At 68.3% G+C, this 55,470-nt stretch carries 58 protein-coding genes, 2 tRNA genes, 1 other RNA gene and 1 pseudogene (2 of these 62 running past the window's edge); 14 read left to right on the top strand and 48 right to left on the bottom strand.

From position 1 onward, the window contains the following. From ABXJ56_RS12750 to ABXJ56_RS12710, 9 genes are all read right to left on the bottom strand, one after another. Positions 1–822 carry the 5' portion of a 1-phosphofructokinase family hexose kinase gene (locus tag ABXJ56_RS12750; RefSeq protein WP_354000122.1) on the bottom strand. The gene continues 126 nt to the left of window position 1, outside the view, so only the first 822 of its 948 coding nucleotides appear in the window; its start codon is at positions 820–822; its stop codon lies beyond the left edge, outside the window. Further along, a complete protein-coding gene (locus ABXJ56_RS12745; RefSeq protein ID WP_354000121.1) occupies positions 819–1,604 on the bottom strand; it encodes a DeoR/GlpR family DNA-binding transcription regulator in 786 nt (261 codons plus the stop codon). The genes ABXJ56_RS12750 and ABXJ56_RS12745 overlap by 4 nt, the downstream gene beginning before the upstream one ends. A gap of 154 nt (positions 1,605–1,758) precedes the next feature. Continuing rightward, a tRNA-Gln gene (locus tag ABXJ56_RS12740) sits at positions 1,759–1,830 on the bottom strand. An 83-nt stretch (positions 1,831–1,913) separates the two neighbouring features. Further along, complete coding sequence (gltX, locus tag ABXJ56_RS12735; RefSeq protein WP_354000120.1) at positions 1,914–3,422, bottom strand: glutamate--tRNA ligase; 1,509 nt, start codon at positions 3,420–3,422, stop codon at positions 1,914–1,916. Between the two features lie 11 nt (positions 3,423–3,433). Then, positions 3,434–4,705 (bottom strand): MFS transporter, encoded by a 1,272-nt coding sequence (locus ABXJ56_RS12730; RefSeq protein WP_354000119.1) that lies wholly within the window; start codon positions 4,703–4,705, stop codon positions 3,434–3,436. After that, complete coding sequence (locus ABXJ56_RS12725; RefSeq protein ID WP_354000118.1) at positions 4,702–5,478, bottom strand: fumarylacetoacetate hydrolase family protein; 777 nt, start codon at positions 5,476–5,478, stop codon at positions 4,702–4,704. The genes ABXJ56_RS12730 and ABXJ56_RS12725 overlap by 4 nt, the downstream gene beginning before the upstream one ends. Positions 5,479–5,485: 7 nt before the next feature. Continuing rightward, positions 5,486–6,592 carry a branched-chain amino acid aminotransferase gene (locus tag ABXJ56_RS12720; RefSeq protein WP_354000117.1) on the bottom strand — a complete coding sequence of 369 codons (1,107 nt, stop codon included), beginning with the start codon at positions 6,590–6,592 and terminating at the stop codon, positions 5,486–5,488. Between the two features lie 48 nt (positions 6,593–6,640). Continuing rightward, the gene (locus ABXJ56_RS12715) at positions 6,641–7,693 is read right to left on the bottom strand and encodes a 3-isopropylmalate dehydrogenase (protein ID WP_354000116.1); all 1,053 of its coding nucleotides are present in this window, start codon (positions 7,691–7,693) and stop codon (positions 6,641–6,643) included. Between the two features lie 9 nt (positions 7,694–7,702). Continuing rightward, entirely contained in the window at positions 7,703–9,235 is a 1,533-nt protein-coding gene (locus tag ABXJ56_RS12710) for an MFS transporter (RefSeq protein ID WP_354000115.1), read from the bottom strand. A 76-nt stretch (positions 9,236–9,311) separates the two neighbouring features. Here ABXJ56_RS12710 and ABXJ56_RS12705 point away from each other — a divergent pair, with 76 nt between their 5' ends. Beyond that, positions 9,312–9,857 (top strand): TetR/AcrR family transcriptional regulator, encoded by a 546-nt coding sequence (locus ABXJ56_RS12705; protein ID WP_354000114.1) that lies wholly within the window; start codon positions 9,312–9,314, stop codon positions 9,855–9,857. A gap of 18 nt (positions 9,858–9,875) precedes the next feature. Here ABXJ56_RS12705 and serA read toward each other — a convergent pair whose 3' ends face one another. The 9 genes from serA to ABXJ56_RS12660 all read right to left on the bottom strand — a co-directional run bounded on the left by serA (position 9,876) and on the right by ABXJ56_RS12660 (position 19,945). Then, positions 9,876–11,480 (bottom strand): phosphoglycerate dehydrogenase, encoded by a 1,605-nt coding sequence (gene serA / locus ABXJ56_RS12700; RefSeq protein WP_354000113.1) that lies wholly within the window; start codon positions 11,478–11,480, stop codon positions 9,876–9,878. Between the two features lie 126 nt (positions 11,481–11,606). After that, the gene (locus ABXJ56_RS12695) at positions 11,607–11,969 is read right to left on the bottom strand and encodes a bacitracin resistance protein (protein WP_354000112.1); all 363 of its coding nucleotides are present in this window, start codon (positions 11,967–11,969) and stop codon (positions 11,607–11,609) included. Next, positions 11,966–12,472, bottom strand: a complete 507-nt coding sequence (locus ABXJ56_RS12690) for a DNA polymerase III subunit gamma/tau (protein ID WP_354000111.1) — start codon at positions 12,470–12,472, stop codon at positions 11,966–11,968. Before ABXJ56_RS12690 ends, ABXJ56_RS12695 begins: the two co-directional genes overlap by 4 nt. A 95-nt stretch (positions 12,473–12,567) precedes the next feature. Then, the gene (gene ilvC, locus ABXJ56_RS12685; protein WP_354000110.1) at positions 12,568–13,593 is read right to left on the bottom strand and encodes a ketol-acid reductoisomerase; all 1,026 of its coding nucleotides are present in this window, start codon (positions 13,591–13,593) and stop codon (positions 12,568–12,570) included. 82 nt (positions 13,594–13,675) lie between these two features. After that, positions 13,676–14,185: an acetolactate synthase small subunit gene (gene ilvN / locus ABXJ56_RS12680; RefSeq protein ID WP_354000109.1), complete on the bottom strand. Its 510-nt coding sequence runs from the start codon at positions 14,183–14,185 to the stop codon at positions 13,676–13,678. Position 14,186: 1 nt separating this feature from the next. Next, a complete protein-coding gene (locus tag ABXJ56_RS12675) occupies positions 14,187–15,992 on the bottom strand; it encodes an acetolactate synthase large subunit (RefSeq protein ID WP_354000108.1) in 1,806 nt (601 codons plus the stop codon). 42 nt (positions 15,993–16,034) lie between these two features. Next, positions 16,035–17,738, bottom strand: coding sequence for a dihydroxy-acid dehydratase (ilvD, locus tag ABXJ56_RS12670; protein ID WP_354000107.1), 1,704 nt, complete (start codon positions 17,736–17,738; stop codon positions 16,035–16,037). A gap of 9 nt (positions 17,739–17,747) precedes the next feature. Then, positions 17,748–18,521, bottom strand: coding sequence for a trehalose-phosphatase (gene otsB / locus ABXJ56_RS12665; protein WP_354000106.1), 774 nt, complete (start codon positions 18,519–18,521; stop codon positions 17,748–17,750). Next, complete coding sequence (locus tag ABXJ56_RS12660) at positions 18,518–19,945, bottom strand: alpha,alpha-trehalose-phosphate synthase (UDP-forming) (RefSeq protein ID WP_354000105.1); 1,428 nt, start codon at positions 19,943–19,945, stop codon at positions 18,518–18,520. The genes otsB and ABXJ56_RS12660 overlap by 4 nt, the downstream gene beginning before the upstream one ends. Before the next feature lie 132 nt (positions 19,946–20,077). On the opposite strand from ABXJ56_RS12660, the gene ABXJ56_RS12655 reads away from it, so the two are divergent. After that, the gene (locus ABXJ56_RS12655) at positions 20,078–20,329 is read left to right on the top strand and encodes a hypothetical protein (protein ID WP_354000104.1); all 252 of its coding nucleotides are present in this window, start codon (positions 20,078–20,080) and stop codon (positions 20,327–20,329) included. Between the two features lie 14 nt (positions 20,330–20,343). Here ABXJ56_RS12655 and ABXJ56_RS12650 read toward each other — a convergent pair whose 3' ends face one another. From ABXJ56_RS12650 to ABXJ56_RS12640, 3 genes are read right to left on the bottom strand one after another with little or no spacing between them, the layout of a single operon-like run. Then, a complete protein-coding gene (locus tag ABXJ56_RS12650) occupies positions 20,344–21,528 on the bottom strand; it encodes an acetyl-CoA C-acetyltransferase (protein ID WP_354000103.1) in 1,185 nt (394 codons plus the stop codon). After that, positions 21,525–22,181 (bottom strand): CoA transferase subunit B, encoded by a 657-nt coding sequence (locus ABXJ56_RS12645; RefSeq protein ID WP_354000102.1) that lies wholly within the window; start codon positions 22,179–22,181, stop codon positions 21,525–21,527. Before ABXJ56_RS12645 ends, ABXJ56_RS12650 begins: the two co-directional genes overlap by 4 nt. 2 nt (positions 22,182–22,183) lie before the next feature. After that, on the bottom strand, positions 22,184–22,963 hold the full coding sequence (locus tag ABXJ56_RS12640; RefSeq protein ID WP_354000101.1) for a CoA transferase subunit A: 780 nt from the start codon (positions 22,961–22,963) through the stop codon (positions 22,184–22,186). A gap of 125 nt (positions 22,964–23,088) precedes the next feature. On the opposite strand from ABXJ56_RS12640, the gene ABXJ56_RS12635 reads away from it, so the two are divergent. Then, positions 23,089–23,874: an IclR family transcriptional regulator gene (locus ABXJ56_RS12635; protein WP_354000100.1), complete on the top strand. Its 786-nt coding sequence runs from the start codon at positions 23,089–23,091 to the stop codon at positions 23,872–23,874. Positions 23,875–23,906: 32 nt separating this feature from the next. Here ABXJ56_RS12635 and ABXJ56_RS12630 read toward each other — a convergent pair whose 3' ends face one another. Together ABXJ56_RS12630 and ABXJ56_RS12625 are read right to left on the bottom strand one after the other, a co-directional pair. After that, on the bottom strand, positions 23,907–24,833 hold the full coding sequence (locus ABXJ56_RS12630) for an alpha/beta hydrolase (RefSeq protein WP_354000099.1): 927 nt from the start codon (positions 24,831–24,833) through the stop codon (positions 23,907–23,909). Positions 24,834–24,921: 88 nt separating this feature from the next. Then, a tRNA-Lys gene (locus ABXJ56_RS12625) sits at positions 24,922–24,997 on the bottom strand. 104 nt (positions 24,998–25,101) lie between these two features. Here ABXJ56_RS12625 and ABXJ56_RS12620 point away from each other — a divergent pair. Genes ABXJ56_RS12620 through ABXJ56_RS12610 form a run of 3 tightly spaced genes read left to right on the top strand, consistent with a single transcriptional unit; the run spans position 25,102 to position 27,133 of the window. Beyond that, positions 25,102–25,929: an inositol monophosphatase family protein gene (locus tag ABXJ56_RS12620; RefSeq protein WP_354000098.1), complete on the top strand. Its 828-nt coding sequence runs from the start codon at positions 25,102–25,104 to the stop codon at positions 25,927–25,929. Between the two features lie 31 nt (positions 25,930–25,960). Continuing rightward, complete coding sequence (locus ABXJ56_RS12615) at positions 25,961–26,551, top strand: hypothetical protein (RefSeq protein ID WP_354000097.1); 591 nt, start codon at positions 25,961–25,963, stop codon at positions 26,549–26,551. Between the two features lie 42 nt (positions 26,552–26,593). After that, positions 26,594–27,133: a YaeQ family protein gene (locus ABXJ56_RS12610; protein WP_354000096.1), complete on the top strand. Its 540-nt coding sequence runs from the start codon at positions 26,594–26,596 to the stop codon at positions 27,131–27,133. Positions 27,134–27,141: 8 nt separating this feature from the next. Here the strand turns inward: ABXJ56_RS12610 and ABXJ56_RS12605 are convergent, their stop codons facing one another. Then, complete coding sequence (locus ABXJ56_RS12605; protein WP_354000095.1) at positions 27,142–28,119, bottom strand: zinc-binding dehydrogenase; 978 nt, start codon at positions 28,117–28,119, stop codon at positions 27,142–27,144. A gap of 95 nt (positions 28,120–28,214) precedes the next feature. Between ABXJ56_RS12605 and ABXJ56_RS12600 the strand changes: the two genes are divergently transcribed. After that, on the top strand, positions 28,215–29,537 hold the full coding sequence (locus tag ABXJ56_RS12600) for a flavin monoamine oxidase family protein (protein WP_354000094.1): 1,323 nt from the start codon (positions 28,215–28,217) through the stop codon (positions 29,535–29,537). 41 nt (positions 29,538–29,578) lie between these two features. Beyond that, entirely contained in the window at positions 29,579–30,088 is a 510-nt protein-coding gene (locus ABXJ56_RS12595; RefSeq protein WP_354000093.1) for a 2'-5' RNA ligase family protein, read from the top strand. A 114-nt stretch (positions 30,089–30,202) separates the two neighbouring features. On the opposite strand, the gene ssrA is transcribed toward ABXJ56_RS12595, so the two are convergent. The 5 genes from ssrA to ABXJ56_RS12570 form a co-directional block, all read right to left on the bottom strand. Continuing rightward, positions 30,203–30,574, bottom strand: a transfer-messenger RNA (tmRNA) gene (gene ssrA / locus ABXJ56_RS12590). Positions 30,575–30,681: 107 nt separating this feature from the next. Then, the gene (locus ABXJ56_RS12585; protein ID WP_354000092.1) at positions 30,682–31,413 is read right to left on the bottom strand and encodes an anti-sigma factor; all 732 of its coding nucleotides are present in this window, start codon (positions 31,411–31,413) and stop codon (positions 30,682–30,684) included. Then, on the bottom strand, positions 31,400–31,984 hold the full coding sequence (locus ABXJ56_RS12580; protein WP_435405010.1) for an RNA polymerase sigma factor: 585 nt from the start codon (positions 31,982–31,984) through the stop codon (positions 31,400–31,402). Before ABXJ56_RS12580 ends, ABXJ56_RS12585 begins: the two co-directional genes overlap by 14 nt. 10 nt (positions 31,985–31,994) lie before the next feature. Then, positions 31,995–32,624 carry a class F sortase gene (locus tag ABXJ56_RS12575; RefSeq protein WP_354000090.1) on the bottom strand — a complete coding sequence of 210 codons (630 nt, stop codon included), beginning with the start codon at positions 32,622–32,624 and terminating at the stop codon, positions 31,995–31,997. A 14-nt stretch (positions 32,625–32,638) separates the two neighbouring features. Next, positions 32,639–33,466, bottom strand: a complete 828-nt coding sequence (locus ABXJ56_RS12570; protein WP_354000089.1) for a DUF4397 domain-containing protein — start codon at positions 33,464–33,466, stop codon at positions 32,639–32,641. 143 nt (positions 33,467–33,609) lie between these two features. On the opposite strand from ABXJ56_RS12570, the gene ABXJ56_RS12565 reads away from it, so the two are divergent. Continuing rightward, a complete protein-coding gene (locus ABXJ56_RS12565) occupies positions 33,610–34,275 on the top strand; it encodes an SIMPL domain-containing protein (RefSeq protein WP_354000088.1) in 666 nt (221 codons plus the stop codon). Between the two features lie 24 nt (positions 34,276–34,299). Here the strand turns inward: ABXJ56_RS12565 and smpB are convergent, their stop codons facing one another. From smpB to prfB, 4 genes are all read right to left on the bottom strand, one after another. Next, a complete protein-coding gene (gene smpB / locus ABXJ56_RS12560) occupies positions 34,300–34,776 on the bottom strand; it encodes an SsrA-binding protein SmpB (RefSeq protein ID WP_354000087.1) in 477 nt (158 codons plus the stop codon). 119 nt (positions 34,777–34,895) lie between these two features. After that, positions 34,896–35,807: a permease-like cell division protein FtsX gene (gene ftsX, locus ABXJ56_RS12555; RefSeq protein WP_354000086.1), complete on the bottom strand. Its 912-nt coding sequence runs from the start codon at positions 35,805–35,807 to the stop codon at positions 34,896–34,898. Then, positions 35,804–36,886 (bottom strand): cell division ATP-binding protein FtsE, encoded by a 1,083-nt coding sequence (gene ftsE / locus ABXJ56_RS12550; RefSeq protein ID WP_354000085.1) that lies wholly within the window; start codon positions 36,884–36,886, stop codon positions 35,804–35,806. Before ftsE ends, ftsX begins: the two co-directional genes overlap by 4 nt. Before the next feature lie 74 nt (positions 36,887–36,960). Beyond that, positions 36,961–38,070, bottom strand: coding sequence for a peptide chain release factor 2 (gene prfB, locus ABXJ56_RS12545; RefSeq protein WP_354000084.1), 1,110 nt, complete (start codon positions 38,068–38,070; stop codon positions 36,961–36,963). A 20-nt stretch (positions 38,071–38,090) separates the two neighbouring features. On the opposite strand from prfB, the gene ABXJ56_RS12540 reads away from it, so the two are divergent. Together ABXJ56_RS12540 and ABXJ56_RS12535 are read left to right on the top strand one after the other, a co-directional pair. After that, on the top strand, positions 38,091–39,380 hold the full coding sequence (locus ABXJ56_RS12540; protein ID WP_354000083.1) for an MFS transporter: 1,290 nt from the start codon (positions 38,091–38,093) through the stop codon (positions 39,378–39,380). After that, positions 39,377–39,700 carry a hypothetical protein gene (locus ABXJ56_RS12535; RefSeq protein ID WP_354000082.1) on the top strand — a complete coding sequence of 108 codons (324 nt, stop codon included), beginning with the start codon at positions 39,377–39,379 and terminating at the stop codon, positions 39,698–39,700. Before ABXJ56_RS12540 ends, ABXJ56_RS12535 begins: the two co-directional genes overlap by 4 nt. Before the next feature lie 32 nt (positions 39,701–39,732). On the opposite strand, the gene ABXJ56_RS12530 is transcribed toward ABXJ56_RS12535, so the two are convergent. The 7 genes and pseudogenes from ABXJ56_RS12530 to ABXJ56_RS12500 form a co-directional block, all read right to left on the bottom strand. Further along, complete coding sequence (locus tag ABXJ56_RS12530) at positions 39,733–40,161, bottom strand: hypothetical protein (RefSeq protein WP_354000081.1); 429 nt, start codon at positions 40,159–40,161, stop codon at positions 39,733–39,735. Further along, positions 40,158–40,643 carry a TadE family protein gene (locus ABXJ56_RS12525; protein WP_354000080.1) on the bottom strand — a complete coding sequence of 162 codons (486 nt, stop codon included), beginning with the start codon at positions 40,641–40,643 and terminating at the stop codon, positions 40,158–40,160. Before ABXJ56_RS12525 ends, ABXJ56_RS12530 begins: the two co-directional genes overlap by 4 nt. Beyond that, on the bottom strand, positions 40,618–40,968 hold the full coding sequence (locus tag ABXJ56_RS12520) for a TadE/TadG family type IV pilus assembly protein (protein WP_354000079.1): 351 nt from the start codon (positions 40,966–40,968) through the stop codon (positions 40,618–40,620). The genes ABXJ56_RS12525 and ABXJ56_RS12520 overlap by 26 nt, the downstream gene beginning before the upstream one ends. A gap of 79 nt (positions 40,969–41,047) precedes the next feature. Beyond that, positions 41,048–41,236, bottom strand: coding sequence for a hypothetical protein (locus ABXJ56_RS12515; RefSeq protein ID WP_354000585.1), 189 nt, complete (start codon positions 41,234–41,236; stop codon positions 41,048–41,050). Between the two features lie 41 nt (positions 41,237–41,277). Continuing rightward, on the bottom strand, positions 41,278–42,207 hold the full coding sequence (locus ABXJ56_RS12510; RefSeq protein ID WP_354000078.1) for a type II secretion system F family protein: 930 nt from the start codon (positions 42,205–42,207) through the stop codon (positions 41,278–41,280). Then, positions 42,204–43,064: a type II secretion system F family protein gene (locus tag ABXJ56_RS12505; RefSeq protein ID WP_354000077.1), complete on the bottom strand. Its 861-nt coding sequence runs from the start codon at positions 43,062–43,064 to the stop codon at positions 42,204–42,206. Before ABXJ56_RS12505 ends, ABXJ56_RS12510 begins: the two co-directional genes overlap by 4 nt. Then, positions 43,061–43,939, bottom strand: a pseudogene (locus ABXJ56_RS12500) (CpaF family protein); the annotation flags it as partial. The pseudogene ABXJ56_RS12500 and the gene ABXJ56_RS12505, both read right to left, overlap by 4 nt. A gap of 32 nt (positions 43,940–43,971) precedes the next feature. Here ABXJ56_RS12500 and ABXJ56_RS12495 point away from each other — a divergent pair. Next, positions 43,972–45,618 (top strand): recombinase family protein, encoded by a 1,647-nt coding sequence (locus ABXJ56_RS12495; RefSeq protein ID WP_354000076.1) that lies wholly within the window; start codon positions 43,972–43,974, stop codon positions 45,616–45,618. Between the two features lie 18 nt (positions 45,619–45,636). On the opposite strand, the gene ABXJ56_RS12490 is transcribed toward ABXJ56_RS12495, so the two are convergent. Both ABXJ56_RS12490 and ABXJ56_RS12485 read right to left on the bottom strand, forming a co-directional pair. Next, positions 45,637–46,629: a RelA/SpoT domain-containing protein gene (locus ABXJ56_RS12490; protein WP_354000075.1), complete on the bottom strand. Its 993-nt coding sequence runs from the start codon at positions 46,627–46,629 to the stop codon at positions 45,637–45,639. After that, positions 46,626–47,633: a nucleoid-associated protein gene (locus ABXJ56_RS12485; RefSeq protein WP_354000074.1), complete on the bottom strand. Its 1,008-nt coding sequence runs from the start codon at positions 47,631–47,633 to the stop codon at positions 46,626–46,628. Before ABXJ56_RS12485 ends, ABXJ56_RS12490 begins: the two co-directional genes overlap by 4 nt. Before the next feature lie 279 nt (positions 47,634–47,912). Here ABXJ56_RS12485 and ABXJ56_RS12480 point away from each other — a divergent pair, with 279 nt between their 5' ends. Both ABXJ56_RS12480 and ABXJ56_RS12475 read left to right on the top strand, forming a co-directional pair. Further along, positions 47,913–48,323, top strand: a complete 411-nt coding sequence (locus ABXJ56_RS12480) for a hypothetical protein (protein WP_354000073.1) — start codon at positions 47,913–47,915, stop codon at positions 48,321–48,323. Then, a complete protein-coding gene (locus ABXJ56_RS12475) occupies positions 48,320–49,168 on the top strand; it encodes a sugar transferase (protein WP_354000072.1) in 849 nt (282 codons plus the stop codon). Before ABXJ56_RS12480 ends, ABXJ56_RS12475 begins: the two co-directional genes overlap by 4 nt. A gap of 213 nt (positions 49,169–49,381) precedes the next feature. Here ABXJ56_RS12475 and ABXJ56_RS12470 read toward each other — a convergent pair whose 3' ends face one another. The 6 genes from ABXJ56_RS12470 to ABXJ56_RS12445 form a co-directional block, all read right to left on the bottom strand. Further along, positions 49,382–50,131 (bottom strand): HNH endonuclease, encoded by a 750-nt coding sequence (locus ABXJ56_RS12470; RefSeq protein WP_354000071.1) that lies wholly within the window; start codon positions 50,129–50,131, stop codon positions 49,382–49,384. A gap of 1,299 nt (positions 50,132–51,430) precedes the next feature. Beyond that, positions 51,431–52,957 carry a PIN-like domain-containing protein gene (locus tag ABXJ56_RS12465; protein WP_354000070.1) on the bottom strand — a complete coding sequence of 509 codons (1,527 nt, stop codon included), beginning with the start codon at positions 52,955–52,957 and terminating at the stop codon, positions 51,431–51,433. Positions 52,958–53,225: 268 nt separating this feature from the next. Beyond that, positions 53,226–53,810 carry a recombinase family protein gene (locus ABXJ56_RS12460; RefSeq protein WP_354000069.1) on the bottom strand — a complete coding sequence of 195 codons (585 nt, stop codon included), beginning with the start codon at positions 53,808–53,810 and terminating at the stop codon, positions 53,226–53,228. Between the two features lie 322 nt (positions 53,811–54,132). Beyond that, a complete protein-coding gene (locus ABXJ56_RS12455; protein ID WP_354000068.1) occupies positions 54,133–54,399 on the bottom strand; it encodes a hypothetical protein in 267 nt (88 codons plus the stop codon). Positions 54,400–54,702: 303 nt separating this feature from the next. Continuing rightward, positions 54,703–55,062, bottom strand: coding sequence for a hypothetical protein (locus tag ABXJ56_RS12450; RefSeq protein WP_354000067.1), 360 nt, complete (start codon positions 55,060–55,062; stop codon positions 54,703–54,705). Next, positions 55,059–55,470 carry the 3' portion of a hypothetical protein gene (locus ABXJ56_RS12445; protein WP_354000066.1) on the bottom strand. The gene runs 281 nt beyond the window's last position, so 412 of the gene's 693 nt are visible here — the last part of the coding sequence; its start codon lies beyond the right edge, outside the window — the gene reads right to left on this strand; the stop codon is at positions 55,059–55,061. The genes ABXJ56_RS12450 and ABXJ56_RS12445 overlap by 4 nt, the downstream gene beginning before the upstream one ends.

Genomic DNA, 55,470 nt, shown 5'->3' with positions numbered 1-55,470 from the left:
GGCGCCGTCGTGCTCGGCGAGGAGATACCCCGCCAACGCACTGTCGCCGGCACCGACGGTGCTCGCCACCTCGATGCGCGGGGGACGGCCGTACCACTCCCCTTCGGGCGTCGCGAGAACCGCGCCGTCCCCGCCGAGCGTGACGAGGGCGGCGCCGATCCGCGAAGACGCCACGAGCCCGCGCGCGGACCCGGTGACATCGGCGACGAGGGAGTCGGGCGACGCGGCGACCCCCGTGAGCTCGGCGAGCTCCTCGTCGTTGGGCTTGATCAGATCGGGTCGTCCGTGCGCGACGACCGCTCGAAGGGCGGCGCCCGACGTGTCGACGGCGATGCGCGGTGCGGCGTCTCCGAGAGCCCCGCGGACCGCCTCGATCACGCGGACGTAGAAGTCGTCGCCCGCCCCGGGGGGCACGGAGCCCGCCAGCACGAGCCAGCGCGCGTCCCGGGACGCATCGACGACGGCCGCGATCACGGCGTCCGCTTCCGAGGCCGACAGGGTCGCCCCCGGGAGGTTGAGCTTGGTCGTCACACCGAGCGGGTCGGTGACCGTGAGGTTCGCCCGGGCGAGCCCGGCGATCGGAACCCGCACGGCGTCGATCCGCGTGGCCCGCAGGACGGAGTCGAACGGGTCCTCGCTCGAGAGCGGCAGCACGGCACGGGAGTCGACCCCGGCGGCCGCGACGACGCGCGCGACGTTGATGCCCTTCCCCCCGGCATCCTCCCGCCCCGCGCGGGCGGCCTGCACCTCGCCCGGCTGCAGCGGCGCGTCCAGCATGACGGTGCGATCGAGCGACGGGTTCGCGGTCAGGGTGACGATCATGCGAGCCACACCTCGGCGTCCGCGGCGGCCAGCGCGCTCGCCAGCTCCGCGCTGGGCGGAGCATCGGTGACGAGGACATCGATGTCGGCGACATCCGCGAAGGAGACCAGGGACTCGACGCCCATCTTGTCGGCGTCGGCGAGGACGATCACACGACGTGCGGAGCGGACGATCGCGGCCTTGACCGCGGCCTCCGCCGGATCGGGCGTGCTGAGACCGAAGTCGGCCGAGATCCCGTTCGTCCCGACGAAGGCGAGGTCCGGACGGAGCGCCCGGAGGGAGTCGACCGTCGCGGGCCCGACCGCGGCGGCGGTGATCCCCCTCACCTGCCCGCCGAGGAGGGTCAGCTCGACCCCCGGAGCCGTCGACAGCGCGTGCGCCACCGGCACGGCGTGGGTCACGGCGTCGATCCGCGCGCCGGTCTGGGCGACGCGGTCACCGATGAGCCGCGCGACGGCAGCGGCGGTCGACCCGGCGTCGAAGAGGATCGAGCCGCGCCATCCGCGGGTGATGACGTCGACGGCACGCCGCGCGATGGCGTCCTTCGCGCCCGCGTTGACGCTCGTGCGCTCGGCGATGGAGACCTCAGCGGTGCTGCCGACTCGGGCGGGTACGGCGCCCCCATGCACCCGCCGCAGGACGCCCTGTTCCTCCATGGCGTCCAGGTCCCGTCGGATGGTCTCCGTCGTCACCTTCAGGTCGCGCGCGAGGTCGACCACGGTCACACGACCGCGCGCCGACAGGTTGCGGGTGATGTGAGCGTGTCGCTCCGTCGCGTACATGGTCCATCCTCAGCGTCAAGGTGCCCTCACGCTACAACACAAACCAACGCAAAACAAGAAGAAACCACACAAAGCAACATCGGGTGGGCCGCGGCGGTGTGGGAACGCAAGAAGCCCGGCTCTCCGCAGTGCGGATGCCGGGCTTTCTGCCTTGCTGGGGTACCTGGACTCGAACCAAGAACAACTGAACCAGAATCAGCCGTGTTGCCAATTACACCATACCCCAAGGGGGTTCCGACCGAAGTCGTACCGAGGGACGAGTCTATCCCACGGCCGACGAGCGGACAAACCGGTCGGAACCCGGGCGGGTCACCGGTCGACGAAGGCGGCCAGGCGACGAAGGCTCGCGTCCTTGCCGAGGAGTTCGAGCGATTCGAACAGGGGCGGGGAGATCCGCCGGCCGCTGACGGCGACGCGCAGCGGGCCGTAGGCGACGCGCGGCTTCAGCCCCATGCCCTCGATCAACGCGGACGCGAGCGCATCCTGGATCGCGGCCGCGGTGAACTCCGATGCAGGAAGCACCTCGAGGGCACCGACGGAGGCGACGACGACCTCGTCAGCGTTCGCCGGGAGCGAGGCGATCGCGTCGTCCTCGTACGACACGGTGTCGGCGAAGAGGAAGCCGAGGAGACCCGGGGCGTCGCCCAGGAGGGGAAGCCTCTCCTGGATGAGCGGCGCCGCCTCCGCGACCAGGCGCGACTGCTCCGCTGTGGGAGGAGTGCTGATGACCCCCGCATCCTGGAGGTAGGGGACGATGCGGTCCGCGAAGGCCTCGGGAGGCAGCATCCGTATGTGATCGCCGTTGATGGCCTCCGCCTTCTTCTGATCGAATCGGGCAGGGTTCGGGTTGACGTCGCGGATGTCGAACGCCGCCACCAGCTCATCCAAGGAGAACACATCTCGGTCGGGAGCGATCGACCACCCGAGGAGGGCCAGGTAGTTCAACAGGCCCTCGGGGATGAACCCCTTCTCGCGCTGGAGGAAGAGGTCGGCCTTCGGATCGCGCTTGGAGAGCTTCTTGTTCCCGGTGTCTCCGAGCACGAGGGGCATGTGGGCGAACCGCGGGACGAAGGTCGTGACACCGGCGTCCACGAGCGCGCGGTAGAGCGCGAGCTGCCGCGCGGTCGACGGCATCAGATCCTCGCCGCGGATGACATGGGTGATCCCCATCAGCGCGTCGTCGACGGGATTGACGAACGGGTAGAGCGGAATGCCGCCCGCGCGGACGAGGACGAAGTCCGGGAAGGAACCCGCGGGGAAGGTCACCTCACCGCGGATGAGGTCGACGTAGGTGAGGTCCTCGTCCGGCACGCGCAGACGCCAGGCCGGCTGCCGTCCTTCGGCGCGGTAGGCAGCCCGCTGCTCCTCAGTGAGATCCCGGTCGAAGTTGTCGTACCCGAGCTGCTTCGCGCGCCCGTTCGCCTCGTTGCGCGCATCGATCTCCTCCGCGGTGGAGTAGCTCTCGTAGACCGCGCCCGCGTCGACGAGCTTCTGGAGCACATCCCGGTAGACCTCGTGGCGCTGCGACTGTCGATACGGCGCGTGGGGCCCACCGACCTCGACCCCCTCGTCCCAGTCGATGTGCAGCCACCGCAGGGCGTCGAGCAGCTGCTGGTAGCTCTCCTCGCTGTCGCGGGCCGCGTCGGTGTCCTCGATGCGGAAGACGAGCTTTCCGCCGTGGTGGCGGGCGTACGCCCAGTTGAACAGGACGGTGCGGATGAGACCGACGTGAGGCAGACCGGTGGGCGAAGGACAGAATCGCACGCGCACATCGGCGCCGGTGGCGGTGGTGGTTCGAGGATCGACTGAGGCAGACATCGCCTGCAATTCTAGGTGCCCGCTCCCCCGGCCCCTCTCCCCCGTGCCGCGCCGTCGGCGACGGCGACCGGTGCGAGCACGACCGTGGCGACCACGGCCGCACCGACCACGAGTGCGAGGCCGCTATAGCCGATCGCCGCCAGGACGACTCCCGACCCGATCGCGCCGAGGGCTCCGACGAAGCTCATGGCGAAGTCGCTGAACCCCTGCCGACGGGTACGCCGATCCTCCGCGGAGGCCTCGGTGAGCAGCGCGGCGCCCGCGACGGTCGCAGCACTCCAGCCCAGACCGAGCAGGATGAGCGCCAGGGTCACGGCCGCGGTGGATTCCGCTCCGAAGGAGGCGAGGACCAGGGATGAGGCGAGGACGCCCTGACCGAGGAGGATCGTCGGCATCCGCCCCCACCGATCGGCCAGGATCCCGAACAGGGGCGCCAGGGCGTACATGCCCGCGATGTGAAGGCTCAGGGTGAGGCCGACGACGACCAGGTCCGCACCGTGATGCAGGAGATGCACGGGGGTCATCGCCATCACCGAGACCATCACGACGTGCGAGGCGGCGACCGCGAAGACGGCGTACCGCGCGAGTCGCGGCCGGTCCGCACCGGCCACGGCGCCCTGAGAGAGCCCCGCGGCGGCCGTTCGCAGCCGCACCGCGAGCACGAGCGGGTCGGGACGGAGCGCCGCGAGATAGAGGACGATGGCGAGCGCCTGCGCGGCGATGGTGAACACGTAGGCGCCGGTGAGCGGCGGCATGCCGAGTGCGGCGCCGAGCGCTTCCCCCGGCCCGGCGAGGTTCGGTCCCAACACCGCCCCCACGGTCGTCGCCCACACCACGAGCGAGAGATCACGTCCGCGGGTGGCGTCCGTGGCCAGATCGGTCGCGGCGAATCGGGACTGCAGGTTCGCAGCCTGCCCCGCACCGACGAGGAAGAACGCCGCGAGAAGGAGCACGAACGAGCCGACGGAAGCGGCGAGGATGACGCCGACGACACCGACAAGCGCCCCCATGGTGCCCACCGTCAGCGACGCGCGACGCCCGGCACGACGTGCCAGGGCCGCGAGCGGCATCGCGACGGCAGCCGTCCCGAGCGTCACCGCAGCGGTGGCCAGGCCCGACAGGGCATCATCCCCGGACACCTCCGCGGCGAGGACCGCGCCGAGGGAGAGCGTGGCGCCGAACGCCACGCCCCCCAGCACCTGACCGACGCTGAGGACGGTCACGGTGCGGCGCTGAACACCGGCGCGCTCGCCCGCGGAGGGCAGGGGGAAGGACTGCGTCACATCGCGGACGACGCGCGCACGGTGTTGCGGAGGGTGCCCAGTCCTTCCACATCCACCTCCACGGTGTCGCCGGCGACGATCGGGCCGACGCCGGCGGGCGTGCCGGTGAGGATGACATCGCCGGGCAGGAGGGTGAACGCCGCGGACGCGTAGGCGATGACATCGGCGAGCGAGAAGATCATGTCGCTGACCGGCCCGTTCTGACGTTCCTCGCCGTTGACGCGCGTGCGCACGCGCGCCGAGCCGGTGGGATCGAAGTCCGTCTCGATGGCGGGTCCGAGCGGGCAGAACGTGTCGAACCCCTTCGCTCGCGCCCACTGCCCGTCGCTGCGTTGCAGGTCCCGCGCGGTGACGTCGTTGGCGGCGGTGTAGCCGAAGACGTAGTCGAGGGCGTCGGCCGCGGACACGTTCTTCGCGATCCGCCCGATGACGGCGGCCAGTTCGCCTTCGAAGTCGACGCGCTCGGACTGCGGCGGCAGAACGATGGCATCCCCCGGACCGATCACCGAGGTGTTCGGCTTGAAGAACAACAGCGGTTCGGCCGGTACGTCGTTGCCGAGCTCGTTCGCGTGATCACGGTAGTTGCGTCCGACGCAGACGACCTTCGAGCGCGGGATCACCGGTGCGAGGAGGGCGACGTCGCCGAGCGGAACCCGCTCGCCCGTCGTGTCGAAGCCGGCGAAGAGGGGATCCCCCGCGAGGACGACGAGCTCACCGTCGTCGAGGATGCCGTAGCGGATGGCGTCGTTGTGGCTGAAACGGACGATCTTCACGGCGGCCTCAGGCGTCCAGGCGGGTCAGCCAGCCGTGGACGTCCTCGCGGCGCCCGTACTGGATGTCGGTCAGCTCCTCGCGCAGCGACAGCGCGAGCGAACCGCTCGGCTGCTCGTCGAGGAAGTCGCGCCCCTTCAACGTTCCGATCGGTGTGACGACGGCGGCCGTACCGCACGCGAACACCTCGACGATGTCGCCGGATGCCACGCCCTCGCGCCATTCGGAGAGGGAGACCGAGCGGCCCTCGACGTGATGTCCGCGGTCGCGCGCGAGCTGGAGGATCGAATCACGTGTGATGCCCTCGAGGATCGACGGGGACTGGGGAGTCACCAGCGTGCCGTCCTTGCGGACGAAGACGACGTTCATACCGCCGAGCTCCTCGACGTTGCCGTCCGCGTCGAGGAAGACCACCTGGTCGCACTCGTTCTCGTACGCCTCGGACTGCGGGAGCAGACTCGCGGCGTAGTTGCCGCCGGTCTTGGCCGCACCCGTCCCCCCCTTGCCGGCGCGGGCGTAGTCCTCGCTGAGCCAGATCGACACGGGCTGCACGCCGCCCTTGAAGTACGCGCCCGCGGGCGAAGCGATGACGTAGTAGCCGACCTTGTGCGCCGGACGCACGCCGAGGAACGCCTCCTTGGCGAACATGAACGGCCGGAGGTACAGGCTCTGGTCGGGACCGGCGGGCACCCAGTCGCCGTCGACGGCGATCAGCTCGCGCAGCGACTGGATGAAGTAGGACACCGGCAGCTCGGGGAGCGCGAGGCGCCGGGCGGAGCGCTGCAGGCGCCGTCCGTTCTGGTCGGGTCGGAAGGTGTGGATCGAGCCGTCGGCGTGGCGGTAGGCCTTGATGCCCTCGAAGATTTCCTGGCCGTAATGCAGGACCGCCGCCGCCGGGTCGAGCGAGAGGGGGCCGTACGGCTGCACGCGGGGGCGGTGCCAGCCGCCGGTGACCGACCAGCAGATGTCGATCATGTGGTCGGTAAAGCGTGTGCCGAAGCCGGGATTGGCGAGCACCTCCTCCCTCGTCGCCGCGGGGGCGGCATTGAGGTTCCGCGAGACGGTGAAGGTCAGCGGGGGCAGTCCGGTGTCGGTGTCGGTGTCGATGAGGGTCATTTCACGTCCTGGATGTCGGGTCGTCGGCGGCGTCGACTGGTGCTCAGATTACGCCCGGAGGCGCCCGGCGATCGCGTCGCCGATCTCGGAAGTGGTCCGGGCTTCTCCGCTCCGGGCCGCGATGTCCGCTTCGACCGCCCGAGTCACGCGCGACGCTTCCGCGGTGAGACCGAGGTGCTCCAGGAGGAGCGCGGTGGAGAGGATGGCGGCCGTGGGGTCGGCGATGCCCTGACCGGCGATGTCCGGAGCCGAGCCGTGGACGGGCTCGAACATCGACGGGAACGTGCCGTCGGGGTTGATGTTGCCCGAGGCGGCGAGGCCGATGCCACCGGTGACGGCTCCGGCCAGATCCGTGAGGATGTCACCGAAGAGGTTGTCGGTGACGATCACGTCGAAGCGAGCGGGGTGGGTGACCAGGAAGATCGTGGCCGCGTCGACGTGGAGGTAGTCTACGGCGACGTCGGGGAACTCCGCGCCGACGGTGTCGACGATCCGCTTCCAGATCCCGCCCGCGTGCACGAGCACGTTGGTCTTGTGCACGAGCGTCAGGCGCTTCCGGCGACGCTGAGCCTGGGCGAAGGCGAAGCGCACCACCCGCTCGACACCGAAGGCCGTGTTGACGGATGTCTCGTTGGCGACCTCGTGCGGCGTGCCACGGCGGATCGTGCCGCCGTTCCCGACGTAGGGGCCCTCGGTTCCCTCTCGGACGACGACGAAGTCGATCTCCCCCGGATGGGACAGGGGGCCCGAAACCCCGGGATAGAGCCGTGACGGCCGCAGATTGACGTAGTGGTCGAGCTCGAAGCGCAGCTTCAGCAGCAGGCCCCGCTCGATGTTCGCATCCTTCAGACGGGGATCGCCCGGAACCCCGCCCACCGCTCCGAGGAGGATCGCGTCGTGCGAGGCGATCGCCGCCAGGTCGGCATCCGTCAACGTGTCGCCGGTCGCGAGGAAGCGGTCGGCGCCGAGGAGGAAGGTCGTGCGCTCGAAGCGCACGACGCCGGTCTCGACGACCGCCTCCAGCGCCTTCACGGCTTCGGCGATGACTTCGGGTCCGATGCCGTCTCCGGGGATGACGGCGAGCTTCACGGTGCGGGGCATTCCCCCAGGTTACTGGCGACGCCCCAGCGTCGCCGCTGCGATGACGCCGGCGATCACGACGAGTCCGGCGCCGATGAGGGCGGTGACGGTGACGCCCGCGCTGAAGGCCGTTCCCGCGGCATCCGTGAGGGCTCGAGCGAGGGTCGGATCGACGTTCGCGGCCACCTGCGACGCGCCGGCCAGCGTTTCGCGCGCGGCCAGCGCCGAGTCCCCCGATATCCCGTCCGGGACCACGAGGTTCGCGCGGTACAGGGCCGTCAGGATGCCGCCGAGGACGGCTGTACCGAGAACGGCGCCGAGTTCGTAGGCCGTCTCCGAGACCGCGCTCGCCGCCCCGGCCTTCGCGGGAGGGGCGCTGGCGAGGACGAGCTCGTTGGAGACCGTCTCGGCGGCCCCGATCCCGATGCCCAGCGAGACGAACGCGACCACCAGCAGCAGGAGGCTTCCGCCCGCACCCATCCCGGAGACGGCGATGTACCCGCCGACCGAGAACAGCAGCGCCACGGGGACCACGATCCGCGGTGCCACCCGGCGCGCGATCGGGACCACCAGGAGACCGGCTGCGATCATCGCGGCGAGACCCGGCACCAGCGCGAAGCCCGCGTTCATCGGGCTGAGCCCGAGGATCAGCTGCAGGTACTGGGCGACGAAGAACAGGAATCCGACGAGCCCGACCACGCTCAGGAGGTTGACCAGGAGCGCACCGCTGAAGGTCGCATTGCGGAACAGCCGGACATCGAGCATCGGCTCCGCACGGCGCAGCTGCCGCCGGACGAACAGGACGCCGAAGCCCAGCCCGACGACGAAGAGGAAGGGCGCGGCGCTGGCGAGGCCGTAGACGGCGAGCTCCTTGATCCCGTAGACGATCGGGATCATCGTCGCCAGCGACAGTCCGATGCTGAGGGGGTCGATGCGGCCGGGGTTCGGGTCCCGGCTCTCCGGCACCAGGATCGGCGCGAGGACGAGGAGCGGAATCAGCACCGGCACCGCCATGAGGAACACCGAGCCCCAGCCGAAGTGCTCCAGCAGGATCCCGCCGACGATCGGGCCCAGCGCCGCTCCGGCCGAGAACATGGAGGCCCAGATCGCGATCGCGAAGCGTCGCTGATCACGATCGGTGAAGATGCTCCGCAGGAGCGACAGCGTCGAAGGCATGAGCATCGCTCCGAACACGCCCATCGCGGCGCGCGCCACGATCAAGAGGCCCGCCGTCGGGGCGAACGCCGCCAGGGCGGAGACGGCGGCGAAGCCGGTCGCACCGATCATCAGCATCCGCCGACGACCGAAGCGGTCCCCCAAAGTCCCCATGGTCACGAGAAGGCCCGCGAGCACCAGTGGGTACGCGTCGATGATCCACAGCTGCTGGGCGCTGGTCGGGGCGAGATCGACCGCGATGGCGGGGAGTGCGAAGCTCAGCACGGTGTTGTCGACCGAGACCAGGAGCACCGGCAGCATGAGGACGACGAGAGCAGCCCAGCCGCGCCATCCGACCCGCTGGGTCTTCTCGGCCCGGATCGCGGCGGTGATGGTTTCGGTGGTCATTGCGTGCTCCAGTTTCTATACCGTCCAGCCGGTATAGTATCAGGATGCCGACCGTCCCGTCGATACGATCGACAGCATGAGCCGCCCCCCGCTTGCGAAGGAACGGGTTCTCGACGCGTTCGAGGCGATCCTGGTCGACGACGGCGACCGCGCCGCGACGATGGACGCCACCGCGCGCGCCGCGGGCGTCTCGAAGGGCGGCCTGCTGTATCACTTCGCCTCCAAGGAGGCGCTCGAGGGCGCCCTCCTGGAGCGCCTCCGTGTGCTCGTCGCGGAGGACGTCGCCGCCATCGAGGCCGCAGGGGACGGCGCGATCGCCTACTTCCTCCGGTCCTCGATCATGCAGAACGATCCCCTCGATCGAGCGATCCTCGCCGCGTCGCGGCTGGCCCAGGGCGGGAAGGACGCCGCGGGCGACGCCCTCCGCGCCATCCGCGACGAGTGGGCGCGCGTACTGCGGCCGCACGCGCGCGACGAGGCCGCCCTGAACCTGGTGATGCTCGTCAGCGACGGCCTCTACTTCAACAACGCGCTCGCCGGCGGGTCCATCCCGGGCCCGGTCCCCGAAGGCCCGGAGCTGGACGCGCTCATCGCCCTCGTCGAACGCGCCGCCCGCGGCTGACGGGCTGCGGCGCTGTGCTCAGTCCTCGGTGATCTCGATCTGACGGAAGAGGTCCGCCCCCGTCGCTTCGCGCATCTCGTCCAGGATCTCCTCGGGTACGGAAGCACCGACGGTCAGGACCGACAGTGCACGGCCCGAACCGTCCGGCTGGGCGACCTGAAGCGCCTCGATGTTGATCCCGGCGGCTCCCAGCTTCTGGCCGTAGATGGCGACGATCCCGGGACGGTCGGCGTAGCGCATCACGACATGATGGTGCGCGAGGGCGACCTCGATCTCGTAGTCGTTGATGCCGACGACCTTCGGGACCATGCGCGTCCCGGCCAGCGTTCCGGACACGGTCAGCACCGATCCGTCCGACAGCGTGCCGCGAAGAGTCGTGATGTTCCGATACAGCGGGCTCTCCGACTCGACGATGAGTCGTGTCTCGATCCCGCGCTGCTCGGCGAAGAGGGGCGCGTTGACGTACGAGACGTTGTCGCTCACGACGTTGGTGAAGATGCCCTTCAGCGCGGCGAGTCGGTAGACACTGACGTCGTAGGCCGCCAGCTCGCCGCGCACCTCGATGTCGAGACTCGTCAGCGCGGCGGGCGACAGCGCCGTGAAGAACTGTCCCAGCTTCTCGACCAGGGCGATCCCCGGGCGGACGAAGGGGTCGATCACGCCGCCGGCGACGTTGACCGCGTCGGGGACGAGATCGCCTTCGAGGGCGAGCTTCACCGATCGTGCCACCGAGACGCCCGCCTTCTCCTGTGCCTCGTCGGTGCTCGCGCCGAGATGCGGGGTGGCGACGACGTTCGGGAGGGCGACCAGGCGGGCGGCCACCGAGTCTGCGGCGGGCGGCTCGGCGGTGAAGACGTCCAGGCCCGCAGCCGCGATCGTCCCCGCCGTGAGGGCGTCGAACAGCGCCTGCTCGTCGATCAGGCCGCCGCGGGCGACATTGACGACCGCCGCGGTCGGCTTCATCATCTCCAGCTGCTCGGCGCCGATCATGCCGGTCGTCTCGGGCGTCTTCGGCATGTGCACCGTGATGACATCGCTCTGACGCAGGACCTCGTCGAAGGTGAGGAGCTCGATCTGCAGCTGCTGCGCGCGCGCCGGGGTGACGTAGGGGTCGAAGCCGACCACCCGCACGCCGAACGCCCGCAGCCGTTCGGCGACCAGAGCGCCGATACGCCCGAGTCCGAAGATGCCGACGGTCTTCTCGAAGAGTTCCGTCCCCGTGAAGGAGCTGCGCTTCCACTGGCCGGCTGCGAGTGACGCGTGGGCTGCGGGGATGTGGCGGGCGATGCTCAGGATGTGTCCGACGGTGAGCTCGGCGGCGGAGATGACGTTCGAGGTCGGGGCGTTGACGACCATGACTCCCGCCGCCGTCGCCGCCTTGATGTCGACGTTGTCGAGTCCGACGCCGGCGCGGGCGACGACCTTCAGCGCGGGGGCTGCGGCCAGGGCCTCACCGTCGATCTTCGTCGCCGAACGCACCAGGACCGCCTGTGCGCCCGCGAGGGCGGAGAGCAGTGCCGGACGATCGGTGCCGTCCACGTGGCGCACGTCGAAGTCGGGTCCGAGCGCGTCGATCGTGGCGGGAGAGAGCTCTTCGGCGATGAGGACGACAGGCTTCGTCACAGGTGATTCCTTCGGGGCAGAGCGCGACGGCGCGGGGCGATGCAGGATGCCGCGCCTGCAGCGGGCGCGCGGCGGGCCGCCAGCAAGCCTAGCGCGGGCGCGCACCCCCGCCGCACGTGTGACGGATCAGCCGATCAGCGCGGAGGTGTTCAGCGTCGCGTAGGCGACCACGTTCAACCAGAAGACGGCCACCAGGGCAAGGCCCACGATCATGAGCAGCGCCAGCTGATGTGCGCGACGACGGAGACCGAGCGCGAACGCCGCTCCCCAGACGAGGAGGGGGAAGACCGCGGCGAAGATCCAGAGGAACCACCCCAGCGCGTTGAGGGACAGGCCGAGGTCTCCCGCCACTCGAACCGTCTCCACAAGGTTTCCGACCGCGTTCCAGACCGCATAGGCGTAGAGCAGGCCGAACAGGCCGGAGATCGTTGCGACGACCCAGACGGGGCGTGCCGTGCGGCGCGGCTGCGCGTCGGTACCGGCGCTCACTGTCCCACCGCCCCGATCATGACGAAGGGCCAGGGCAGAAGGAGGACGACTCCCGCCGCCAGCCACGCGAATCGCACCCAGCTGCGGATGGACCGGGTCATGAGGAGCACCGAGCCGAACCACAGCGCCGGTGCGAGCACGGCCAGCCACAGGCTCCCCTGGAACATCGCATCGGCGATGAGGTACTGCGCCCGTCCCTGCAGTCGGAGCCCGCCGACGAGCCAGCCGATGGCGTACAGCAGGTAGACACCCCCGAGGACCCCGACGGTGATGAGCGCCGCGTTCCCGGCGCCGGGAGCGGGCGGGTCTTCGGCCACGGCGGACGGCGTCGATGCGGACGTGTCGGGGTGCTCCGTCGCCGGCGTGTCCGACCGTGCCTCGCTCCCCCGACCGACGGCCGTGAATCCGGGCGGCAGCGTCGGCGCGCCTTCGGATCCGACGTCCAGCGTGGGGTCGTCGTCCCCCGACCAGCTCAGGGCGTCGTCGTCGGCTCTCGCGTTCACCCGCTCAGCCTAACGCGGGGAAGAAGAAGGCTCCCGCCCCTGGGTGCGGGGGCGGGAGCCGGAGTCGCCGGGCGTGTGCGCCGGACGGGTACGGGTCAGCGCGCGGCGCTGCCCTCGGTGTAGTCGGAGTCCTGCTGCTTCCACGCGAAGAGCGCGCGAAGGTCCTTGCCGACTTCCTCGATCGGGTGCTGCGCGGCCTTGGCGCGCAGCTCCTGGAACTCCACGGCGCCGTTGTCCTGGTCGCCGATGAACCGCTCGGCGAAGGCACCGGACTGGATGTCGGCGAGCACCGCCTGCATGTTCTCCTTGACGCGGGGGTCGATCACGCGCGGACCCGACACGTAGTCGCCGTACTCGGCCGTGTCCGAGACGCTCCAGCGCTGCTTGGCGATGCCGCCCTCCCACATGAGGTCGACGATCAGCTTCAGCTCGTGCAGAACCTCGAAGTACGCGATCTGCGGCTGGTAGCCGGCCTCGGTCAGGGTCTCGAAGCCGTACTGGACGAGCTGCGAGACGCCACCGCAGAGGACGGCCTGCTCACCGAAGAGGTCGGTCTCGGTCTCCTCGGTGAAGGTGGTCTTGATGACTCCGGCGCGGGTGCCGCCGATGGCCTTGGCGTACGACTTGGCGAGGTCCCAGGCGGAGCCGGAGGCGTCCTGCTCCACCGCGATGATGTCCGGGATCCCGCGACCGGCGACGTACTCGCGACGGACCGTGTGCCCGGGCGCCTTCGGCGCGACGAGGATGACGTCGACACCCTCGGGCGCCTGGATGTAGCCGAAGCGGATGTTGAACCCGTGCGCGAACGCGAGGGTCTTGCCCGCCGAGAGGTGCGGCTTGATCTCGTTGCTGTAGATCCCGCGCTGGTGCTGGTCGGGCGCCAGGATCATGATGAGGTCGGCCCACGCGGCCGCATCCGACACGGACAGGACGCGGAAACCGTCCTCCTCGGCCTTCGCGGCCGACTTCGAGCCGTCCTTGAGGGCGATGACGACCTCGACACCCGAATCGCGCAGGTTCTGGGCGTGGGCGTGACCCTGCGAGCCGTAGCCGACGATCGCGACCTTCTTGCTCTGGATCAGCGCCAGGTCGGCGTCGTCGTCGTAGAAGATTTCAGCCATCTTCGTGGTTCTCCTTGTATCGAGAGGTGGTCGTTCGATCGCGCCGCACCCGCCCAACGACCCGGGGGCGAGGCGGCGTGGGTCACCCGCGCAGGACGCGTTCGGTGATGCTCTTGCCGCCGCGGCCGATGGCCAGCAGCCCCGACTGGGCGAGTTCCTTGATGCCGAAGGGCTCCACTGCGCGCAGGAACGCGTCGATCTTCCCCTTGTCGCCGGTGACCTCGACGACGACGGCATCGGGTGCGTAGTCGACGATGTGGGCGCGGAAGAGGTTGACGACCTCGAGCACGTTGGATCGGGATGCGTTGTCGGCCCGCACCTTGACGAGCATGTGCTCGCGCTGGACGGATGCCACGGGGTCGAGCTCGACGATCTTGATGACGTTGACGAGCTTGTTCAGCTGCTTCGTCACCTGCTCCAGCGGGAGCTGGTCGACGTCGACGACGACGGTGATGCGCGAGAGGCCGGGCACCTCGGTCACACCGACGGCGAGGGATTCGATGTTGAAGCCGCGACGGGCGAAGAGGCCCGCGACACGCGTCAGCAGACCCGGCTTGTCCTCGACGAGGAGGCTCAGAACGTGACTGGGCATCTCAGTCCTCCTGCTCGCCGAAGGCCGGCGAGTGGTCGCGTGCATACTGCACGTAGCTGTTGCTCACGCCCTGCGGCACCATCGGCCACACCATCGCGTCCGCGCTCACCACGAAGTCGATCACGACGGGGCGGTCGTTGGTCTCCAGAGCCGTGCGGATGGCGGCATCCACGTCCTCCTCCTTCTCCACGCGGATCGCGAGGCATCCGTAGGCCTCGGCGAGCTTGACGAAGTCGGGGATCCGGATCGATCCGTGCCCGGTGTTGAGATTCGTGTGCGAGTACCGACCGTCGTAGAACAGGGTCTGCCACTGGCGCACCATGCCGAGCGAGGAGTTGTTGATGATCGCGACCTTGATCGGGATGTTGTTGATCGCACAGGTCGCGAGCTCCTGATTGGTCATCTGGAAGCATCCGTCGCCGTCGATCGCCCACACCGCACGCTCGGGCTCGGCGACCTTGGCGCCCATGGCGGCGGGCACGGCGTATCCCATGGTCCCCGCTCCCCCGGAGTTCAGCCACGCATTCGGCCGCTCGTACTTGATGAACTGCGCGGCCCACATCTGGTGCTGACCGACACCGGCGGCGTACACGCCCTCGGGGCCGGTGAGCTCGCCGATCCGCTGGATGACGTACTGCGGGGCCAGGAGACCGTCGGAGGTGGGGGCGTACCCGAGCGGGAACTCGGACCGGAGGCCGTCGAGGAACGACCACCACTCCGAGATGTCCGGCTGTGCGCCGTCGATCGTGCCGCGGAAGGCGGCGTCGAGGTCGACGAGGACGTCTTTGAGGTCTCCCACGATCGGCACGTCCGCCGTGCGGATCTTGGAGATCTCCGCCGGGTCGATGTCGACGTGGATCACCTTCGCGTTCGGCGCGAAGAGAGCGGCCTTCCCGGTCACGCGGTCGTCGAAACGAGCACCGAGAGTGATGAGCAGATCGGCTTCCTGAAGGGCCAGCACGGCAGGCACCGTTCCGTGCATCCCCGGCATTCCGAGGTGCTGCTCGTGCGAGTCCGGGAACGCGCCGCGAGCCATGAGCGTCGTGACGACCGGGGCCCCGGTCGACTCGGCGAGGGAGAGCAGCTCCTCCGACGCGCGGGCGCGGACGATGCCCCCACCGACGTAGAGGACGGGCTTCTTCGCTTCGGCGATGAGCTGTGCCGCCGCCTGGATCTGCTTGCCATGGGCCTTGGTCACCGGGCGGTACCCGGGGAGGTCGATCTTGGGCGGCCAGACGAACGGAGCCTCCGCCTGCTGGGCGTCCTTCGTGATGTCCACCAGGACGGGACCCGGACGACCCGTGGATGCCACCTCGAATGCCGCGGCGATGGCGCCCGGGATGTCCTCGGCGTCCTTGACCAGGAAGGAATGCTTCGTGATCGGCATCGTGATGCCGACGATGTCCGCCTCCTGGAAGGCGTCCGTCCCCATCAGGGTGGAGAAGACCTGACCGGTGATGCACACAAGGGGCACGGAGTCCATGTACGCGTCGGCGATGGCCGTCACGAGGTTTGTCGCGCCCGGCCCCGAGGTCGCGATGGCGACGCCGATCTTGTTGGACGCGGCCGCGTAGCCCTCGGCCGCGTGGCCGGCCCCCTGCTCGTGTCGGACCAGGATGTGGCGGATCTCCGACGTATCCATCAGAGGGTCGTAGACGGGCAGGATCGCGCCGCCCGGCAGGCCGAACACGTCGGTGACGCCGAGCAGTTCGAGCGAGCGGACGACCGCCTGGGCGCCGGTGAGCACGGGCGCGGACGCGGTGCGGGCGGGTGGCCGGGGAAGGGCCGTTGCGGTTTCGGCGGGCATGGTGATGATTCCTCGATACGAGATGGGTGGTGTGTGGGGCCGTCAGCCCGTGACTGCGCCCTCCGCAGCGGAGCGCACGAGACGCGAGTACTTGGCCAGGACGCCACGGGTATAGCGCGGGGGGAGCGGCTCCCAGCCGTCGCGGCGGGAGTCGAGCTCTGCATCGTCGACGAGTAAGTCGAGAGTGCGAGCGGCGATATCGACCCGTATCAGATCACCATCGCGCACGAAGGCGATGGGACCAGCGTCCACCGCTTCGGGTGCTATGTGGCCGATACACAGGCCGGTTGTGCCGCCCGAGAATCTGCCGTCCGTCAAGAGTAGTACATCTTTTCCGAGGCCGGCGCCCTTGATGGCCGCGGTGATCGCGAGCATCTCGCGCATGCCGGGACCGCCCTTCGGGCCTTCGTACCGGATGACGATCACGTCGCCCTTGTCGATCTCGCCGGCCTCGAGCGCGTCCATCGCCGAGCGCTCGCGCTCGAAGACGCGGGCCGGACCCTCGAACACCGAGGCATCGAATCCGGCCGTCTTCACGACCGCCCCTTCGGGCGCAAGCGATCCGTGCAGGACCGTGATCCCGCCCGTGGCGTGGATCGGGTCGTCCAGACGGTGGATGACCTTCCCGTCGATCGGCTCGGGCGCCAGATCTCTGAGGTTCTCCGCGAGGGTCTTGCCGGTCACCGTCAGTGCGTCGCCGTGCAGAAGCCCTTCGTCGAGCATCGCCTTCATCACCACGGGGATGCCGCCGTGTCGGTCGACGTCGTTCATCACGAATTGGCCGAAGGGCTTCATGTCCGCGATGTGGGGGGTCCGGTCGCCGATCCGGTTGAAGTCGTGGAGATCGAGATCGACTTCCGCCTCGCGCGCGATGGCGAGCAGGTGCAGCACCGCGTTGGTGGATCCCCCCAGCGCCATGACGAGGGCGATGGCGTTCTCGAACGCCTCCTTGGTGAGGATGTCCTTCGTCGTGATGCCCTGGCGGAGGAGGTTCACCACCGCCTCGCCGGAGCGGTGCGCGAAGTAGTCTCGGCGCCGGTCGGCGGCCGGCGGAGCCGCGGATCCGGGGAGGCTGAGCCCCAGGGCCTCGCCCACGGAGGCCATCGTGTTCGCGGTGTACATGCCGCCGCAGGCACCTTCGCCGGGGACGATCGCGCACTCGATGCGCTTGAGGTCGGCTTCGCTCATCTTCCCGGCCAGGCACGCCCCGACGCCCTCGAAGGAGTCGATGATCGTGACGTCCTTCTCGGTCCCGTCGGAGAGCTTCACCCAGCCCGGCATGGTGGAGCCGGCGTAGAGGAAGACGCTGGCGAGCCCGAGGCGGGCACTGGCCATCATCATGCCGGGGATCGACTTGTCGCACCCGGCGAGCAGGACGGTGCCGTCCAGCCGCTCGGCCATGATGACCGCCTCGACCGAGTCGGCGATGACCTCCCGTGAGACCAGCGAGAAGTGCATCCCCTCGTGTCCCATCGAGATGCCGTCCGACACCGAGATGGTTCCGAACTGGAGCGGGTAGCCTCCACCGGAGTGCACGCCCTCCTTCGCCCCCTGCGCCAGACGGTCCAGGCTCAGGTTGCAGGGGGTGATCTCGTTCCAGCTGGAGGCGATCCCGATCTGCGGCTTGTCCCAGTCGTCGTCACCCATGCCCACGGCGCGGAGCATCCCGCGCGAGGTGGTGGCTTCGATGCCGTCGGTGACGACGCGACTGCGGGGCTTGATGTCGATGGGGTCCTGAGAGGGCATTCTCGAAGTCTATTGCGCGCGCGCCGCCCGCTCCGTCGCGATCCGCACAAGGATCTCCGCCAGCGCCGGAATATCCGGGACGCGGAGCGTCGCGGCCGACTCCCGGTCGCCGACATGGATGCCGAGATCCGCTTCTCCGAGACTGCGCAGGGCGTCCTCGTCGGTGACGTCGTCGCCGGCGAAGACGACGGCGTCCGCGCTCGTCCAGGTGCGCAACTCTGCGACCGCGCTGTCCTTGCCCTCCGCCCGGAACGCGTACTCGACGATGTTGCGCCCCGTGCGTCGTCGCCAGTGGGGCGCGGCGCCCTCGACGAGGGTGTCGACGAGCGCGCGCGCCTCTTGCTCGATCTCCGCGGACGCGGCGCGGGTGTGGACGCCGAGGCCGAAGGCCTTCGGCTCGATCCAGACGCCGCGCATGCCGGCGGTCGCCTCTTCGGCGCGGCTCTGGAGGTCCGCGCGGAGCGCCTCCGCGTGCGGGTCCTCGGGGTGGGTGAGGACACCCCGTTCGGGCGTCCAGAACTCGGCGCCGTGCGAACCGGCCAGCAGGATGCGCGAGTCGTCATCGTGCTCGGCGATGATCCGCAGGTCGCTGAGGCTCCGACCCGAGACGAGGGCCACGGTCGTCGCCGGCGCCTCGACCAGCCGCTCCACCGCCGAGCGCGCGGACGCGGTCATACGCGCCGTCATCGGCTCGTCGACGAGCGGCGAGAGGGTGCCGTCGAAGTCGAGGGCGACGAGCAGGCGGTCGACGGAGGCGACGCGATCGAGCGCGGCGTCGTTCATGACGTCTCCGCCCGCACCTGGTGCCGGGCCGTCTCCAGCGCGGCGAGGAAGGAACGCGACCACTGGACGACGTCGCTCTCGGTGACCTTCTTCCGCAGGGCCCGCATCCGTCTCCCCTGCTCGGCGGGTGGCATCTCGACGGCGCGGATGATCTGGTCCTTCATGCCGTCGATGTCGTGGGGGTTGATCAGCAGCGCGCTCGGCAGTTCGTCTGCGGCGCCGGCGAACTCGCTGAGGACGAGGACGCCGCGGTTGTCGGTGCGGCTGGCGACGTACTCCTTGGCGACGAGGTTCATCCCGTCTCGCAGAGCCGTGACGAGCATGACATCCGCCGCGAGGAAGAGGGCCACCATCTCCTCCTTCGGGTAGGCCTGATGGAGGTAGCGGATGGCGGTGTGGTCCGTCGTGTCGAAGTCGCCGTTGATGCGTCCCACGGTGAGCTCGATCTCGTCCCGCAGCTGCATGTAGGACTCGACCCGCTCCCTGCTGGGGCTCGCCACCTGCACGAGGGTGACGTCCTCCACGGACAGCCGCCCGTCCTCGAGGAGCTCGCCGAACGCCTTCATACGGTGCCGGATGCCTTTGGTGTAGTCCAGCCGGTCCACTCCGAGGAGGATCCGCTTCGGGTTTCCGAGCCCCTCGCGGATCTCCCGCGCACGCTGCTGCACCTCGGGGGTTCGCGCGAGCGCGACGTACGACTCGGCATCGATGGAGATCGGGAACGCCTTGGCCAGCGCGTTGCGGTACGAGCCGTCGGCGAGCGGCACGGAGATCCCCGACGCTTTGGTCTGATAGCGCAGCTGTCGCCGAACCGCACGGGCGAAGTTCCCGGCATCCGCGACGCGCTGGAACCCGATGACATCCGCGCCGAGGAGTCCCTCGAGGACCTGTCGTCGCCACGGAAGCTGCGAGTAGAGGCCGTGCGCGGGGAACGGGATGTGGTGGAAGTAGCCGATCACGAGGTCGGGACGCAGCTCCCGGAGCATCTTCGGAACCAGCTGCAGCTGATAGTCCTGAACCCAGACCGTCGCACCCTGGGCGGCAGCATCCGCGGCCGCCTCGGCGAACCGACGGTTGACGCGCACGTAGGCGTCCCACCACACACGCCGATAGCGGGGGGCGGCGATGACGTCGTGATACAGGGGCCAGAACGTGTCGTTCGACATCCCCTCGTAGTACTGCTCGACTTCCTGCGCGGAGAGGCGGACGGGCACGAGGAGGGTGCCGTCGAAGTCGAAGGGGTCGAGATCGAGGTCCGGCTTGCCCGCCCAGCCCACCCACGCACCGTCCGTGGTGCGCATGACGGGTTCGAGCGCCGTGACAAGACCCCCCGGTGAGCGGCGCCAGCCGTCCTCACCCTCTGCATCCGCCACCCGGTCCACGGGAAGACGGTTGGCGACGACGACGAACTCGGCCTGAGTCACACGGGCTCCTGACACTCGATCGGGCGGGATCCTCAGGCTATCGTCCGGCCGCTGACCGACTCGGCCCTTGACGCCCGCCGCGGTCGCTGTCAAGGGCGCGGACGCGGCGTCGGCTCGCGCTAGCGTTGCGGCATGCGCAAGTACCTCTTCGGCACCGGCATCATCACCGCGATCACCGGCGGGATGACCCTGCTCCGCTCGTTGCGCAGCGACGAGCCGTTCACGTGGCGCACCGCGCTGGCATGGCTGAGCTGGGGCATCAGCCTCGCGCTCGCGATCGGCACGATCGTCGACACCCGCCGCGCCTCGCGCGGCAAGGTCGTGCCGGACGACTCCCCTGTCAGCGGCAAGGCGCAGAAGCTCTTCGAGAAGCGCCGCCGCTGAGCCTCCGACCGCCCTCAGCGGATGAGGAGGAGCGCGTCACCCTGCCCTCCCCCGCCGCACAGGGCGACGGCGGCGGTTCCGCCGCCCCTGCGCACCAGCTCGTGCACGGCGTGCACGACCAGGCGATTGCCCGATGCTCCGATCGGGTGGCCGAGGGCGATTCCGCCACCCTGCGGATTCACGCGATCGTCGGCGATGCCGAGGTCGTCCTGGGACTTCGCCACGACGGCGCCGAACGCCTCGTTGATCTCGACGAAGGTCAGGGCGTCGGTGGCGATGCCCTGGCGACGCAGCGCCTTCGCGATGGCGTTCGCAGGCTGAGCGTGCAGGGAATTGTCGGGGCCTGCCACCTGCCCGGATGCGCCGACGACGGCGAGGACGGGCCAGCCCGCGGCATCCGCGTGAGCGCGCGTGGTGACGACGACGGCGGACGCGCCGTCGGAGATCTGCGAGGCGTTCCCCGCGGTGATGGTGCCGTCGGAGGAGAAGGCGGGTCGCAGACGCGCCAACGTCTCCACCGTCGTGTCGGCGCGGATGCCCTCATCGGTGCGCACGACGACGGGTTCACCTCGGCGCTGCGGTACCTCGACCGGCACCATCTCCGCGTCGAAGAGGCCGGATGCCGTCGCCGCCGCCGCTCGCTGGTGGGAGCGCGCGGCGATCTCGTCCTGCCGTTCGCGGGTGATCCCCAGCGGCGGATTGTGGCGTTCGGTGGACGCGCCCATGCTCTCGCGATCGAAGGCGTCGGTGAGGCCGTCGTAGGCCATGTGGTCGAGCACCTCTACGGAACCGTACGACCAGCCCTGCCGTGAACCGGTGAGAAGGTGAGGAGCCTGGGACATGGATTCCATCCCCGCCGCCACTACGACGCGCGCGTCGCCGAGTCGGACCATGCGCGCGGCGTCGATGATCGCGGTGAGCCCGGAGAGGCACACCTTGTTCACGGATGCCGCAGGTACGTCCCACCCGATACCCGCGCCGATGGCAGCCTGACGTGCAGGGTTCTGGCCCGCTCCGGCGGGAAGGACCTGCCCGACCAGCACCGCGTCCACGGCATCCGGCGCGAGCTGCGCCTTCTCGAGCGCACCTCGGATGGCGATGCTGCCCAGCGCCGTGGCGGACAGCGACGACAACGCTCCTTTGAGGCGCCCCTGGGGGGTGCGGGCGGCGGCCACGATCACGACGTCTTCGGTGTTCACGGGTGCTTCTCTCCTTGTTGCAGGGCCACGGTCAGATCGGGTTCGGTGGCTGCGCGGACTTCGTCGACGCTCACCCCGGGAGCGAGTTCCACGAGTACGAGGCCCGTATCGGTCACGTCCATCACGGCGAGGTCGGTGATGATCCGATCGACGACCCGTCTTCCCGTGAGGGGGAGAGAGCATTCGCGGACGATCTTCGGCGAGCCGTCCTTCGCGACATGCTCCATGAGGACGATGACCGTGGTGGCCCCGTGGACGAGATCCATCGCGCCGCCCGGACCCTTGACCATTTTCCCGGGGATCATCCAGTTCGCGAGATCGCCGGTCGCGGAGACCTGCATCGCGCCGAGGATCGCCGCGTCGATCTTGCCGCCGCGGATCATTCCGAAACTCGTCGCGGAGTCGAAGAACGCCGCACCCGGGAGCACGGTGACGGTCTCTTTCCCGGCGTTGATGAGGTCGGGGTCGACCGCGTCCTCGGTCGGGTAGGGACCGACCCCGAGGATGCCGTTCTCGGATTGGAGGACGACGGTCACGCCGTCGGGCACGTAGTTGGGTACCAGGGTCGGCAGGCCGATGCCGAGATTCACGTACGAGCCGTCGCTCAGCTCCCGCGCCGCGCGCGAGGCCATCTCCAGTCGGGTGAGTGCCATGCTCAGCTCCCCTCTCCGCGGGTGGCGACCGTCCGGCGCTCGATCCGCTTCTCGATCGAGCGCCCCACCTCCACGATCCGGTGGACGTAGACACCGGGGAGGTGGACGGTGTCGGGATCGATCTCCCCCGGCTCCACGAGTTCCTCGACCTGAACGATGCACACGCGGCCGGCCATGGCGGCGAGCGGGTTGAAGTTCCTGGCCGCCTTGCTGAACACGAGGTTGCCGTGACGATCGCCGCGCAGCGCGTGGACGAGCGCGTAATCGGTGACGATCGCCTCTTCCAGCACGTACTCCCGCGGGATGCCGTCGGGGGCGAAGCGGCGGACGTCTTTGGCGGGCGAGGCCACCGCGACGCCTCCGGACCCGTCGTAGCGGCGCGGGAGGCCGCCCTCGGCGACCTGGGTTCCCACCCCCGTCTGCGTGTAGAACGCGGCGACGCCGGATCCACCCGCTCGGAGCTTCTCCGCGAGAGTCCCCTGAGGTGTGAGTTCGAGCTCGAGCTCACCGGAGAGGAACTGGCGCTCGAACTCCCTGTTCTCCCCCACATAGGAGGAGGTCATCTTCCGGATGCGACGATCCTTCAGCAGGATGCCGAGACCCCAGTCGTCGACGCCGCAGTTGTTCGAGACGATGGAGAGCTCGCGGACCCCGCGCGCGTGCACCGCCTCGATCAACGCCATCGGGTTGCCCGACAGCCCGAAGCCGCCGACGGCCAACGAGGCACCATCGGGAATGTCCGCCACGGCGGAGGCCGCCGAATCCCACGTCTTGTCGATCACGCCAGGAGCTCCCTCGGTCCGATGCGGGACGCCGGCGGCGTCACCTCGTCCATCGTCCCTCGGCCCCACCGGGACCGCGAGCGTGCGCTTGCGATGTGGACGTCCCGTGGCCTACGGTCCACGATGTGGACAACTCGCGAACCGTGCCCGGAGCGCAGTCGATCGCGCGGGCGGCCCTCCTCCTCCGACTGGTGGCCGCCGCGGGCTCGGAGGGGGTGACGGTCTCCGCGCTCTCCCGCCAGTCCACGCTCACCCGCCCCACCACGCACCGCCTGCTCACGGCTCTCCGCACGGAGGGCCTCGTCGATCAGGATGAGGATCGGGGGACCTGGACGCCCGGGCCTGAGCTGTACCTGATGGGCGCGGCAGCCGCGGCGCGCTACGACGTCACGACGGTGGCTCGGGACATCGTGCGTTCCCTGGCCGTCCGGACCGAGGAGAGCGCGTTCCTCTCGGTGCGCCGCGGAGACGAGACCGTGTGCCTCCTCCGGGAGGAAGGAAGCTTCCCCATCCGGTCCTTCGTCCTCTCGGAGGGGATCCGATTCCCCCTCGGCGTCGCCTCGGCGGGTCTCGCGATCCTGTCCTTCCTGCCACCCCACGATATGGACGACTACCTGGACCGGCATCCGGAACTACCCGAGCGCTGGGGCTCCGCTCACGCGCCGGACGAGGTGCGCCGCCGGGTGCGCGACACCCAGCTGCGCGGCTACGCCGTGAACCCGGGCCTCATCGTCGAGGGGAGTTTCGGCCTCGGCGCGGCGGTGTTCAACCGCGACGGCCAGCCGCAATGGGCGCTGAGCCTGACCGGTGTGCAGTTCAGATTCGGACACGACCGCCTGCCTGAACTCGGGCGGATCCTGCTGGCGCACGCGCATCAGCTGACGACCCGCATCGCCGCGGCGAGGTCGTAGTCGCGCGCGCCGTCCCGCGCGCTCGGTCGGGGCTACGCGCCCTGCGTCCGGGCGATCGCCTGCGCGGCGACCGACCCCACGACCCGCGCACCGGCGGGGGCCATGATGATCGTGTAGTGGTTGACGCCGAGGACCGCGGTGTGCGCGATGCCCGGGTGATGGGCGAGCAGACGACTGAGGTACCCCGGCGCATACAGCCCCGGTGGCTCGTCGCGGTAGCCGCGCGGTGCGGTCAGCAGCGTGGTCGGATGCGTGAGCGCAGCGAGAGCCGCCGGGACAGCCTCGCCCATGTTGCTGTCGAGGGTGTCCTCGATCATCACCCGATAGCTCGTGACCGGACGCAGGCCTCCGTTCCCGTCCGCGACGAGGTCGTAGCGGAGGTATCGTTCGAGCTCCTCGGACCAGTGGCCGCAGAACGCGGGGTGGCCTCGCCAGAACTCGAGGTACTCCTCTTCATCGGCGAAACGCATCGACAGCCGCGCCGCCGTCGGCCCCAGGAGCCCGGACACCAGCGCATCCGGATCGGCATCACGGGGCAGATCCAGCGGAAGCCCGCCGTCGATGAGCACGAGGCGCGCCACGCGGTCCGGGTGCCGATGCGCCAGCACGACCGACACGAAGGCGCCCATCGAGTGGGCGATCACCGGCACCCGCCGGACGTCGAGAGCATCCAGCACGAGCGCGAGGTCATCCGCGTGGACGGCCATCCCCCCGCGACCGTCCACGTGCCGGCTGCGCCCGCGCCCCCGCAAGTCGGGCGCGATGAGGCGGACACCGGGAAGCTGGCCCACGACGAAGCTCCACGCGAGATGGGACGCGGTGATCCCGTGGACGAGCAGCGCCGTCGGCGCGTCCCCGGGATCGTCGATCGGATCCCAGACGGCGACGGTGAGCACGCCTCCCGGGACGGCCACCTCGACCGTGCGATGACGATGGGTCGGGGTGTCGTGGATGCTCACCGAAGCAACCGTACCCGCCCTGGAACGACATGAGGGCCTCGCCGCGGCGAGACCCTCATGTCGACCAGACCGTCGACGGCGCGTTGCGTGGTGCACCCCCAGGGACTTGAACCCTGAACCCACTGATTAAGAGTCAGTTGCTCTGCCGATTGAGCTAGAGGTGCGTCTGCCCGAGGAAAAAACCGATGTCTCGAACCGAGGGTCCACACTAGCATCACGATCCCGTCACGCGGAAATCGGCGCGGGAGACGCCGGGTATCCTGAGACGGTGACGCCCGCTCCCCCCACCCCCTCGTTCGACGCGGACTTCTCCGGGGACCTGGTGGCTGATCTGGACTTCGCACTGTCCTTGGCGGACGGGGCGGATGCGGTCTCCATGGCGCGCTTCGACGCTCCCGACCTCCGGGTCAGCACGAAGCCCGACAGCAGCCACGTCACCGAGGCCGACCTCGCCACCGAGCGTGCCCTCCGCGCGCGCATCGAGGCTGATCGCCCCCGGGACGGCATCTTCGGCGAGGAGTACGGCACGACGGGTGCGACCGAACGCCAGTGGATCATCGACCCCATCGACGGCACCGCCAACTACCTCCGGGGCATCCCGATGTGGGCCACCCTCATCGCGCTCGCCATCGACGGCGTACCTCGCGTCGGAGTGGTGAGCCAGCCCGCGCTCGGGCGTCGCTGGTGGGGTGCGACCGGCCTCGGCGCCTGGACACGCACGCCCGACGGGCGGGAGCGGCGCCTTCACGTCTCGAGCGTGGACGATGTCGCCGCGTCCAGCGTGAGCTTCCAGAGCATCGGGCAGTGGCGGGATGCCGGCCGCGAGGCCGAACTCGAGAACCTCACGCGAGCAGTCTGGCGCGACCGCGGGTACGGGGATGCGTGGCCCTTCATGCTCCTCGCCGAAGGCCGACTCGAACTCGTCGCGGAGTTCGGCGTGAAGGAGTACGACATCGCCGCTCACGTCCCGATCATCAGGGAGGCCGGCGGCCGGGTCACGTCCTTCGACGGGGCGGACGACCTCGCCGCTCGGTCGGTGCTCGCCACCAACGGCGTCCTCCACGACTCGTTCCTCGAGCTGCTCCACCGCCCCTGACCGCATCCGACCGTCCCGCCGGAGACTCCCCATGACCACGCCCCGCGTCCGCTGGACCGCCGCGCTCCTCGCCCTCCCCCTCGCCCTGGTCGTGACCGCCTGCGGACCTCAGGAGCCGGAGCCCACTGCGCAGCCGACGCCGTCCGCGTCGGCTCCCGTCATCGCCGAGCCCGAACCCGAGCAGCCCGTCGATCCGGGTGTGGACGCGGACGTCGCACCCACGTGCGAGACGATCATCGCGTCGTCCATCGTGGTGGAATTCGAGCGGATCGGCTGGTCCGCGCGCGAAGAGCCGTTCTACGTGGGCTCGACCGAGCTCCCGGACGGTCTCCGCTGCATGTGGGCGGATTTCGAGGCGCCCGCCAGCGACAACCTCCAGATCTTCGGCTGGTCGCCCATCGACGAGGAGACCGCTCGAACCACGCAGTCGGAGCTGGTGGCTCAGGGGTGGGTCCGCGAGGATTTTGATGGTGGCGTCTACGTCACCGAGAACCCCGACACGATCATCGCGCCCGACGAGAACGGCTACGGGATCACCTATCTGTTCGGTGACGGCTGGGTGACAGTGGCGGACACCAAGCAGGGACTCGTCCTCATCGAGTGGCCACCGCCCGCGGCCTGAGGCGCCCACGCGGCCTCCGGGGATCGCCTAGGCTCGTTCTCCATGGCCACCGGCGCGACGATGTACTCCTTCCAGGTCACTCTGGCCGACGTCGACCGCGGTGTCTACGAAGACCTGTCCCTGCGCGTGGCGCGGCATCCGTCCGAGACGGACGCGTTCATGCTCACTCGTCTTCTGGCGTACTGTCTGGAGTTCACCGAGGGGATCGCGTTCAGCGACGGCATCTCGGCGACGGCCGAGCCCGCTGTCTATGCGAAGGATGCGACCGGCGCCCTGGTGTCCTGGGTCGAGGTCGGTGCACCGGATGCGGCCCGGCTCCACGACGGCTCGCTGCGATCCCCGCGCGTGGCCGTCTACACCCATCGTGACCCGCTCAAGGTGGCCGCGACCTGGGCGGGCAAGCGCATCCACAGAAGCGGGGAGATCGAACTCCACAGCTTCGAGCCGGGGTTCATCGAGCGTGCGACGGAGGCGCTCGCGCGACGCACCGTCGTGTCGGTCTCCCGTGTGGCGGACACCCTCTACCTCGAGCTCAACGGCTGGCAGGGCCAGAGCGCGCTGTACACGCAGCCGGTGACCTGACCCGAGGGTCAGAAGCTCAGCAGCACCTTCCCCGCCCGACCCGCGCGCGCGTTGGCCCGCACGGCGTCCGCCGCCTTCTCGGCGGGGAAGATCTGCTCGACGGGGAGGGATACCTCGCCCGAAGAGATGCGTGCGATCAGCTCACCCATCAGGCGCGTCCGCGTGCCGGTATCCATGTCCGAACTGACGCGGCTCCCCCAGAACCCGCGGACCGTGAGCTGTCGGAAGATGATGTCGCCGGTGGGAATCGCCAGCTCCGGCTCACCCATCGAGCCGAAGACCACGAGGGATCCTCCATCGCCGAGGAGGGAGATCAGGTCGCCCGCAGCGGCACCGCCGACGGAATCCACGGCCGCGCGCACCGTGCCGTCGCCGATGATCTCCGCCGCGCGCGCACGCCAGTCCTCCGAGTCGGTCGCGACGACATCGTCGATGCCGACAGCGGCCAGTTCGTCGATGCCCGCCGACCGACGGACAAGGCCCAGGACGCGGATGCCGCGCGCCTCCGCGAAGGGGACGACGAGGCGCCCGACCGCACCGTTCGCGGCGTTCTGCACGATCCAGTCACCCTCCGCCACGTCGAGCGAGTCCACCAGGCTGAGCGCGCTGAACGGCATGGAGATCCATTGCGCAGCCGTCTCGTCGGACACGGCGTCGGGGACGGGGACCACCGCCGCTGCTCGGGTGACGAACGACTCGGCCCAGACGCCGAACGCCCCAGCGGAGGAGACGCGTTGGCCGACGCGAAGACCGTCGACGTCGGGACCCAGGGCGTCGATCACCCCGACCGCCTCCGTGCCCGCTCGGGCCGGAAGCGCCGGGCGGAAACCGTACGTGCCGCGGATGGTCCACAGATCATGGTTGTGGATCGCCGCCAGCTCGGTGCGCACGCGGACCTCGCCGGGGCCCGGCTCGGCCACCTCCTGGTCGACCAGGGTGAGGACATCGGCGGGGTCTCCGAAGGCGTGGTGCATGAGTGCTCGCATGCCGGGAGACAGCGCGTGCGAGCTCCGTCGTATTCCCCTCCCCCGCACGGAGCAGGACGGTAGTCTCGGTGCACGGCGGCGTGGCAGGAGGCGATATGGATCGGTACGACACGATCGTCGTGGGCGCGGGGATCGCGGGCCTCACGACCGCGAGGCTCCTCCACGGCCAAGGGCACCGCACGGTCGTCCTGGAGGCGCGGGACCGCATCGGGGGACGTGTCCACACCGACCGCGCCGACGGGTGGCTGACGGACCTCGGCGCCTCGTGGATCCACGGGATCACGGACTCTCCGGTCGCGTCGGCGGCGACGGCGTTCGGTATGCCGATGCGCGAGTTCACCGTCGGGGGCTATCAGCCCGACAGCCGCCCGATCGCCTACTTCGATCCCTCGGGAACCCGCTTGTCCGCCGACGAAGCGCGCGCGCATGTCGCCGACATCCGTCGCGTGGATGCGGACCTCGGCGGCATCATCGCCGGATCAGATCCCCGCGCGTCGTACCGCGACGTCACCGAGCAGGCCCTGCGGGCGCAGCGGTGGGATGCGGAGCGGACGGCGCGGGTGCGGGAGTACTTCGAGCACCGGAGCGAGGAGCAGTACGGGGCATGGATCGAGGATCTGGCCGCGCACGGACTCGACGACGATGCCATCGACGGCGACGAAGTGGTCTTCCCGGAGGGCTACGACGTCCTCGCGGAGCGACTGTCTCTCGGTGTCGATGTGCGTCTCGGGCAGATCGTCCGCGAGGTGCACTGGCACACCGACGGCGTGACGGTGATCACGGATGCCGACCAGTGGCACGCGCGATCGGCGGTGGTGACCGTGCCCGTCGGTGTCCTCGCGGAGGGTGGTCTCACCATCTCCCCCGCACTTCCCGAGCCTGTGTCCGGCGCGCTCTCGAGGCTCACCATGAACGCCTTCGAGAAGGTCTTCCTCCGGTTCCCCGAACGGTTCTGGGACCCGGACGTCTACGCCCTGCGCGCGCAGGGACCTGCGGCACGGTGGTGGCACTCGTGGTACGACCTCACCGATCTCCACGGGCAGCCGACGCTGCTCACCTTCGCGGCGGGCCCCGCCGGGATCGGGATCCGCCACCTCACCGACGCCGAGGTGGGAGCCGCCGCGGCAGAGCCGCTGCGTCGCCTGTACCCCGAGGGGTATGTCGATCCCATCCACGTCCGCGTGACCCGATGGTGGGCGGATCCCTTCGCCCGCGGGTCGTACGCGTACATGCGGGTCGGTTCGACCACCAGCGACCACGACGACCTCGCCACCCCCATCGGCGGAGTGCTGCACCTGGCCGGCGAGGCGACCTGGACGGACGATCCCGCGACGGTCACGGCCGCCCTCTGCTCGGGGCACCGCGCCGCGGAGCGCGTGCTCGGGCACACCGTCGCCATCGAGGCTCTGTGGGCCTAGAGGCGGAGGACGCTTCCGGCCGCCCCGCTCCTCCGCCGGTCGTGAGTCTGGAACTGCTCTTCGACGCAGAGTCCGAGGCCGCCGTACGTGACGACTGGGAGCGCCTGCGCGCGGGCGGTCATTCCTCCCTCGCGGCGTCGACCGCCGTGGCGAATCGTCCGCACATCACCGCCGTGGTTCGGAATCATCTCCCGGTTCCGGACGTGTCTTCGCTCGGAGCGCTGCTCCCCCTGCGGATCCGGCTGCGCGCGCCCGTGCTGTTCCCGCACCCGGAGGGCGCCCGCCGAGGGGTGCTCGCGCGACCGGTCGACCTGAACCCCGAGGTCGGTGCCTTGCATCGGACGCTGCACGCACTGTGCGGACCGGGTGAGGACCTTCCGTACACGGCTCCGGGCGACTGGACACCGCACGTCACCCTCGCGCGCCGCCTCATCCTGACGCAGAGGTCGGAAGCGATCGGCCGCCTGCCTCCCGCACGCGATGCGACCGTCGCGGGCATCCGCCGGTGGGACGCCGCCCGACGCGAGTCGCGTGTGCTCTGGTCCGTATGAGCGTCGACGGCCTTGCCGGTCCGCGGACTCCCCAGGACGACGACGCGGACGTACGAAAGAAGCCCGGGGCTCGCGAACGTCGCGAGCCCCGGGCTACTTCTCGTGTGACAGCGGTCGTGGAGATGGGGGGAATCGAACCCCCGTCCATCGCTTTTGAACTGCGTCTTCTCCGGGCGCAGTCTGTGAAGACGTTCTGCTCGGCCCCGACCTTCAGCACAGACACATAAGTCGACGGGCCCAGCCTGGAAAGAGTCCCGCGCGACGTCCAGACGCCATCACGCAGCAAGATTCCTAAATGACGCCAGTACCCGTGACGGAATCACTCACGGACTGACGGACTCGGGCTCGCTGCTTAGGCAGCGAGGGCGAAGTCGGACTGCTTCTTTTCGGCAGTTATTGTTTTCGCAGGGAGCGTTGACGAGATAACCCTGCATCCTCGGCCCGCTTCCCACAGCGTCACGAGCGATGTCGAAACCGATCATCCCCGAGCGCCGTTCGGCACGGAACCGCTGTCACCCTGTGGAGTTGTGCCCGGATGCGAGCACCCGAGCACCCCAGGATACACCCTCAGGCGCCGAGTCCTCGTCCGACGGTCACGCGAACTCGAGCTCGCCCCGGACGATCGAGTCGCCCGAGTGCGCGGGATCGTCGTCGTCCGCCTCTTGAGAGATGTCGACGAGGACGTACTCGTCGATGTTGATACCGGTGGGAACGGGGAACTCGCCGTCACGACCTTCGAGGACACCGAGGCTGACGATGGAGGAGGCGTCCGCCGTGATCAGCCAGACCTCGCGATAGCCGGAGTCGGGCACGGAGGCGTCCAGCTCCACCCGGACCCGGGTCTCCCCGTCCGGCGACTCCGTCACCACCGCCGATCCGGCCGCGCCGGGATGCTCGGGGAACGCGTTCAACGTCGCCGAGGCCAACTCGACCACCTGGACGGGCCGGACGAGTGACCACACGCCGACCACGGCGAGGACGAGCGCGGTGCTCGCCGCGAGGGCGAACAGCAGGCGGAAAGCCCGACGCCGGGGGGGCGTCGTATTCGCGGCCACGGGGGCGCCGTCCGTGGATGAGTCGGGAATGGTTTTCACCGGGGCGGAGCCGACCCTCCTCACCTCGTCGAGGATGTTGCCCCAGACGCGCTCCGGAGGCGACTCGAGGTCGCCCAGACTCATGGTCGAGCGTCCGATGGCGATCGTGTGCTCGAGCTCCGCGAGCTCGAGGGCACACTCATCGCAGCCCACGAGGTGGGCTCGCTCCTCCGCGGCGGGATCCTCGCCGAATGCGAGCGCGGCGACCCGATCGGGGTCAAGATGCGACATGACCCACCTCCAGTCGTCGTCGCAGGCGCGTAAGACTCCTGCGGATATGGCTTTTCACGGTTCCCAGAGGCATGTCGAGTCGCGATGCGATCTGGTCGTGCGTCAGATCATCGTAGAAGGCGAGACGCACCACACGTTGCGCGTCGGGTTCGAGCCGGTCCAGTTCGTCTGCGAGCAGGAGCGAGTCGCCGAGATCGATCTCGCGCCCGATCAGCTCGTCGGGGTGCGCCGTCCGCTGAAGCTGGTCCTGCAGCGCACGCACCTTCGCCCTGGCCTCATGGGTGTCGGCGATGCGCCGCTTGGCGATGGCCACCAGCCACGTGGAGAGCTTGGCTTTGGTCGGGTCGTAGGACGCCCGGGACGTCCAGGCGGAGACGAACGTCTTCTGCGTGACATCTTCGGCGTCGCCCCGATCGCCGAGCGATCGCAGGGCGAGGGTGAACACGATCGACGACCACCTGCGATAGATGGCTTCGAGCGCTCGCTCGTCACCCTGGCGGAACCGCTCGTGCAGCTCCTGCTCGTCGACCTCGTTCACGGGGGTGCCTTCCCTCAACACTGTGCTGCTCATGGCACCGGCGTCATTCCACGGGCGTGGCGACTGCAACCACATTATCCGCGTAGCGGCCCGTCTCCTGGTCGAACGGACCACCGCAGGTGATGAGGACAAGCGAATCGCTTCCCGAACGGGCGAACAAGTTGTTGACGGGGAGGTCAGCTTTGGGGTAGTAAGTCACGCTCTCCACCACGTAGCGATGAACGGTGCCCGCTTCGTCGGTCACGTCGATCTGCTCGCCGGCGGGGAGGTCGCGGAGGCGGCTGAAGGGGCCGATGGGAAAGCCCGGGAAGTCGACGTGCGCGGTGATGACGGTGTTGCCGTCCGGACTCGACGGGTCGGCGCCGAACCGATACCACCCGCCGATGGCGGGATCGTCGGGGATCTCCATGAAGCCGCCCTCCTCGACACCGACGGGGACCACCGGGATGTCGACACCGATGGTCGCGACGGCCACTCGGACGGGAGGTACGGGCTGACGTACCGGTGTCGGAGTGGCCGCCGCGACCGGCACATCCGCGACGGGCGTGGGGGGCGCCGAGGCGGTCTGTGCCGGCGGGGGCGGGGTGGTCGCGGCATCCGTGGGGGCGGATCCGCAGCCCGCCAGGATGAGGGAGACCGCCGCGGCGGCCAGCGTCGCGACGATCCCCCTCATGGCCATCACTCGACTCAGCGGCCTGCGCGGGCGCGGGCGACGACGACGACGACCGAACCGGCGGCGACGGCAGCGATCACCAGTCCGCCGATGAGGAACATGGTCTGACGCTGCTGGTCCTGCTGCGCGAGCAGACCCGCGGTGCCGGAGTTCACGCCCTCGGGGCCGGAGTGCAGGCCCTCGATGGTCTGCACGGCGAGGGCGAGGTTGTCGTCCTCGAGGCTGCCCCAGGCGTAGACGATCGTGAGGACACCCTCCTGGATCTCGACGTCAGCCGGGCCGATGACCGGGTCGGTGGTGCCGGTCGCGGCGACGGATGCCGAGACCGTTCCCGCGGCGAGGTTGAGCGTCGCCTCGTCGGGGTTGGACAGGTTCTCGATGACGGGCGAGCCGCCCGCGAGGATGTCCACAGCCGGTGCAGCCGCGTCGTGGCGGACGGTCAGACGACCTTCGCCGGCGGCGGTCTGCGACGTGTCGTTGACGTACGGGGTCACCGTCGGCTCACCCTCGGCCGTCAGGTGGGCGACCGCGGTGTAGTTGACACCGGCGTCGAGGGTCAGGTCGACCGGTCCGAGGATCGGCTCGCTGTCGTCCGCCGCGTCCGGTGCGGTGATCGCGACGGAGTACGTGGCGGCCGGAAGCTCCAGCGGACCGGCGAGGTCACCGGGCTGGAAGTCGTCGAGGGTCAGATCTCCGTTGACGTACACGTCCACGGGGGTGTCGGGAATGCCGTGCAGCACAGAGAGCTGAGCCGATTCGGCCGAGTCCGCGTAGGCGGGGGCGACGAGCCCGAGGGCCGCGACGGCTCCCGCTGCGACACCGAGAGCGATGGTCTTTCGCACGATGGTCCTCCTTGATCGGGGGCGGCGCCTGACCGCCCGTTGATGAGTGTTTCCCCGGCGACCCGCGATTCGGATGCAGGTGAATGGGAAATTCTGGAAGGATCTGCCAGCGGATGCCGAAGATGCGGGCGTACTCTCGGGTCATGAGCGAGGTCATCATCAGCGTCCGCGGTACCCACGAGGTGCGGACCGCGCCCGAAGAGGCGGTTGCGCGTCTCTCGGTCCGGGCGGAGGGCGCCGTCCGCTCCGACGTCGTCTCCCGCGTTGCCGCGCTGACCGATCCCCTCCGGGCCGATCTCGATGAGCGCGTGGCGGCCGGGAGCCTCGTCCGATGGGCCTCCGAGCGCACGACGGTGTGGGCCGAGCGCCCCTGGCACCCTGAAGGCGCGCGTCTCGATCTCGTCCATCACGCGCACGTCGACTTCACTGCGACGTTCGCGGATTTCGACGCTCTGTCCCGATGGATGACAGAGGTCGTGGAAGCGGAGGGGGTTCAGCTCACCGGCATCGACTGGCTTCTCACGCCGGAGACCCGAGCCCGCCTCGAGAAGGAGGCCGCCACCGCCGCGGTCGGCGTGGCCGTCGCCCGAGCGCGCGCCTACGCAGACGCCCTGGGGCTGTCCACCGTGGAGCCCGAGCAGATCGCCGACGTGGGCTTGCTCGCCGAAGCCGGCGACCCCTCGGCGCGCCGCGCCGCACCGTTGATGGCCGCGGCATCGTTCCGCGATGAGGGCGGATCGTCCCTTGATGTGCGACCCGAGGACGTCGTCATCGGCGCCGCCGTCGAGGCGCGCTTCCACGCCCGCTGAAAGCGGCGTCGCCCGCCGCGCGCGTTAATCGCCCAGGCGGTTCTTCGTGCGCATGGCGCGCTCGGCCTCGCGCTTGTCCTGGCGCTCACGAAGGGTCTGTCGCTTGTCCCAGTCCTTCTTGCCCTTCGCCACGGCGATCTCCACCTTGGCCCGACCGTCCAGAAAGTAGAGCTTCAGCGGCACGAGGGTATAGCCCCCAGCACTGATCGCGTGGGAGAGCTTGACGATCTCCTCCTTGTGCAGCAGCAGCTTGCGCGTCCGCTTCGAGGAATGGTTCGTCCAGTGCCCCTGCGAGTACTCCGGGATGTGCACCGCGTCGAGGAAAGCCTGACCGCCGTCGATGTACGCGTAGCCGTCCGAGAGGTTCGCGCGACCCTGACGCAGCGACTTCACCTCGGTGCCGGTCAGCACGAGACCCGCTTCGTACGTCTTCTCGATGGCGTACTCGTGGCGCGCGCGACGATTGGTCGCGATGACCTTCTCCCCGCGTTCCCTGGGCATGTGGTTCTCCTCGATCGGTGCGAACGGACGACGGACGACAGACGACGCCCGCGCTGATGACAGCCTTTCACCCTACCCGACACACGGTCGGCATCCGGCTCCCTGTCCGATCGACGGCGTCAGGCGCGCAGCCAGCGACGGATGGCGAAGCCCGCCGAGATCGCCGCGAGAACCACTCCGATCGCGATGAGTACGGGGACGACGAGCCACGCCTCGCCCACCCCCACCCAGGTCGTGACGAACTCGACACGGCCTCGCAGATACTGCTCGACGCCGAAATGGACGCCGGCGAGTACGGCGGCGCTCGCGAGGATCGACCCGATCAGGGCGGCGAACACGCCCTCCAGGATGAATGGGGTCTGGATGAACCGGTTGGAGGCGCCCACCAGGCGCATGATGCCCAGTTCGCGCCGCCGAGCGTAGGCGGACAGACGGATCGTGGTCGAGATCAGGAGGACCGCGGCGATGAGCATGAGAACCGCGATCCCGACGGCGATGTAGGTCGCAACGGTCAAGGCCGAGAACAGCGGATCGAGGTACTGGAGCTGATCCTGCACCTCCTCCACGCCCGCCATGCCGGTGAAGGCCTCGCTGATGACGTCGGATTCCTCCTGATTGATGAGATTGATCCAGAAGGTCTCGTTGAGCTGATCCGCGGTGATGACGCTCGCGTAGTCCTCTCCGACGAGGGCGATGACGTTGTCATACGCCTCTTCCCGGGTTTCGAACCGGACTTCTCGGATGAGGGGCGCCAGCGCGGGCCCTTCGAGCTGCGCCTGGACGGCATCCAGCTGCTCCTGCGTGGCAACGCCGTCCGTGCAGGTCGGCGTCTGCACCGAGGTGCACATGTAGACCGCGACCTGCGCCCGGTTCTCCCAGAACGCCCGCATCTGCCCGATCTGCATCTGCATGAGGATGGCGGCGCCGACGAAGGTCAGCGAGACGAACGTCACGAGCACGATCGAGATGACCATCGACGCATTCCTGCGGAGCCCGTTGACGGCTTCCGCCAGGATCAGCCCCACCCTCACGAGGTCGGCCCGACTTCGTCGTGCCCGTGGTCGCCGCCGAGGCCCAGCCGATCGGCGACGCCGAGCTCGGCGACGTCCACCTCGGCGATGTCCGCGACCGGGATCGGGTTGGTGCGCGGAGCACCGGGCGGGTCCGTGGCCTCTGCCGCCGGGAGCACTCCCGCGTCCGCGAGGGACTCGGCGGCCGCCTCCCGGGCGACCTCCAGCGCGTCCTGGGCCTCGGCCTCACGCGCAGGATCAGCGGCGACGCTTGCGGCGGTCACCGCGGCATCCACGGCCTCAGGCTCGACGGTTCCCGTCTCGACGATCTCTCGGTGGAGCTCCAGGACCGCGGTGAGCGCTGCGACGGCCGCCGCCCCGCGTTCGGGCTGAGGTGCGAGGCTCGGCAGGCCCGAGGTGTCGCCATAGCCACCGTGCCGCTCATCGCGCACCATGACGCCGTCTCGAAGCTCGATGACGCGCCGTTGCATCTGGTCGACGAAGCCGGCCTCGTGCGTGGCCATCACGACCGTCGTCCCGCCGTCGTTGATGCGGGCGAGGAGCTGCATGATGTCGACGGACGTCCCGGGATCGAGATTGCCCGTCGGCTCGTCGGCCAGAAGCACCTGAGGGCGGTTCACCAGCGCACGGGCGATCGCGACACGCTGCTGCTCTCCCCCGGAGAGCTCATGGGGGAATCGCTTCTCCTTGCCGGCGAGGCCGACGAGGGCGAGGACCTCCGGCACCGCCTGCTGGATGAACGCCCGCGACGATCCGATGACCTGGAGGGTGAAGGCGACGTTCTGGAACACCGTCTTCGTCGGGAGCAGGCGGAAGTCCTGGAACACCGCACCCACGTGTCGACGGAAGTACGGGACCTTGCGATGGGGCAGCGTGCGCAGGTCCCGCCCGAGGACGACCACGCGTCCCTCGCTGGGGATGTCTTCGCGCAGGATCAGGCGCAGGCACGACGACTTCCCCGAACCGGACGCGCCGACGAGGAAGACGAACTCCCCGCGAAGGACTTCGAAGTCGACCTTCTCCAGGGCGGGCCTCGCGGTTCCGCGATAGCGCTTGGTGACGTTCTCGAACCGGATCATGACCCGACGAGCCTACGTGCGACGCGGGGAACACCCCCGCACGACACGGTCGAGCCTGCGTTTCACCGCCGGTGTCAGTCGTCGGTCTTGCGCTTGCGCCACCGGATGCCGGCCGAGATGAAGCCGTCGAGATCACCGTCGAAGACCACGGTGGGGTTGCCCACCTCGTGCCCCGTGCGCAGATCCTTCACCAGCTGCTGGCCGTACAGGAAGTAGGAGCGCATCTGGTCGCCCCAGCTCGCGGTCATCGTGCCGGCGAGCTCCTTCTTCTTCGCCGCCTCCTCCTCGCGCTGCAACAGCATGAGGCGCGTCTGGAGCACCCGCATGGCCGCCGCGCGGTTCTGGATCTGCGACTTCTCGTTCTGCATCGACACGACGATGCCGGTCGGAAGGTGAGTGATGCGCACGGCCGAGTCCGTGGTGTTGACGGACTGGCCGCCCGGGCCCGAGGAGCGGAAGACGTCGACGCGGATGTCGCCCTCGGGGACCTCCACCTCCTGCGCCTCCTCCATCACCGGGATGACCTCGACGGCCGCGAAACTGGTCTGCCGCTTGTCGGCTCCGCCGAAGGGACTGATGCGGGCGAGACGATGGGTTCCCGCCTCGACCGACAGGGTCCCGTAGGCGTAGGGGGCGTCGACCTCGAACGTCGCGGACTTGATCCCGGCGCCCTCGGCATAGGAGGTGTCCATGACCTTGACCGGGTACTTGTGCCGCTCGGCCCAGCGCAGATACATGCGCATGAGCATCTCGGCGAAGTCCGTGGCGTCGTCACCCCCGGCGCCGGAGCGGATGGTCACCACCGCGGACCGTGCGTCGTACTCGCCGTCGAGCAGGGTCTGCACCTCCAGCTGGCCGATGAGGTCCTCGAGCTCGGCGAGCTCACGGCGTGCCTCCTCGGCGGAGTCTTCATCCTCCATCTCGTTGGCGAGCTCGACGAGCACGTCGAGATCGTCCAGGCGGCGTTCGATCTCGGTGATGCGCTTGAGTTCCGCCTGCCGGTGGCTGAGCGCGCTGGTGACCTTCTGCGCGGCGTCCACGTCGTCCCAGAGGTCAGGGGCTCCGGCCGCGTCGCTGAGGCGCGCGATCTCGGCGGTGAGTGCGTCGACGTCGACCACGGCGCGAATGTCGCCGAAGGTGGAGCGCAACGCCTGGATGTCGTCGGAAAGGTCGAGTTCGAGCATGACAGTCCAGCGTAACGTGGATGCCCGTGACCGATGGCCCCGATCCCGTACGCGCCCGCGACGTCCTCTGGGGATTCGGACCGATGGTCTACGCCCCGACCGTCCTCTTCGCCCTCGGGGAGGGCGCGATCCTGCCTCTGATCCCGGTGATCGCCTCGCGTCTCGGTGCCGACGTTCCGACCGCGGCGCTCGTCGCTTCTGCGCTCGTGGTCGGACAGCTGTGCGGCAATCTGCCCGCGGGCTGGGCCGTGGCGCGCTTCGGCGAGCGCATCACCATGGGCGTCGCCGGAGTCATCGCCCTCAGCGGCGTGGCGGTGCTCGCCCTCGCTCCCGCCCTGGCGTTCGTCGCCCTCGCGGTCTTCGTGATCGGGGTGTGTGCCGCCGCATTCGGCCTGGCCCGGCATTCGTTCATGACCACCCGCGTCCCCCCGGCGTTCCGAGCCCGTGCGCTCTCCCTGCTCGGCGGCAGCTTCCGCTTCGGGATGTTCGTGGGTCCGTTCGTCGCCGCGGCGCTCCTGGCCGTCTTCGGGTCAGAGGAGTCGGCGATCTGGTTCTTCGGCGTCTGTCTCGTCGCCACCGTCGCCCTGGTCTCGTTCGGCCCTGATCCCGAAGCGCGATTCGCGCCGGCGGCGCCCGCCTCCCGCCCGCCCTCCGCACCGGCCGAGGTGGCGGATGACAGCGGCGAGCCCGTGTCGGGTGCGATCCCGACCGTCGAGAGGGCCGGGGTCCTGCGCACGATGTGGCGCTACCGGGAGGTGCTTCGGCGTCTGGGGCTCGCCGCCGCGTCGCTGTCGGCGGTGCGATCCGCCCGGCAGGTGGTGCTGCCGCTGTGGGGGGTGTCGATCGGACTCGACGCGCAGTCGATCGCGCTCGTGGTGGGCATCTCCGGCGCGATCGATTTCGCCCTGTTCTATGCGAGCGGTCAGGTGATGGACCGGTTCGGACGCCTGTGGGCGGCTCTTCCCGCGATGGTTCTCATGGGCGGAGGATTCCTCGCGCTCGCGCTCACCAGCGGCAGCGGGCAGCAGGCGATGTGGTTCGCGATGTTCGCCGCGGTGCTCGGGGTCGGCAACGGTCTGTCCAGCGGCATCCTCCTCACCCTCGGAGCGGATGCCGCACCGAAGGACGACCCCGCACCGTTCCTCGGGTCTTGGCGGACCTTGACGGACGCCGGGGGCGCGGCCGCGCCGCTCGTCGTGTCGGCGATCGCGTCGGTGAGCAGCCTCGCGGTCGCCACCGGGGCGATGGGTGTCGTCGGCCTCATCGGCGCGGGGGCATTCTTCCGCTGGGTGCCGCGGATCCGACCATGACGGCGCCCATCGCGTTCTGTCGCAGTCGCTCGGAGGGACGCCGGTGCACCCGACCGGCCGGCCACGCCGGCCTTCACCGGCATCGCACCATTCTCTGGAGCGAGGTCGGCGCCGATCCGGCGCGGTGTGCGGGATCGGGTGCGCGCGCCCGTGCGGCCGACGCACTCGACGACGGCTGGCCGCACGGAAGGGCGCTGTGCCGTCGGTGCCTGCGCTTCATCCCGCTCGTCGAGGGCACACTGGTGGTCCACGAGACGGGCGGGGACAGCGCAGAGGAGCACCGGCGGGTCGCCGAGTGGTTCAACACCCACGGATGGTGACCGCGATCGCCGCGGGCGGTGATTCCCCGAGATCACCGCAGCGCCGTGCGGCTCGTGGCGGTGGACTCGAGCACCATCCCGTCGGGGACGAACAGCCCGGCGATCACCGGGCGCCACGGCGCGCTGACGGTGACGCGGGCCGAGACGCCGTCCGGTGTGCCCGCGTCCACGATGACCGCGTCGGCGTCGAGCACCTCGAGAAGCAGCGTCGCCTCCCGATGCACGGCCGCGGATGTCAGCACGGCGACCGGGCGGCCATCTCGGACTTCGAGGACGAATCCGTCCGCCCCGGCCAGTGCGGCCGCATCCGCCGCCCCGTCCACCCGCTTCTGGGCGAGAGCGAGCCCGGTCGCCTCGACGCACACCAGAACGAGGGCGATCGCCAGGAGGGCGTACCCGAGGGTGAGGACGAGCACGCTGCCGCCTTCGTCGTCCTTCGCCGTCGCCGCCGAACGCCTCACGGCTCACCCCAGAATCGGGACACCTTCTGCGCGGACGTCGCCTGCACGGGGATCGCCGTGGCTTCGTCCAGCCCCCAGATCGCCGGAAGGAAGGGAAGCCGGACTCGCGTGTCGAGGCGGACGAGGAGGGTCGTTCCCGCGGAGGGGCACTCCACCGACGCGGGCCGGCAGCTGATCGACACCGCCGTGCGGTCGCCGTCGAGGCGGTACTCGCGACTCACCGCCGTGAGGATGGCCTCCGCGCGGTTCTCAGCGTCACCGGGTCCGGATGCCGTCGCGATCGCTCGCGCGACATGGCGCGCCCCGGATTCCGCGCCGAGTGAGGCGGACTGCAGCGCCCCCAGGACGACGACGAGGTAGATCAGGGGGACGAGCAGGACGAGTCCGACGACGATGAACTCCAGCGACGCGGATCCGCGGTCGTTCCGGACGCCGTCGAGGTGACCGTCCCCGCCCCTAGTCGAAGGATTCCACCGGGGCATCCGCGCTCACCTCCCACGTTCCGGGGATGCCCCACAGGCCGAGGACCGGCAGGGGGGTCCGGACGCGCACGGTGACCGTCGGCGCGCCGGCGACGAGCCGCTCGGCGACGACGACGTCCTCCGCGTACTCCGCACCGATGGTCCGGACGATGACCTGGCGCGTGCGCTGCACGCCCTCGGACGTCTCGACGTCGGCGAGCGCCGCGTGGAACGCGCCCTCGACGGCCGCATCGTGCACGACGTTGCGCACGTAGACCGCGAGGCCGAACTGGAGCACACCGAGCGTCAGCGCGGTGAGGAGGAGCCCGACCAGGACGAACTCCACGGGAGCCGATCCGCGGTCGTCGCCGCGACAACGGATCGCAGGGGGCGCACCGCTTCGCGGCCGCCGGCTCCGCCCCACCTCAGAGTCCGGAGACGCGGGCGATCGCCGACTCGAAGAGTCCGGCGAGGGCGGGTCCGGCGAGGGCCCAGATCAGGACGACGAGTCCGGCGGTCATGAGGGTGATGAGCACCCAGCCGGGCACGTCGCCGGTCTCGTCCGCGAGCAGGCTCGGCCGGAGCGCATCGCGCTCCCGCTGTGCGGGCGGCATGGTCTGCGATGGCATGTCCATCGTCTCTCCTTCCCTCGGCGTCAGCCGAGACCGATTCGAAGCATGAGGATTCCGGGGAACACCGCGAACAGCACGCTCAGCGGCAGGATCGCGAACACCAATGGGATCAACATCGTGATCTCCTTGCGTCCGGCTCCTTCGATGAGCTCCCGCTTCGCCTCATCCCGGGCATCCGAGGCGTGGGCGTGGAGCACGTCGGCCAGGGGCGCTCCCCGACCCAGAGCGGCGATGAGCTGATCGACGGCGCGCGTCAACGCGGGGAGGTCGAACCGCGAGGACAGGGAAGCGAGCGCCTCCGGCAACGGCTCGCCGGTATCGACGGCCAGCACGACCCCGCGCAGCTCCGCGGCGAGATCGCCCGAGCCCACGGCGCTCACCCGCCGCAGCGCATCGAGCATCCCCTCCCCGGCGGACAGACAGAGCGCGAGGAACTCCAGGACGGTGGGAAGTTCCTCTTGCATCCGAGAACGCCGGGTGGATGCCGCACGGGTGAGGGTGGAATCGTACGCCAGCGCGGAGGCGAAGGCGGCGAGGAGCGGCACCGCGCCGACCAGGACGCCGCCGCGCTGCGTCGCGGTGAGGATGACCGCGACGACACCTCCGGCGAAGAGGCCCATCACCGCCCAGAGAAGCTGGCGCTGGCGGAACCGGGCCGCGTCGATGGTCCATGCGGCGCGCCGCAGCCGCGCGGTGAGCTCCGACTCGCCACCGATCGCGCGTGCGATGCGGGCGCCGATCCCGCCCGCCGGGCGCGCCGCGTCCGCCGCGCGGGACGCCACGATCGGTTCGATGCCGAGCGGGTCCGCCAGATCGCGCAGGTACGGTGCGATCCGCCTGTGGAGACTCACCGCGCCCCATCGCGGGGTACGGGATGCGATGAGCACGAGGCCCAGCCCGAACGCGACGCCCCAGGCGACCGAGATGGCACCCGCGTCCACCGTCGCCGTCACGCGAACCACCGCCGCGGCTCGGGGAGGCGACCGATGCGCAGCATGAGCCAGAACGCACCCGCGGAAACCGCGGCCCCAACCAGGACGAGTGCGGCGCCGGCGGGCGAACCGTAGGCGTGCGCCCCTTCGGGGCGGAGCGAGAGGAGGACGAGGATCACCCACGGCGCGCTCACGCCGAGCACCGCCGCGCCGCGGATCCACGACTGCCGTGCCTCCACCTCGGAGCGCAGCGCCGCGTCGGCGCGGACGGACGCGGCGAGCGCCCGGAGCACGGTGGTCAGGTCGGTTCCGCCGACCTCGCGCGCCATCCGTAAGGTCTCGACAATACGATCCGCGACCGGGTCCGCGAGGGTGCCCTTGAGGCGAGTCAGCGCCGTCGAGAAGTGCCCGCTCGCGGCGATGTCGCGCGCGAAGCCTCCGAACGCGGGACGCAGCGGGTCGGGGGCGGATGCCGCGAGACTCGCGACCGCGTCGGGCAGCGACATCCCCGCGCGTACGGACGCGATGAGGAGATCGCACACGTCGGGCCAGAGACCGCGCCTTTCCTTGCGCCGTCGCATGCGACGCGTGCGCAGCCACGCGATCGGCCCGGCTGCCGCGGCGACCGCGCTCACAGCCGTGAGCACGACCACGCCGGTCACGAGCCAGACGACGGCTCCCGCGACGCAGGCGGCGAGCGCGCACACGGCCGCGAGGCGAGCCGGGGTGAGCGGAGCGCCCGACTCGGCGATGAGCCGTTCGACGGCCGAGATCCGCTGCGACGGGGCGGCTGATGTGCGGTCTCGACGCGGCCAGAGCCAGGGGGAGACGACGAGCAGCACGCCCGCCGCCAGCACCGCCCCCCAGACGATCGTCATGCGCCGTCCGAGCGGTGAACGGAGCGCGCCCCGACGGAGCCGTCGACGACGGCACCGGTCACTTCGAGGATCTCCTGGACGAAGCGCCGACCGGAGGCGTCTCGGCAGCAGTGCACCACGACGTGCACTCCGCGTGCGACCGCCGGAACGAGGAACGCGGCATCGATGTTGCGGCCTGCCAGGAGGGGAAGGGCGCAGAGTTTGTCCAACGCCTCCAGCGCCGAGTTCGCGTGGATCGTCGCAGCACCCGGCACGCCGGTGTTGAGGGCCAGGACCAGATCGAGGGCTTCGGCATCGCGGACCTCCCCCACCACCAGTCTGTCCGGCCGCATCCGGAGGGCTTCCTTGATGAGCCGGCGGAGGGACACCTCGCCCTTGCCCTCCAGACTCGGCTGTCGGCCCTGCAGTGCGACGACGTCCTCGACCGTCACGGCGAGTTCGAACGTCTCCTCCACGGTGACCACGCGATCGTTCGGGGACGAGGCCTCGATCAGTGCGCCGAGAAGCGTCGTCTTCCCCGCGTGCGTCGCGCCCGAGACCAGGATGCTGCGGCCTGAGCGCACGCAGTCGCGGAGGTACCGCGCGGCACCCCGGCTGAGCGAACCCGACTCGACGAGCGCGGACAGGTCCCGGTATCGCGGCAGGAACTTGCGGATGTTCACCGACCAGTGGCGTCGGGTGATGTCCGGGATGACGACGTGCAGACGACTGCCGTCGGGCAGCGAGGCATCCACGAAGGGCTGACTGAGGTCGACACGGCGCCCGGACGCGTGCAGCATCCTCTCGACGAGATCGCGCACCATGCCGTCCGTCATCGTGAGCGGCAGACGCTCCGACGCACCGTTCCGCGCCACGAACACGCGGTCCGGAGCGTTTCTAAAGCGCAATCTAGAGGCGTACCACCTTCATGAACAAGAACAAGACAGGTCCCGCCCCGCTCCGCGCCGTCATATCGTCCCGTGTCTCGGTGGACGACGTCGGCAAGGGTAAGAGGACGCGGGACGAGCAGACAGAGCAAATGTCGATCTCGATTCAGGCTCAGATCGATACCGGGCGAGCGTTGATAGCACGAGAGGAGTATCAGCTCGTCTTCGATCCTCACGAACTTGTCGATGATGGCGTGTCCGGTTACAAGGGTGCAGACCGCAAGGGCTTCGACAAGCTCATGCGACTGGTTGTCGGCGGGCACATTGACGTCATCGTGACCCGTGCCGTGGATCGCATCGGACGCAACGACGCAGATAACTCCGCCATCCGTATCGCGGCGGCACAACACGGGGTGCGATTCCACCTGTTCAACGGGTCGGTGATCGACCCTCGGCAATCGAACGACAAGCTCACTCTTCAGATCACGCAGGGCATTGCGGAGTATCAGTCCGCTCTGAAGAGCGAGACAGTCCGGAACGTCTACGGCGCTATGCGAGACCGGGGCGAGCTTCGATCCGGTCACAAAGTATTCGGCTGGCAGTGGAAAAAGAACGAGCCGAAACTGTCGATGAAGGAAGAGCCGGACGAACGAGAACTGATCCAGGAGGCTTACGCCCGACTGCTCGGCGAGGGGCGCCGGTACACGGTTCGCGGCAAGTCACACACATCGCAGGACAGCGAGAAGCTCTACGCCATTTGCGGCGACTGGAACGCGCGCGGCATCCGCTCTGTGACCGGCAAGCAGTGGGGCACCCAGTCACTTCGAGCGGTGCTCCTACGTCCGTCCAACGCGTTGTACATCCGCTTGGGGGACGGATGGGACTACGACAGAACGGTAGACAGCACCACGGGCGAGATTCGCCGAGGCAAGTGGGATCGCCTCATCGATGATGAGACGTACTCACAAGCCCGGGCGCTCTTGCTCTCGCCCTCGCGCCGGACGAACCCGGGCAGGAGAACGACGCATCTCGTTTCGGGAATTGCCCGATGCGGGCTCTGCGCTTCTCCCCTGCGGTCGTCTTCGGTCGATGACAAGAAGGGCGGACGGATGCCGATCTACCGATGTGTGACCAAGATGAACATGCCCGATGACCCCGGCGTCAAGCACGTGAGCGCTCGCATCGAACCGTTAGATGCGGCGGTGCGTCGAGCTGTCATCGCGGCGTTCGTTTTCGGCCCCAAGAACCTGTTCTCCGACGAGGCGCCGACGCAAGCGGCGGAGATTCACGACGACATCGACGGCGTGCTCCGGAAGCGCCAGGAGTTGCTCTCTCTCGTCGCTGAGGACGTGGTGAGCCTCGGGGACGCTCGGGGGCAACTTGCCAGTCTGAAGAACCGTGAGGCCGTGCTGAGAGCCGATCTTGACACGGCTATGGCCAGCGATGCCGACGCGATGCGCCTTTCCGACCTGCGGGCGGGATTGTGGAAGGCCGGACGGGTGAGCATCGACGCGACGGCGGAATACAAGCGAGAGCTTGGAGCGAGGTTTGACTCGCTGGACATCGAGCGGCGACGCGCTCTCGTCCGGCACTTGCTCGATGTCGAGGTTCGCCCGCGATCCAAGGGCGTCTACGGCGCTCGCCGCTGGAAGATCCTGCACAAGGTCGTTACATCCCTAAACGCTTAGCGAGGAGCTGGACTCGCTTCAGTCGGGTAGCACGATGCCGTAGGCCGCGCATGTTTTTGTTATGGAGTCGGCGAGATCCGTTCCCGCGGCGACATGAACCAACATGTGTTCGTTGTTCGAGCCACGCTCGAGCACTGATAGAACCTCCGGCTGAGTGAACATCCAGTCACGCGAGTCCATATATCCGGGCTGACCTGGCTGGTGCGAACGAAGTCGTTCAGCTAGGTCAGCGGTGTTCGCGATGAAGTCAGCGATCAACCTCGAGAAGTTCGACTGTTCTTCCTCGGAGTATGCCCGCCATAAGACGTTCATGATGTCCAGATCGTCTGGCGCGCCACCGGGCTCGCCGAGTAGCGCCTCGTACTGGTCATCCAGGTACTCGACGGCTCTTGCGACCTCGTATGCAGGCAATGACTCCCTCTTCTTGAACATCCGCTGGATGTCATCGTCGAAAATCTCAGTCAGCACCGTCAAGCGCCACACAACTCGTTTGAAGCGAGTCGGCAGATCAATCAGCCCCTTGTAGGTGAGCTTATGCGAGACCACCGACCAAGCGTCCTGGGCCCTCGTGCGGACCTGGATCTCACACAGAATTGGAAGCCCTTCGGAGTCGATCTGCTTGCCATCGTGCACAGTCACGTGGACGCCCGTGTACGCAAGGCTTTGCGCGTCGGCCTTCTTGTTCTCGCGCCTCTTGCTAGCCCACCCATGTCGCTCCAGGGCGCGAGCCGCCGCCTTGCGATCGCGCTTGGTCGAACAAATGACACGGACGCCGACCTTGTCAGTGATCTCCTCCCAGCTCCGTAGACTCCCGTGACCATCCTTCGCCAGCTTGCGAATGAGACTCCGACGGGCCTTCACGCGGCCCGTCACGTAGTGTTCGCCAGCCACTGGCGCGACGATCTTCCGAATTCTCTTGGTGTACACCTTCAGCGCTTGGTCTAGCGAGGGCTTGGATGCCGTGTAGACGTCAGCTGTTGACAACGGTCCGTCACGCTCAACGGATGTCATCGCGGAGCCCGCCCGAGGTCGAAGCTCGAAGGCGCCCCGTTGACGACGATTCTGTTCTCTTCCACCTCAACCGCTCCCGAAGCTACCGCTTCGGGAGATGCATCTACGGTCACCCCATTGCTAGTTCGCAGACGAAGGCCACCGACTAGGTGATGTACGAGCGTGGTGTCTTTCGTGAACTCCATATTCTGAACCTGAATGGGCAAGGCGCTTGCCACTCCTCCCCGGTCTTGCGGGTCAATGAACTCGGCAATGAACTTGCTAGGGTTGAGCTTCGCGCTGGGACTCTCCAGAACCGTCGCGAGCGCGGCCAGGTACCGCGCCTTCTTCTCGTTTGGGTAGCTCGCGCTATCGATATGGGCGGTCATCGCCTTGACGAACTGCTCGACAAGCTTCTCTGCCTGTTGAGCCAGGTCGAATCCCAGATACTCCAAGAAGTACTCGGCGTAGCCGAAGCCATTCTGGCGGTCAACCATCAGACCCACGAGGTCGTTTCCCGCCATCCAGAGCAACGCGATCTTGAACACCTGGGCTTTGCTTCCGAGAATCAACTCATTCAAGTGCTGAGCCTCGAAGCGCACGGTGCCGTCAGCCTGCGGTATCTGACGCAACTGCATGCCCTCGTTGTGCTCGGCCTTCATTAGAACAACGCGTTCGATCCCACCCGACGTAACACGTCCACACATGAAGACGCCCGCCGATGCCGTGCCAGGCTGACTCGTATGCAGGTGCCGTGCCATGTCAACCGACGCGGAGACGAGCGATGTCGGGTCGCCTAGAACACCACTGATCAGCCCGGGAATCGGGCTGTTGCTCGCGTTGGTATAGACGATTTCACGCCCCTTGGCGAACGACGGCTGAAGCATCTCCTCGCGGATGAATCGGTCGGTTTCGAGGTCTAGCACCATGGGCTCACCTGAGAGGACGACCGCCGAACCCCCGTCCTTCGCGCGACCCCTTGGGACTTCATGAATCATCGTTTCGACGAGCGTCAGCGGTGGCACTACTGGCATTTTGAACTTCCCCCAAAGATTGTGCCGTTGATGCTATCGATATCGCGCGCAACCTACGCAACCGATGAGGTCCACCGCCGACGTTGCCGACCTGAGGGCGCGCACTTAGGCGCTCCAACCTCGTGCCCCCGAAGTACCCGCGAGCCAGTGTGATTAGAGGAGAGCCAAAGCAGGTTCACATCCATCCACCCACCCGCGTTCGGGAGGGGCGTGAGGCACCCGCTGTCTGCGCCGCTATCCTCGATAGACATCAAGGGGGGACGAGCGAGCATGATTCCGGAGATCGCGACGGAAGTGGACAGGCAACTTGCCGAACAGCGAGCGATATCCGAATCGCTCGCGACTCGCGCCGGACTAATGGTCGGCGTGACTAGTGCCCTGCTCGCTGTGGCGGCTACCCGGTCCACTGCCCAAACAACTGACCCGCGCACTGGCTATTGGCTGATCGGCATCGCGGCGGTACTCGGAGTCATCGTCTTTTGGGCGGCACGGATTGGAGTCGGTCCGAGCCCCGCAAGGCTTACTACCGTTTCCTCGGCCGACCTCGCGCTGTCCAAGGTGTTGCTCCTCGAAGCAAACTCCAGGGTTCTTCTACGAGTGCAGGTACTTTTCTCGCTTCAGGTCCTGACCACCATCGCAGGGGTACTCGCCCTGGTCCTGATGATGTGGGGCCTACCATGATCGACAGCGACTACATCGCGTATCTGGAGCGGCAGTTTGCGTCGTCGGAACATCCTGACGAACCGCCCGTTCAGTGGTCCTACGGGTTGAGCACCTCGCCCCCGTCCGAACCGCTCAGCCAGGAGGGCTCAGGCGACCTCACGGCGGCGATAGCCTTACTGCGGCCCACGAGCACCCTCGGACCCCTCTTCGGGCTGACATCTCGTGACATCGAGCTGTCAGCTGAGAAGGTCCGCGCGGGCAACCCATTGTCTTATCGACAGACGGTCGCGAAGCGCGCATTCGACATAATGATCGCTATCCCGGCCTTAGTGCTCTGCGCCCCTCTCTCCCTCTTCATCGCGCTTCTCATTCGATTGGAATCCCCGGGCCCGATCTTCTTCCTCCAGGAACGAATGGGGCTCGGTGGTCGTCGATTCTCGATGCTGAAGTTCCGAACTTTGCGGCTGGATGCGCGAGACCACCTCCTGGCCGTCGCCGCTTTGGCAGACGGGGAGGGGCGCGGCGGTGTCCTGTTCAAGTTGCGAACCGATCCGCGAGGAACGCGGGTCGGCACCTTTCTGCGGACGTTCTCGCTTGATGAACTTCCTCAGTTCATCAACGTGCTCAGAGGCGACATGAGCATCGTGGGGCCGCGTCCGCCGCTCCCCGCTGAGGGACAAAGCCGTCCGACCCTCACAGTCCAACCGGGGGTCTCCGGGCTGTGGTCGGTCAGGGGGCGCACGGACCTCTCGTGGGAGGAATCGATCAGGCTTGATGAGGACTATGCCCGTAATTGGTCATTGCGTCGCGACCTGGACATCCTGGCCCGAACCATCCGCGCGGTTTTTTCGCCGACGCACTGACGCTGTACGAACCGGCTAATGCGCCCGCCACGCGGTGTCTTGCCGTCACTGTCTATGGGCTCGGCATCAGTTTGGTTAACCGCGCTCCTTCAGCGACTAGTCAGAGGAAAAGTCTGACAAAGAGGGGCCCTAGCCCGCACCTCGTTCACGTTTGGCCGAGAAGGCATCTTGGTCGCGCAAGTAGCTCTTCAGCGAAGTCTTCCTCCGTGCTGACTACGTCGCCTTATCCCCGGGACCGGTCATGCCGCGCGAAGCTTCGACTAGCGCCCGAATCGCCTCGACGGGTGACCAGCCGTTCCGGTGCACCATCCGATGGCAGTTGGAGCAGAGAAGAGCGAGGTCGGAATGCGCGCTCTCGGTCTCGCCGCTGACGTGCAGGGGCGTCCGGTGATGTACCTCGATGTATGAGCGACCAAGCTCGCCGTAAACCAAAAGGAAGTCGAACCCGCACGCCTCACAGGCGATCGGCGCGCCCGCTTCTTCGACCTCGCGGATCTTCGACCTTCGGAGGGACCGGCTTCGCTCGCGGCGGAGCGTGAGAACGTAGGACGCGCCGCCTTCAATCGCGACGGTCGCTTCTTCATCGTCCAGCTCGGGAGTATCCGCTTCAGGCGGGATGGCCGCGGTCCCGGCGCCCGTTCTCAACGACTGGGCGAGTGCGCGCATCAGTGTCGGGTTCTCGAAGAAGCGAGCAACAAACAATCGTTCACGTTCGGTCGCACGGAGTCCGCCCGGCAGATTGGGGTTCGCCCCGATCAGATTCCCGATCTTCATCGATACCGAGCTTGTCGAGCGGAAACTGTCGTCGATTGATGACTGGTTGGGAAAGTTCGCGTGACGGAGCACCCGGGATAACTCGACGTAGTCCGGCGTGGTGGAGTTTCCACCCTTCCACCCGCGCCTATCGATCAGTTCGACGGCAAGAATCAACTCTTCGTCTGTCCATGCGGGGTTACTGGCCACGGGGTGACGTTAGCTTGTCTCGCGGTGCCGACAGAACTGCGCAGGTTTGCGGGCGAGTTCCGGGACGCCTAACGGGCTAGGGCGAACTGCGACGCCTCACGCGCGACACCGACCCGGCCAGAAGATACGCCGCGCGCCAGCCGAGACGGTGAGTCCGCACTAGTGTCACGGCATGGTGCTAAATGGCGTCTGGCCGCGGCTAGAGGCAGAGATAAAGGCGGCGCGCGCGCACCTAGATGAAATCGGGTAGGTCAGCGATCAGTCAGACGCCCCACCAGTGAGCATCCGGCGATTTGCCTCGAAGGCCTCATTCCGTTCGGTCCAGTAACGCGTGAGACGCCGCCTTTCCCGCCGAGACGGGGGCGCAAAGGGTCCGCCCCGCTTGCTCGGCAAGTAGAGGACGAACGGGCGAAGCATGTCCACATTGACATCTGAGTTTGGCACGACGGTCTCGTGTCGAGTGCGATCGCCTGCGGAGAAGAGATCGGCGTACCGAGGCCCTCGGGCATTCCCTCGGTCCCACGGCCAGCGAGTCTGTGCCCACGCCGCAAGCTCGGCGGGTCGTGCCGCCATCCAGCTCCCGGAAAGATCGTTCGTGCTCAGCAAGCGAGAGCCGCCCCTACGTCGCCGCCGCGGTACCCGAGTCGCTCGGAGGAATGCTGTGGGCGCATACCAGCCCGCATAAAACTCGGCGGCCGTCCAGAAGGCCACCACTTCCTCGCCCGGCTCGAACAGGTCCAAGGCCTGCGCCGTCAGGTCGTCGTATCTCTCACGAGTTTTGGACAACGACCGCTCAGAGTCCTCAATCCACGCTCGGTCGAAGCGCCCATCGTCCACTGCACGTGCCTGGAGTGCGACCGCTCGGCCCATGAGAGAGATGATCCTCCGACGGCGCGTCCGCGTGCTCGACACCTCTCCCGACCACCACCGCGCAACGCCAGCGACTAGCCAAAGAAGAAGACCTACGACGAGGGGCCCGAGAATTACCGAAAGAAAAACGGGTCCCGAAAGAGATGTGATGGCTGTGGGTGGTGAGATCACAGCGGGAGTCTATTCACGTGGGGCCAGGATGAGGCGTCGCTCCGTTGACCGCAACTCCATTCTTTGGGCGGTCGAATCGTCTCGGACCGAACCAACACCCTCCCCAGTTCGCAACTGGAGGGGAACGCCGCAACTGATCACCTCCTCAGTGGGTCCGCCAGTTGACCTGACACCTCGCATGAACGTGCGCGGGCAACCCTGCTGTGTCGCGCGTCGGTTGGTCTCGTCTTGGTCGCGCGATGGAGCCCCGTGACCGCGCTAGCGGGGTGTGTTTGTCCGGCCGCTCTTCTCTTGCGACGCTCTCCGTGGGTCCGAGGACCGGTAGCCGTGGGCGATCTCAAACTCGGCGAGTCTGATGAGCGCATCTACCTCGGGACGCGTCTCTCTTGAGGCCAAAAGCTCGTCGATCTCCTCGTCCGACACCTCACTCCAATCACTACCCGTCCCCGGAACCGGCACCGGCGAATCCTTCAGCAGAACCCTTGCTCGATCGATCAACGCCTGACGTTCATTCGAGTACCTGTCGCGTTCAAGGAACTTGAACTCCAGGCCCTTGATCACCTGTGACATGGCGGCCACCTTGCGACGCCTGTAACCGAGTTCTTCCTGCAGCTTCTCGTACCCTTCCGACGAAGTGCCGTCGAGAGCTTCCTCGCGCCGGATCGCTTCTAGAACTCGACGTAGGCGACGCTCCTCAGCCGCCCTGAGCGCATCTAGCTGTTCCAATGCGCCCCTGGCTACTAGGTCGTCGTCGCTAACGTCTCCGCGCGCGCGCATTGCGGCCTCATCTTCGGGGATCGCGGTTTGTAGCGATGAGAGGAGACGATCGTGTGCGGCTTGGGCGTCGGACACATCGCCCACTTCCCTTAGGGCATCTGGAGTGATCGATCTCACGCGATCCTTCGCATAGGCCATCAGCTGTTGCGGTGTCATGAAGTGGACTCGTTTGCCGACCCTCTCCATGAACTCATCGATGAGTTCTACGCGGGGGCCGATCTTCGCGCCCTTGAAGTCACGCCACCAATCCTCCTTCTGATCGTCGCTGACGAAGAGAACCGACTTTGCGTCGGCCGCGGCCTTGTCCAGAATCTGATGCCAAAGCACCAGATCGCCGTACCGCTCCGGTTCTGGTTTGGCGGCGTCCTTGTATCCGGGTGGAACCTTGGCTTCGTAGCGACTTGAGCCCAGAGTGAAGATCTCTTGCAGTCGATCGGGTGCATAGGGTGCGCCTACGTGCCCGTCAAAAAGCTCGGTGATCTCGTCAGTTGTTTCGTCGTGTTGCCCCTTGGCCACCACGTCGTTGTCGTACGCCGCCTGAGTCGCGGTGATCTTCTGCTCAATGCTCTGGACTGCCTGGGCAACGGTAGTACGTAGATCATCAAGATCCAGCGTCGGATGGTTTCGAAGAGCGCCAATCTCTTTTGTCACTGTCGCCAGCGCCGATCGTGATTTGTCGAGGAGAGTGGTGAACGCATCCTGCTGATCCCGGATGACTCCCATCCTCCCCCTCTGAAACTCGAGACCGACCTGATACGGAAGCCAGAGGTCCTCACGCCTCACGCGGAGGACCTCCAGGAAAGACTCGCGGGTGCGCCGCGTGTATCGAAATAGGTTGAAGAGTGCGTTCGTGTCAAGAACGACAAGGCCCTCTTCCCAAATCTCCACCATTTCCTCTTCGGTGGGCGGGTAGTAGCCCGGAAAGGCGTCTCTCACAGATCCTCCAGTCTCGGTAGACACAACATAGCGGGCCCGCCTTTCGCCCAAGATGCAGGTCGCAAAATCCACGCGGACCCAGTTCGTTCACCTTGCTGGACGTGATGAAGTCGAGCGACACACGTCTGGTCGCAATGCAGACTCTGCCGACGGGGCGTCCGGCGCGTGCGTGCGGCACACACGTGAGCGCGACTGGAGATCGGATGGCCCTTTTGCCCCGGTGAACGTTGTCATGACGACGTTCATGCGCCACGCGACTGAGACGCCACCGTACGCCGTCGCGGCTCGTGGGAGACAAAGAGTGAGCCCGCGGGGCAGGTCAGGGACCCGCGCCCGAGCGTCAGTCGGCCAGGGCGCGATAGACCGATGCTCTGCTGATCCCTGTCAGCTTCACGATCTCTGCGACCGTGCGCCCTCTAGCCTTCTCGCGCCGCACCTTCGTGATGTTCTCGGCGGTCATGACGGTGATCGGGCGTCCAGCCACCTGCTCGCCGTCCTGGGCTCGGGCGGCCTTCGCGGCCCGCGCCTCTGCGACACGCTCTTGGGTCATCGAGCGCTCCAGCTCCGCAACCAAGATCAGGAGATCGCGCATGAACTTGCCTGCCGCGCCGGAGAACTGTTGCTCGGCGCCCTCTTTGAGGCTGACCACGCTTACGCCCTTCTCCTCCAGGTCCGCGATTGTCTGGAAGACGTGAAGAGCCGAGCGGCCCAACCGATCAAAGCTGTGCACCGTGATGGTGTCACCTTGCCTCACCCGAGAGAGGAGGTCATTGAGGCCGGGGCGAGACTGGCGGGCGCCGCTGATCTTGTCAGTGAAGATGTCCGCCGGGTCGATGCCTTCGGCGAGAAGCGCGTCGAGCTGGCGGTCATTCGTCTGCGACGTGGTCGAAACCCGGGCGTATCCGAAGCGCTTGGATGAGGGCATGTCTCAACTGTAGTCATTACAGCAATGTGAGACAAGTAACAGAGACAACTTCTGGACACCGAATCCGAGAATTTTTGACGAAGAATGAGCCGCGTGAACGCTCGGCGTCTCAGCATGGAATTGAGACATGATGCGGCATAGCGGTTCGGGCCGCTTCACTCTCGTGCGAGCGCTCGCCGGATGGTCGAGCGGCTGGTCCCGAACAACTTCGCGAGTGGGCGATATCCGAGGTCGGTCGTCGCCCTCAGGATCTTCAGCTCAGCCTCGTCGTCGGGACTGAGCACTCGCGGGCGCCCGCGGCCACGGCGCGGGGTGTCGTCGGTCATCGCTTGGGCTCGCGAGGAAAATGGAGCTGACGAAGCTCTTCGATCAGGTCGCGGTCGATGCCTCGAAGCTCACGCACCCGACCGGCGACGGCGACGAACACGTAGAGGCGGCGCCCGGCTCCAAGGCAGTACAGAGCATCGCGTCCCTGCGCGCGGCCGAAGCTGAGGGAGAGACCGACCGGCAAATGCACCGCGCAGTGGTCGATATAGATAACGACCACCGCTTTCCCGCGCGGCGGGCTCGGCGGCTCACCAAGGGTCACATTTTTGCCAGCCTGTCGCGCGCGGTCTGCGGCGGTTGGCAAGTTCTGCACTGGTGCGCGCCGAACGGGCGTCTGTACGACGTCTGGGGCCTGAGGGGGCGGATTGTGGCCGCTGGTTCGTCCAGGGAGGATCGTTCGTCCTGCGCGTGCCATGACATGTCCAATCTGGGAGACCCGGCCCCTGGCGGAGTCGGGACCAGGGGCCAGGGGCCCGGGCTGATGCCGACGACGAGAGAGGCGTCAGCCCGGGCGGTGTGTCCGTGTGCGTCGCCCCGACGCCCGTCGGCAACGCACACGGAGTCTTTAAATCTTGCTCACGGCGAGGGCGCTCCAGTCTTCGAGACTCATCACGACGAACGAGTCGCCCAGTGGACGCCCGCTTCTGTGCTGGACAAGGGCGGCGTACTTGCGTCCACCGTCGTCGGCCAATCTCCGCGCCTGATCCAAATCCTCACCGAACCGGTAGGAAATCCGCGACGACGTCTCGATCCAAACGTTCGGGATCCCGTCCACGTCGGGGAGGATGCCGTCTCCAAGAGCGTCAGAGATGCGGCGTCGCATCGGTCGCGCTCTTGCGCTATCGAGACCGGAGAGCATCGCGTAAAGCGCAACGCCTTCGCGGAATCGGAGCGCGTCGGTCAGGTTCCTGCTTCTGGCCGTCATCGGTCTGCACCTGCCTCTCGTGCTTCGACCCGCTGGGCGGATCGAACGCCGCCCGAGTCCAGCCGGGCACGCTGGGCGGCGGCGGCTCGCACGCTCGGATCTTCGGCGGCGTTCAGTGTGGTCGAGGTTGTCGGTGCGGGCCCGAATCGCTCTTCGACGGCTCGGCGTGCCTGCGCGCGCTCGACGGGGTCGGACACTGCCCAGGCGGCGATGCGTGCCTCTTCCCGCGCCGAGGCCCACTGTGGGGTGCCGTAGGTCCAGGATTCGAGGTCCCGGGGCGCCGCTCCCAGGCGCAGACGGACGCGGCCCCATCGCCGGACCTGCTCAGGTTCGTCGGCGGCGAGCCACACGCCGCCCGGGTTCCCGAACTTGTCTCGGGCCGCGTCCAGCATCTTTTCTGTGACGACG

The organism is Microbacterium aurantiacum, from assembly GCF_040532595.1.
GTDB lineage: Bacteria > Actinomycetota > Actinomycetes > Actinomycetales > Microbacteriaceae > Microbacterium > Microbacterium chocolatum_B.
The sequence above is the reverse complement of the archived record's forward strand: the minus strand, read 5'-3'. Positions and strand labels throughout refer to the sequence as shown.

Bases quoted from the DNA above. Each gene is read 5' to 3' on its own strand.
- ilvD (WP_354000107.1), bottom strand. From the start codon at position 17,738: ATGCCCTCTCAGGACCCCATCGACATCAAGCCCCGCAGTCGCGTCGTC.
- ABXJ56_RS12655 (WP_354000104.1), top strand. From the start codon at position 20,078: ATGCGCAAGTACCTCTTCGGCACCGGCATCATCACCGCGATCACCGGC.
- ABXJ56_RS12710 (WP_354000115.1), bottom strand. From the start codon at position 9,235: ATGACCACCGAAACCATCACCGCCGCGATCCGGGCCGAGAAGACCCAG.
- ABXJ56_RS12480 (WP_354000073.1), top strand. From the start codon at position 47,913: ATGATTCCGGAGATCGCGACGGAAGTGGACAGGCAACTTGCCGAACAG.
- ilvN (WP_354000109.1), bottom strand. From the start codon at position 14,185: ATGCCCAGTCACGTTCTGAGCCTCCTCGTCGAGGACAAGCCGGGTCTG.
- ABXJ56_RS12720 (WP_354000117.1), bottom strand. From the start codon at position 6,592: ATGACCCTCATCGACACCGACACCGACACCGGACTGCCCCCGCTGACC.
- prfB (WP_354000084.1), bottom strand. From the start codon at position 38,070: ATGCTCGAACTCGACCTTTCCGACGACATCCAGGCGTTGCGCTCCACC.
- ABXJ56_RS12460 (WP_354000069.1), bottom strand. From the start codon at position 53,810: ATGCCCTCATCCAAGCGCTTCGGATACGCCCGGGTTTCGACCACGTCG.
- ABXJ56_RS12540 (WP_354000083.1), top strand. From the start codon at position 38,091: ATGCCCGTGACCGATGGCCCCGATCCCGTACGCGCCCGCGACGTCCTC.
- ABXJ56_RS12575 (WP_354000090.1), bottom strand. From the start codon at position 32,624: ATGAGGGGGATCGTCGCGACGCTGGCCGCCGCGGCGGTCTCCCTCATC.
- ABXJ56_RS12515 (WP_354000585.1), bottom strand. From the start codon at position 41,236: ATGCCGCCCGCACAGCGGGAGCGCGATGCGCTCCGGCCGAGCCTGCTC.
- ABXJ56_RS12580 (WP_435405010.1), bottom strand. From the start codon at position 31,984: ATGAGCAGCACAGTGTTGAGGGAAGGCACCCCCGTGAACGAGGTCGAC.
- ABXJ56_RS12715 (WP_354000116.1), bottom strand. From the start codon at position 7,693: ATGCCCCGCACCGTGAAGCTCGCCGTCATCCCCGGAGACGGCATCGGA.
- ABXJ56_RS12490 (WP_354000075.1), bottom strand. From the start codon at position 46,629: ATGACATCCGTTGAGCGTGACGGACCGTTGTCAACAGCTGACGTCTAC.
- ABXJ56_RS12495 (WP_354000076.1), top strand. From the start codon at position 43,972: ATGAACAAGAACAAGACAGGTCCCGCCCCGCTCCGCGCCGTCATATCG.
- ABXJ56_RS12610 (WP_354000096.1), top strand. From the start codon at position 26,594: ATGGCCACCGGCGCGACGATGTACTCCTTCCAGGTCACTCTGGCCGAC.
- ABXJ56_RS12605 (WP_354000095.1), bottom strand. From the start codon at position 28,119: ATGCGAGCACTCATGCACCACGCCTTCGGAGACCCCGCCGATGTCCTC.
- ABXJ56_RS12585 (WP_354000092.1), bottom strand. From the start codon at position 31,413: ATGTCGCATCTTGACCCCGATCGGGTCGCCGCGCTCGCATTCGGCGAG.
- ABXJ56_RS12450 (WP_354000067.1), bottom strand. From the start codon at position 55,062: ATGACGGCCAGAAGCAGGAACCTGACCGACGCGCTCCGATTCCGCGAA.
- ABXJ56_RS12675 (WP_354000108.1), bottom strand. From the start codon at position 15,992: ATGCCCGCCGAAACCGCAACGGCCCTTCCCCGGCCACCCGCCCGCACC.
- ABXJ56_RS12745 (WP_354000121.1), bottom strand. From the start codon at position 1,604: ATGTACGCGACGGAGCGACACGCTCACATCACCCGCAACCTGTCGGCG.
- smpB (WP_354000087.1), bottom strand. From the start codon at position 34,776: ATGCCCAGGGAACGCGGGGAGAAGGTCATCGCGACCAATCGTCGCGCG.
- ftsE (WP_354000085.1), bottom strand. From the start codon at position 36,886: ATGATCCGGTTCGAGAACGTCACCAAGCGCTATCGCGGAACCGCGAGG.
- otsB (WP_354000106.1), bottom strand. From the start codon at position 18,521: ATGAACGACGCCGCGCTCGATCGCGTCGCCTCCGTCGACCGCCTGCTC.
- ABXJ56_RS12535 (WP_354000082.1), top strand. From the start codon at position 39,377: ATGACGGCGCCCATCGCGTTCTGTCGCAGTCGCTCGGAGGGACGCCGG.
- ABXJ56_RS12505 (WP_354000077.1), bottom strand. From the start codon at position 43,064: ATGACGATCGTCTGGGGGGCGGTGCTGGCGGCGGGCGTGCTGCTCGTC.
- ABXJ56_RS12525 (WP_354000080.1), bottom strand. From the start codon at position 40,643: ATGCCCCGGTGGAATCCTTCGACTAGGGGCGGGGACGGTCACCTCGAC.
- ABXJ56_RS12705 (WP_354000114.1), top strand. From the start codon at position 9,312: ATGAGCCGCCCCCCGCTTGCGAAGGAACGGGTTCTCGACGCGTTCGAG.
- ABXJ56_RS12615 (WP_354000097.1), top strand. From the start codon at position 25,961: ATGACCACGCCCCGCGTCCGCTGGACCGCCGCGCTCCTCGCCCTCCCC.
- ilvC (WP_354000110.1), bottom strand. From the start codon at position 13,593: ATGGCTGAAATCTTCTACGACGACGACGCCGACCTGGCGCTGATCCAG.
- ABXJ56_RS12565 (WP_354000088.1), top strand. From the start codon at position 33,610: ATGAGCGAGGTCATCATCAGCGTCCGCGGTACCCACGAGGTGCGGACC.
- ABXJ56_RS12645 (WP_354000102.1), bottom strand. From the start codon at position 22,181: ATGGCACTCACCCGACTGGAGATGGCCTCGCGCGCGGCGCGGGAGCTG.
- ABXJ56_RS12475 (WP_354000072.1), top strand. From the start codon at position 48,320: ATGATCGACAGCGACTACATCGCGTATCTGGAGCGGCAGTTTGCGTCG.
- ABXJ56_RS12600 (WP_354000094.1), top strand. From the start codon at position 28,215: ATGGATCGGTACGACACGATCGTCGTGGGCGCGGGGATCGCGGGCCTC.
- gltX (WP_354000120.1), bottom strand. From the start codon at position 3,422: ATGTCTGCCTCAGTCGATCCTCGAACCACCACCGCCACCGGCGCCGAT.